General features: G+C 71.7%; 49 protein-coding genes and 1 pseudogene (1 of these 50 running past the window's edge). 20 read left to right on the forward strand and 30 right to left on the reverse strand.

Going from position 1 to position 56,522, the window contains the following annotated elements; all coding sequences use genetic code 11:
• Nucleotides 1-239 precede the first annotated feature (239 nt).
• Entirely contained in the window at nt 240-1,481 is a 1,242-nt protein-coding gene (locus ACFYRX_RS44805; protein WP_389112946.1) for an Ig-like domain-containing protein, read from the forward strand.
• Nucleotides 1,482-1,485: 4 nt separating this feature from the next.
• Here the strand turns inward: ACFYRX_RS44805 and ACFYRX_RS44810 are convergent, their stop codons facing one another.
• A complete protein-coding gene (locus tag ACFYRX_RS44810) occupies nt 1,486-2,271 on the reverse strand; it encodes a helix-turn-helix domain-containing protein (RefSeq protein ID WP_389112948.1) in 786 nt (261 codons plus the stop codon).
• Nucleotides 2,272-2,666: 395 nt separating this feature from the next.
• Between ACFYRX_RS44810 and ACFYRX_RS44815 the strand changes: the two genes are divergently transcribed.
• A complete protein-coding gene (locus tag ACFYRX_RS44815) occupies nt 2,667-3,476 on the forward strand; it encodes an SDR family NAD(P)-dependent oxidoreductase (RefSeq protein WP_389112949.1) in 810 nt (269 codons plus the stop codon).
• A gap of 166 nt (nt 3,477-3,642) precedes the next feature.
• On the forward strand, nt 3,643-5,028 hold the full coding sequence (locus ACFYRX_RS44820) for a glycoside hydrolase family 16 protein (protein WP_389112950.1): 1,386 nt from the start codon (nt 3,643-3,645) through the stop codon (nt 5,026-5,028).
• 67 nt (nt 5,029-5,095) lie between these two features.
• On the opposite strand, the gene ACFYRX_RS44825 is transcribed toward ACFYRX_RS44820, so the two are convergent.
• From ACFYRX_RS44825 to ACFYRX_RS44840, 4 genes are all read right to left on the reverse strand, one after another.
• Nucleotides 5,096-6,118, reverse strand: coding sequence for a TolB family protein (locus ACFYRX_RS44825; protein ID WP_389112952.1), 1,023 nt, complete (start codon nt 6,116-6,118; stop codon nt 5,096-5,098).
• Nucleotides 6,115-7,419 carry an MFS transporter gene (locus ACFYRX_RS44830; protein ID WP_389112954.1) on the reverse strand — a complete coding sequence of 435 codons (1,305 nt, stop codon included), beginning with the start codon at nt 7,417-7,419 and terminating at the stop codon, nt 6,115-6,117. The genes ACFYRX_RS44825 and ACFYRX_RS44830 overlap by 4 nt, the downstream gene beginning before the upstream one ends.
• A gap of 5 nt (nt 7,420-7,424) precedes the next feature.
• Complete coding sequence (locus ACFYRX_RS44835; protein WP_389112956.1) at nt 7,425-8,315, reverse strand: alkaline phosphatase family protein; 891 nt, start codon at nt 8,313-8,315, stop codon at nt 7,425-7,427.
• Nucleotides 8,316-8,577: 262 nt separating this feature from the next.
• The gene (locus tag ACFYRX_RS44840; protein WP_389112958.1) at nt 8,578-9,492 is read right to left on the reverse strand and encodes an AraC family transcriptional regulator; all 915 of its coding nucleotides are present in this window, start codon (nt 9,490-9,492) and stop codon (nt 8,578-8,580) included.
• Nucleotides 9,493-9,638: 146 nt separating this feature from the next.
• On the opposite strand from ACFYRX_RS44840, the gene tkt reads away from it, so the two are divergent.
• The 8 genes from tkt to ACFYRX_RS44880 all read left to right on the forward strand — a co-directional run bounded on the left by tkt (nt 9,639) and on the right by ACFYRX_RS44880 (nt 20,267).
• Nucleotides 9,639-11,714: a transketolase gene (tkt, locus tag ACFYRX_RS44845; RefSeq protein WP_389112959.1), complete on the forward strand. Its 2,076-nt coding sequence runs from the start codon at nt 9,639-9,641 to the stop codon at nt 11,712-11,714.
• A 19-nt stretch (nt 11,715-11,733) separates the two neighbouring features.
• Complete coding sequence (gene tal / locus ACFYRX_RS44850; protein ID WP_389112961.1) at nt 11,734-12,879, forward strand: transaldolase; 1,146 nt, start codon at nt 11,734-11,736, stop codon at nt 12,877-12,879.
• Nucleotides 12,876-14,453, forward strand: a complete 1,578-nt coding sequence (zwf, locus tag ACFYRX_RS44855) for a glucose-6-phosphate dehydrogenase (protein WP_389112962.1) — start codon at nt 12,876-12,878, stop codon at nt 14,451-14,453. Before tal ends, zwf begins: the two co-directional genes overlap by 4 nt.
• A complete protein-coding gene (gene opcA / locus ACFYRX_RS44860; RefSeq protein ID WP_389112964.1) occupies nt 14,450-15,385 on the forward strand; it encodes a glucose-6-phosphate dehydrogenase assembly protein OpcA in 936 nt (311 codons plus the stop codon). Before zwf ends, opcA begins: the two co-directional genes overlap by 4 nt.
• A gap of 203 nt (nt 15,386-15,588) precedes the next feature.
• Nucleotides 15,589-17,241: a glucose-6-phosphate isomerase gene (pgi, locus tag ACFYRX_RS44865; RefSeq protein WP_389112965.1), complete on the forward strand. Its 1,653-nt coding sequence runs from the start codon at nt 15,589-15,591 to the stop codon at nt 17,239-17,241.
• 1 nt (nt 17,242) lies between these two features.
• The gene (gene gnd / locus ACFYRX_RS44870) at nt 17,243-18,121 is read left to right on the forward strand and encodes a phosphogluconate dehydrogenase (NAD(+)-dependent, decarboxylating) (protein WP_389112967.1); all 879 of its coding nucleotides are present in this window, start codon (nt 17,243-17,245) and stop codon (nt 18,119-18,121) included.
• 6 nt (nt 18,122-18,127) lie between these two features.
• Nucleotides 18,128-18,715, forward strand: coding sequence for a histidine phosphatase family protein (locus ACFYRX_RS44875; RefSeq protein ID WP_389112969.1), 588 nt, complete (start codon nt 18,128-18,130; stop codon nt 18,713-18,715).
• A gap of 88 nt (nt 18,716-18,803) precedes the next feature.
• On the forward strand, nt 18,804-20,267 hold the full coding sequence (locus ACFYRX_RS44880) for a membrane-associated oxidoreductase (RefSeq protein WP_389112971.1): 1,464 nt from the start codon (nt 18,804-18,806) through the stop codon (nt 20,265-20,267).
• Nucleotides 20,268-20,274: 7 nt separating this feature from the next.
• Here the strand turns inward: ACFYRX_RS44880 and ACFYRX_RS44885 are convergent, their stop codons facing one another.
• Nucleotides 20,275-21,150: a shikimate dehydrogenase gene (locus ACFYRX_RS44885; protein ID WP_389112973.1), complete on the reverse strand. Its 876-nt coding sequence runs from the start codon at nt 21,148-21,150 to the stop codon at nt 20,275-20,277.
• A 150-nt stretch (nt 21,151-21,300) separates the two neighbouring features.
• On the opposite strand from ACFYRX_RS44885, the gene ACFYRX_RS44890 reads away from it, so the two are divergent.
• Entirely contained in the window at nt 21,301-21,966 is a 666-nt protein-coding gene (locus ACFYRX_RS44890) for a TetR/AcrR family transcriptional regulator (RefSeq protein WP_389112975.1), read from the forward strand.
• 128 nt (nt 21,967-22,094) lie between these two features.
• Complete coding sequence (locus tag ACFYRX_RS44895) at nt 22,095-23,435, forward strand: MFS transporter (RefSeq protein WP_389112977.1); 1,341 nt, start codon at nt 22,095-22,097, stop codon at nt 23,433-23,435.
• A gap of 71 nt (nt 23,436-23,506) precedes the next feature.
• On the opposite strand, the gene ACFYRX_RS44900 is transcribed toward ACFYRX_RS44895, so the two are convergent.
• A complete protein-coding gene (locus ACFYRX_RS44900; RefSeq protein ID WP_389112979.1) occupies nt 23,507-23,944 on the reverse strand; it encodes a VOC family protein in 438 nt (145 codons plus the stop codon).
• Nucleotides 23,945-24,458: 514 nt separating this feature from the next.
• On the opposite strand from ACFYRX_RS44900, the gene ACFYRX_RS44905 reads away from it, so the two are divergent.
• Nucleotides 24,459-24,998, forward strand: a complete 540-nt coding sequence (locus tag ACFYRX_RS44905) for a PQQ-binding-like beta-propeller repeat protein (protein WP_389112980.1) — start codon at nt 24,459-24,461, stop codon at nt 24,996-24,998.
• Between the two features lie 118 nt (nt 24,999-25,116).
• A complete protein-coding gene (locus tag ACFYRX_RS44910; RefSeq protein WP_389112982.1) occupies nt 25,117-26,343 on the forward strand; it encodes a serine hydrolase domain-containing protein in 1,227 nt (408 codons plus the stop codon).
• On the opposite strand, the gene ACFYRX_RS44915 is transcribed toward ACFYRX_RS44910, so the two are convergent.
• From ACFYRX_RS44915 to ribA, 5 genes are read right to left on the reverse strand one after another with little or no spacing between them, the layout of a single operon-like run.
• Nucleotides 26,340-27,512, reverse strand: a complete 1,173-nt coding sequence (locus ACFYRX_RS44915) for a saccharopine dehydrogenase family protein (RefSeq protein WP_389112984.1) — start codon at nt 27,510-27,512, stop codon at nt 26,340-26,342. The two genes, ACFYRX_RS44910 and ACFYRX_RS44915, sit on opposite strands and share 4 nt — an antisense overlap.
• Nucleotides 27,505-28,569, reverse strand: coding sequence for a saccharopine dehydrogenase (locus ACFYRX_RS44920; RefSeq protein WP_389112986.1), 1,065 nt, complete (start codon nt 28,567-28,569; stop codon nt 27,505-27,507). The genes ACFYRX_RS44915 and ACFYRX_RS44920 overlap by 8 nt, the downstream gene beginning before the upstream one ends.
• Nucleotides 28,566-29,699, reverse strand: coding sequence for an NAD(P)/FAD-dependent oxidoreductase (locus tag ACFYRX_RS44925; RefSeq protein WP_389112988.1), 1,134 nt, complete (start codon nt 29,697-29,699; stop codon nt 28,566-28,568). The genes ACFYRX_RS44920 and ACFYRX_RS44925 overlap by 4 nt, the downstream gene beginning before the upstream one ends.
• Nucleotides 29,696-30,664 (reverse strand): ornithine cyclodeaminase family protein, encoded by a 969-nt coding sequence (locus tag ACFYRX_RS44930; RefSeq protein WP_389112990.1) that lies wholly within the window; start codon nt 30,662-30,664, stop codon nt 29,696-29,698. Before ACFYRX_RS44930 ends, ACFYRX_RS44925 begins: the two co-directional genes overlap by 4 nt.
• 46 nt (nt 30,665-30,710) lie before the next feature.
• Nucleotides 30,711-31,370 carry a GTP cyclohydrolase II gene (gene ribA, locus ACFYRX_RS44935; protein ID WP_389112992.1) on the reverse strand — a complete coding sequence of 220 codons (660 nt, stop codon included), beginning with the start codon at nt 31,368-31,370 and terminating at the stop codon, nt 30,711-30,713.
• Between the two features lie 38 nt (nt 31,371-31,408).
• On the opposite strand from ribA, the pseudogene ACFYRX_RS44940 reads away from it, so the two are divergent.
• Nucleotides 31,409-32,068: pseudogene (locus ACFYRX_RS44940) on the forward strand (creatininase family protein); the annotation flags it as partial.
• Here ACFYRX_RS44940 and ACFYRX_RS44945 read toward each other — a convergent pair.
• The 5 genes from ACFYRX_RS44945 to ACFYRX_RS44965 all read right to left on the reverse strand — a co-directional run bounded on the left by ACFYRX_RS44945 (nt 32,041) and on the right by ACFYRX_RS44965 (nt 37,094).
• Nucleotides 32,041-33,417, reverse strand: coding sequence for a lysylphosphatidylglycerol synthase transmembrane domain-containing protein (locus ACFYRX_RS44945; protein ID WP_389112994.1), 1,377 nt, complete (start codon nt 33,415-33,417; stop codon nt 32,041-32,043). The pseudogene ACFYRX_RS44940 and the gene ACFYRX_RS44945 overlap by 28 nt on opposite strands.
• Nucleotides 33,414-34,421, reverse strand: coding sequence for a trans-aconitate methyltransferase (locus ACFYRX_RS44950; RefSeq protein WP_389112996.1), 1,008 nt, complete (start codon nt 34,419-34,421; stop codon nt 33,414-33,416). The genes ACFYRX_RS44945 and ACFYRX_RS44950 overlap by 4 nt, the downstream gene beginning before the upstream one ends.
• On the reverse strand, nt 34,418-35,593 hold the full coding sequence (locus ACFYRX_RS44955; RefSeq protein ID WP_389113057.1) for a glycosyltransferase family 4 protein: 1,176 nt from the start codon (nt 35,591-35,593) through the stop codon (nt 34,418-34,420). The genes ACFYRX_RS44950 and ACFYRX_RS44955 overlap by 4 nt, the downstream gene beginning before the upstream one ends.
• A 5-nt stretch (nt 35,594-35,598) precedes the next feature.
• On the reverse strand, nt 35,599-35,997 hold the full coding sequence (locus tag ACFYRX_RS44960; RefSeq protein WP_389112997.1) for a 6-pyruvoyl tetrahydropterin synthase family protein: 399 nt from the start codon (nt 35,995-35,997) through the stop codon (nt 35,599-35,601).
• A gap of 116 nt (nt 35,998-36,113) precedes the next feature.
• Nucleotides 36,114-37,094, reverse strand: a complete 981-nt coding sequence (locus ACFYRX_RS44965) for a zinc-binding alcohol dehydrogenase (protein WP_389112999.1) — start codon at nt 37,092-37,094, stop codon at nt 36,114-36,116.
• 121 nt (nt 37,095-37,215) lie between these two features.
• Here ACFYRX_RS44965 and ACFYRX_RS44970 point away from each other — a divergent pair, with 121 nt between their 5' ends.
• Complete coding sequence (locus tag ACFYRX_RS44970; protein WP_389113001.1) at nt 37,216-38,013, forward strand: CDP-alcohol phosphatidyltransferase family protein; 798 nt, start codon at nt 37,216-37,218, stop codon at nt 38,011-38,013.
• A gap of 627 nt (nt 38,014-38,640) precedes the next feature.
• Here ACFYRX_RS44970 and ACFYRX_RS44975 read toward each other — a convergent pair.
• The 4 genes from ACFYRX_RS44975 to ACFYRX_RS44990 are packed head-to-tail and all read right to left on the reverse strand — an operon-like array spanning nt 38,641 to nt 43,690.
• The gene (locus ACFYRX_RS44975) at nt 38,641-39,855 is read right to left on the reverse strand and encodes an MDR family MFS transporter (protein ID WP_389113002.1); all 1,215 of its coding nucleotides are present in this window, start codon (nt 39,853-39,855) and stop codon (nt 38,641-38,643) included.
• Entirely contained in the window at nt 39,852-41,648 is a 1,797-nt protein-coding gene (locus ACFYRX_RS44980) for an ABC transporter permease subunit (protein WP_389113004.1), read from the reverse strand. Before ACFYRX_RS44980 ends, ACFYRX_RS44975 begins: the two co-directional genes overlap by 4 nt.
• Nucleotides 41,649-41,651: 3 nt before the next feature.
• Nucleotides 41,652-43,157, reverse strand: coding sequence for an ABC transporter substrate-binding protein (locus ACFYRX_RS44985; protein ID WP_389113005.1), 1,506 nt, complete (start codon nt 43,155-43,157; stop codon nt 41,652-41,654).
• On the reverse strand, nt 43,154-43,690 hold the full coding sequence (locus tag ACFYRX_RS44990) for a GNAT family N-acetyltransferase (RefSeq protein ID WP_389113007.1): 537 nt from the start codon (nt 43,688-43,690) through the stop codon (nt 43,154-43,156). The genes ACFYRX_RS44985 and ACFYRX_RS44990 overlap by 4 nt, the downstream gene beginning before the upstream one ends.
• Before the next feature lie 116 nt (nt 43,691-43,806).
• Between ACFYRX_RS44990 and ACFYRX_RS44995 the strand changes: the two genes are divergently transcribed.
• Together ACFYRX_RS44995 and ACFYRX_RS45000 are read left to right on the forward strand one after the other, a co-directional pair.
• The gene (locus tag ACFYRX_RS44995) at nt 43,807-44,763 is read left to right on the forward strand and encodes an ATP-binding protein (protein WP_389113009.1); all 957 of its coding nucleotides are present in this window, start codon (nt 43,807-43,809) and stop codon (nt 44,761-44,763) included.
• A gap of 36 nt (nt 44,764-44,799) precedes the next feature.
• Nucleotides 44,800-45,192 (forward strand): SCO5389 family protein, encoded by a 393-nt coding sequence (locus tag ACFYRX_RS45000; RefSeq protein ID WP_389113010.1) that lies wholly within the window; start codon nt 44,800-44,802, stop codon nt 45,190-45,192.
• Between the two features lie 54 nt (nt 45,193-45,246).
• Here the strand turns inward: ACFYRX_RS45000 and fusA are convergent, their stop codons facing one another.
• From fusA to ACFYRX_RS45030, 6 genes are all read right to left on the reverse strand, one after another.
• Nucleotides 45,247-47,298: an elongation factor G gene (gene fusA / locus ACFYRX_RS45005; RefSeq protein WP_389113012.1), complete on the reverse strand. Its 2,052-nt coding sequence runs from the start codon at nt 47,296-47,298 to the stop codon at nt 45,247-45,249.
• A 303-nt stretch (nt 47,299-47,601) separates the two neighbouring features.
• On the reverse strand, nt 47,602-48,714 hold the full coding sequence (locus ACFYRX_RS45010; RefSeq protein ID WP_389113013.1) for a serine hydrolase domain-containing protein: 1,113 nt from the start codon (nt 48,712-48,714) through the stop codon (nt 47,602-47,604).
• Nucleotides 48,599-49,975: an MFS transporter gene (locus ACFYRX_RS45015; RefSeq protein WP_389113014.1), complete on the reverse strand. Its 1,377-nt coding sequence runs from the start codon at nt 49,973-49,975 to the stop codon at nt 48,599-48,601. The genes ACFYRX_RS45010 and ACFYRX_RS45015 overlap by 116 nt, the downstream gene beginning before the upstream one ends.
• A 106-nt stretch (nt 49,976-50,081) precedes the next feature.
• The gene (locus tag ACFYRX_RS45020; protein WP_389113016.1) at nt 50,082-50,318 is read right to left on the reverse strand and encodes an acyl-CoA carboxylase epsilon subunit; all 237 of its coding nucleotides are present in this window, start codon (nt 50,316-50,318) and stop codon (nt 50,082-50,084) included.
• On the reverse strand, nt 50,315-51,892 hold the full coding sequence (locus ACFYRX_RS45025) for an acyl-CoA carboxylase subunit beta (RefSeq protein WP_389113018.1): 1,578 nt from the start codon (nt 51,890-51,892) through the stop codon (nt 50,315-50,317). Before ACFYRX_RS45025 ends, ACFYRX_RS45020 begins: the two co-directional genes overlap by 4 nt.
• Before the next feature lie 45 nt (nt 51,893-51,937).
• Nucleotides 51,938-52,855 (reverse strand): MBL fold metallo-hydrolase, encoded by a 918-nt coding sequence (locus ACFYRX_RS45030; RefSeq protein ID WP_389113020.1) that lies wholly within the window; start codon nt 52,853-52,855, stop codon nt 51,938-51,940.
• Between the two features lie 210 nt (nt 52,856-53,065).
• Here ACFYRX_RS45030 and ACFYRX_RS45035 point away from each other — a divergent pair, with 210 nt between their 5' ends.
• Nucleotides 53,066-53,806: an SDR family oxidoreductase gene (locus ACFYRX_RS45035; RefSeq protein WP_389113022.1), complete on the forward strand. Its 741-nt coding sequence runs from the start codon at nt 53,066-53,068 to the stop codon at nt 53,804-53,806.
• Between the two features lie 88 nt (nt 53,807-53,894).
• Here the strand turns inward: ACFYRX_RS45035 and metF are convergent, their stop codons facing one another.
• The 3 genes in view from metF to metK are tightly spaced (at most 38 nt apart) and all read right to left on the reverse strand, a layout consistent with a single transcriptional unit that may run on beyond the window.
• Nucleotides 53,895-54,803: a methylenetetrahydrofolate reductase [NAD(P)H] gene (metF, locus tag ACFYRX_RS45040; RefSeq protein ID WP_389113024.1), complete on the reverse strand. Its 909-nt coding sequence runs from the start codon at nt 54,801-54,803 to the stop codon at nt 53,895-53,897.
• The gene (locus tag ACFYRX_RS45045) at nt 54,800-55,783 is read right to left on the reverse strand and encodes a carbohydrate kinase family protein (RefSeq protein ID WP_389113025.1); all 984 of its coding nucleotides are present in this window, start codon (nt 55,781-55,783) and stop codon (nt 54,800-54,802) included. Before ACFYRX_RS45045 ends, metF begins: the two co-directional genes overlap by 4 nt.
• A gap of 38 nt (nt 55,784-55,821) precedes the next feature.
• On the reverse strand, nt 55,822-56,522 hold the 3' portion of the coding sequence (metK, locus tag ACFYRX_RS45050; protein ID WP_389113027.1) for a methionine adenosyltransferase. 514 nt of this gene lie beyond the right edge of the window; the window shows 701 of its 1,215 coding nt (coding positions 515-1,215); the start codon falls outside the window, past its right edge; its stop codon occupies nt 55,822-55,824.

The raw sequence follows: 56,522 nt of genomic DNA on the forward strand, positions 1-56,522 counted from the left end.
GCCAACTGGCCACGCGGGGTTGGGGGGGGGGGGGGGGGGGGCCCCCGCGGGGTGGGTGTCGACCACGGCCTCCCCGGGGGGGGGGGGGGGGCCCCCGGGGGGGGGGGGGGGGCGCGGGGGCCCCGCCTCGGTGTCTCCTCATCGGAATCTCAGCCGGCGGCCCGGCGATTCAAAGAATCACCCCAGGCAAGAGGCGCAGGATGCATCCGCAACAGGTGGATATCCCAGGAAGGCCTACTGTGGGCGACTCGCACATATCGAACCGGTCCGAGCAGTCGGAGAGGTGGTCCCGGCGCGGGATCCTCGCCGCGCTCGGCGCCGTACCGGCCGCGGCCCTGCTGGCGGGGTGCAGCAGCGGTTCGGCGGACGCCTCACAGGAGTCAGGTCCGGGTTCGACCGCCGCCGCCAAGGCCGCGACGAAGACGGCGACGATCTCGGTCACCCCGGCCGACGGCACCACCAAGGCCGACTTCGGCAGCCCCGTGGAGATCACGGTGACCGACGGCACCCTCGCCTCGGTGAAGGTCACCGGCAACGACGGCTCCACGCTCGCCGGGTCCTACGACGACGGCAGGACGAAGTGGACCTCGTCGGCGAACCCGTACTCGGGCACGAAGTACACGGTGGCGGCCCAGGCCGAGGGCGGCACCGCGCAGACGGCCACCTTCACCACGAAGTCCCCCGGCGAGACGTTCGTGGGTTACTTCACCCCCGAGGCGAACTCCACCTCCGGCGTCGGCATGCCCGTGTCGCTGAACTTCTCGCACGCCGTGTCCGACAAGGCCGCCGTCCAGAAGGCGATCACCGTCACCGCCGAGCCCGCGGTGGAGATCGTGGGCCACTGGTTCAGCGACACCCGCCTCGACTTCCGGCCCGAGACCTACTGGGCGGCCGGCACGAGGATCACGCTCGGCCTGCGGCTCAAGGACGTCCAGGGCGCGGACGGGGTCTACGGCATGCAGTCCAAGGACGTCACCTTCCACATCGGCCGCGCGCAGATCAGCACCGTCGACCTCGGCAGCAAGGAGATGGTCGTCAAGCGGGACGGCGCCACGCTCGCCACCTATCCGGTCAGCGGTGGCGACTCCGACCACACCACGTGGTCCGGGATCATGGTGATCAGCGAGCGGTTCAAGCAGACCCGCATGGAGTCCTCGACGGTCGGGCTCGGCGACGAGTACGACATCCCCGACGTCCCGCACGCCCAGCGCCTGACCACCTCCGGCACCTTCGTGCACGGCAACTACTGGGCCTCCACCGCGGTGTTCGGCAGCCAGAACACCAGCCATGGCTGCGTCGGCCTGCACGACGCGAAGGGCGCGAACGACTCGGCGGTGGCCGGCTACAAGTTCTACGACAGCTCCATGCTCGGCGATGTCGTGATCGTGAAGAACTCGGGCGACCAGACCGTGGAGGCGTCGAACGGGCTCAACGGCTGGAACCTGTCGTGGGCCGACTGGAAGGCGGGCAGCGCGGTCTGAGGCGTCACAGGAGCCTGGCGAGGGCGGCCTCGGAGGGGCTGCCGGGCACCGCCTGGTAGACGATGATCACCTGTTGTTCGGCGCCCCCGACGGTGAGGGCCTGGCGCCGCAGGGCGAGCTCCCCGACGACCGGGTGCGTGAACCGTTTGAGCTCGTCGCGGGAGGGCCGCGCGTCGTACTGCTCCCACAGGCCGCGGAAGTCCTCGTCCGCCCGCAGCTCGGCGACGAGCCGCGCGGTCCGTTGATCGCGCGGGTCGGCCTCGGCGCGCAGGGCCGCCGCGGTCTGCGCGGCGATCTCCGGCCAGTCCGGGAACAGTTGGCGGGTCCCGGGGTCGAGGAACACGTCCCGGGCCAGGTTGTGCCCGGGCTCGTACATCGGGGCGAGCGCGCGGGCCCACTTGTTGGCGGCCAGCACGTCGAACCGCCGGTTGCGGACATACGCCGGAGCGCCCGCCCACGCGTCGAGCAACTGGTGCAGGTCCGGGGCGACTTCGGTCTCCGCAGGCGGTACGGGATCCGGGGCGGCGAGTGCGAACAGGTGCGCCGTGGTGTCGGCGTCCAGCTCCAGCGCCCGTGCGAGCGCGCCCAGCACCTGCGGCGACGGATGCCGGTCGACGCCCTGTTCCAGCCGGGTCAGATACGGCTCGCTGATACCGGCCAGCCGGGCCAGCTCCTCGCGGCGCAGCCCCGCGACCCGCCGCCGCCCGTGCGCGGGCAGCTCCGCACGCGAGGGCGGCACCCGTCCCCGCCGGGCCTTCAGGAACTCTCCGAGCACGTTGTCGGCCGCCATGGCCGAAGGGTAACCCTGCGGGGCTTGGCGTCGGTTCGTGCAGAGGTGTCCTGCGGGACATGGTGGCAGGCCGGCCAGAGGGCGCTCCTCCAGGACCCACGGCACCGACCCGGCCAGAAGGGACCCCGCGGGACATGGCGGCGGCCCAGCCGGAAGGCGCTCCTCCAGGACTCACGGCACCGGCCCGGCCGAAGAGCCCCGCGCGGGTCGGCTCGACGGCAGGCTTGCCGCGGATGCGGGCGGCTTCCTCCTCAGCGGACGTGACGCCCCCGCCCCCGGCCGTCCCTGCCGGCGGTAAGACGCTCATGCCCACTGACCCGCTGTCGGCGACGGCAGGACAGGGTGACCCTCCCGGGGTGCTGGCTACGGTCCGGCGAACGGCGCAGGGTCGAGGCATGCAGAAGAACTGGTTCATCACCGGCGCGTCCCGCGGCTTCGGCCGGATCTGGGCCGAAGCCGCGCTCTCCCGAGGTGACCGCGTGGCCGCCTCCGCCCGCCGTCCCGAGTCCCTGAATCCCCTCGTCGAGGCCTACGGCGACAGCGTCCTGCCCCTCGCCCTCGACGTCACCGACCGGGCGGCCGCCTTCGCCGCCGTCCAGCAGGCCGCCGACACCTTCGGCCGCCTCGACGTGGTCGTCAACAATGCGGGCTACGGCCTCTTCGGCATGGTCGAGGAGGCCGGCGAGGAACAGGCCCGTGCCCAGCTCGACACGAACGTGCTCGGCCCCCTGTGGGTGACCCAGGCCGCCCTGCCGGTCCTGCGCGCCCAGCGCGCCGGGCACATCCTCCAGGTGTCCAGCATCGGTGGCCTGGCCGCCTTCCCCTCCCTGGGTCTCTACAACGCCTCCAAGTGGGCGCTGGAGGGCATGAGCGAGGCCCTCGCGCAGGAGGTCGGCCCGCTCGGCATCCACGTCACGCTCGTCGAACCCGGCCCCTACGGCACCGACTGGTCCGGCGCGTCCGCGGTGCACACCGAGCCCATAGAGGCCTACGACCACGTCCGCGAGGCACGCCGGGCCGGGGCCGGCGCCCGTGCGCCCCAGGACCCCGCAGCCACCGCCGAGGTCGTCCTCGAACTGGTGGACACCGACGAACCACCCCTGCGGCTGTTCCTCGGCACGTACCCCTATCCCGTCGTGGAAGCCGCCTACCGGCAGCGACTCGAGACGTGGGACGCCTGGCGGTCCCTCGCGGCCAAGGCCTGATTCTCACCATTCACGGCGTGAACTCACCTGCGGCTCAGCGACTTTCACTGTTTCACCTCTTGACGACCGGAGTGGCCGAGAGCACATTGGGCGCACTTTGAGAGCGCTCTCAGAGTGCGCTCGAAGAGCACCCGCACCCCACCACCCGTACCCGAGAGGCACCCCCATGACCGAAACCTCCGGCATACCCAGACGGCGGCGAGCCCTCGTCGCCGTGCTGAGCACCCTCGGCCTCGCCGCCGCCCTGGCGACGGCCGCCACCCTCCCCGCCGACGCCTCCGCCCCCACACCTCCCACGGGCTGGTCCCAGGTCTTCGTCGACGACTTCAACGGCTCCGCGGGCACCGGCGTCAACGCCTCCAACTGGCAGTACTCGACCGGGACTTCCTACCCCGGCGGCCCCGCGAACTGGGGCACCGGCGAGGTCGAGACGATGACCAACAGCACCAGCAACGTCTCCCTCGACGGCAACGGCAACCTGCGCATCACCCCGCTCCGCGACGCGGCCGGCAACTGGACCTCGGGCCGCATCGAGACCAAGCGCACCGACTTCCAGCCCCCGGCCGGCGGCAAGCTGCGCGTCGAGGCGCGCATCCAGATGCCGAACGTCACCGGCACCGCCGCCGAGGGCTACTGGCCCGCCTTCTGGGCGCTGGGCGCGCCCTATCGCGGCAACTACCAGAACTGGCCGAGCGTCGGCGAGCTGGACATCATGGAGAACGTCCAGGGCATGAACCGCGTCTGGGCCACCATGCACTGCGGCACCAACCCGGGCGGCGTGTGCAACGAGACGACGGGCCTGGGCAACAACGTCGCCTGTCCCGGCTCGACCTGCCAGTCGGCGTTCCACACCTACACGATGGAGTGGGACCGCTCGGTGAGCCCCGAGACCATCCGCTTCTTCGTCGACGGCACCCAGTACCACTCCGTCAACGCGAGCCAGATGGACGCGACGACCTGGGCCAACGCCACGAACCACGGCTACTTCGTCATCCTCAACGTGGCGATGGGCGGCGCCTTCCCGGACGCGTTCGGCGGCGGTCTGGACTCCGGCACCCAGTCCGGCGTGCCCATGACCGTCGACTACGTCCAGGTCCTGTCGGCCGCCGGGAGCGGTACCACGCCTCCTCCGACGGGCGGGACCGACGCCTACGGCACGATCCAGGCCGAGTCCTACACCAGCCAGAGCGGTGTGAGCACCGAGACCACGACGGACACCGGCGGCGGCCAGGACATCGATTCCCTCGCCAACGGGGACTGGGCGCTCTACCAGAACGTCAACTTCGGCTCCACGGCGGCGACCCAGTTCGTCGCCCGGGTCGCGAGCGGCGCCGGAAGCGGTGTCAGCGGTCTGGTCGAGGTACGCCTGGACAGCCGTACCGCCACGCCCGTCGGCAGCTTCTCCGTCGCCAACACGGGCGGCTGGCAGTCCTGGAGAACGGTCCCGGCGAACATGAGCTCGGTCACCGGAACCCACAACGTCTATCTGACCTTCACCAGCGGCCAACCGGCCGACTTCGTGAACGTGAACTGGTTCAACTTCGGTCACTGACACGGACGTTGATGCCCAGTCGATGCTGCCCCGCGAGGCCCGAGCGGTCCCGCGGGGCGGCGTCGTGTCACCCCAGGTAGGCGGGGGCGACCGCGGAGGTCATCAGGCGGCGGGCTGTTCCGGTGCCGTCGGCGGGGACGGTCCACAGGTCCGAGCCGTAGTCGCCTGGGAGGGCGTAGACGAGGGTGTCGCCGTCGGCCCACAGGGCCTGGTCGTCGATGTCGCGGGACTCGGCGGTCGCGGTCTCCTTCATGGTGCGCAGGTTCAGGACGTACAGCCGCCAGGGGGCGTCGGGCGAGGCCCCCTTGACGCGCTTCTTGTACGCGACGCGGGTGCCGTCCGGTGAGAGGGAGGGGCATTCGACGTTGCGGTGCAGGGTGGTGAGGGTGCGCGCGGTGACGTCGCCCCGCACGAGGTAGGTCCGGCCGCCGGTCGCCAGCGTGGCGTAGAAGCGGTTGTCGTCGGCGAAGGTGACGCCCCAGATGTTGGTGTCCGGCGCGTGGTAGGTCCGGCCGTCCTTGATGACGTGGAAGGTCTCCAGGTTGTCGTCGGCGGCCCAGGTGCGGGTGTCGACGATGGCGGTTCGGGTGGAGAAGTTCGTTCCGGCGTACGAGTCCCCGCTGACGAACACCGTCCAGGCGACCATGTGCCCTGAGGGCGAGACCCGGGCCCGGGTGGGGATGCCCGCGGCCGGGAAGCGGTGCCGTTCGCGCAGCTGCGCGTCGAGCACCACCGCGCGGTAGGTGTCCTGCAGCGCGCCGTGCACGGCCTGGAGGCAGATGCCGGTGCCGGCCGCCGCGTGGAAGCGCAGGCACTTCACGCCCGACGCGGTGCGCGGGCCCTGCGGATCGTCGGCGGGGACGGTGGCGATCTCGTCGCGGTGCGGGCCCCAGGCCAGGTTCCGCACCAGCAGCCTGCGTTCGGCCGTCGGGCGCAGCGAGACCGTACCGGCCCGGACAGCCGGTCCGTCCGCCTGCTGCCGGTCCCGCATGCCCGAGCGATGGGCGGCGTGCAGCACCGCCCCGGTGCCGACCGAGGCGAGCACCACGACGGCGACAAGAAGGGTCACCAGACGGGTCGTTCGGGTCATGCGGACACCTCATCGGTGGTTGCGGGTACCACGTCCGTGCCGCGCAGGACGAACGCGGATACGACGGCACTGACGGCGAGTGCGGCCGTGGTGGCGGCGAGTGCGGTCCGCCCGCCCCACAGGCTCCAGGCCGCGCCGAAGGCGAGGGAGCAGACGAACCGGGCCAGTGCCTGGCCGGTGCCGACCAGGGCCTGGCCCGCGCCCTGGTGCTGTGCCGGGACGACTCCCGCGGTGGCGGCGGCGAGCACGCCGTCGGTCGCCGCGTAGAAGGTGCCGTGCAGCACGAGGACGGAGATCACGGCCGGGACGCCGTGCCATGGGGAGAGCACGAGGCCGTAGCCGAGCAGCAGTACAGCGTGGCCGGCGAGGAAGAGCCTGCGGCGGCTGACGCGGTCGGCGAGCGCGCCGAGCGGGACCGCGAGCAGCAGGAAGGAGGCGGCGGTGCCGAGCGGCAGCAGCGGGAACAGGTGGGCGGGCAGGTCGCCTTGGCGCTGGAGCAGCAGATACAGGAACGAGTCGCTGACCGTGGTCAGGCCCAGCAGGCTCGCGCACACGGTGAGCCGCCGCAGTTTGGGACGGCGCAGCAGCCCGAGTGAGTCCCGGAGCAACGGCCGTTCCCGCTGCGGCGGTTGTACGGCGGTTGCGTGGGCGTCGCGGCCGGGCACGAAGAGCACCAGCACCAGGACGCCGAGTACGGCCACGCATCCGCTGACCGCGAAGACCGCGTCGTACCCGTCGACGGTGGCCCGCAGCACGGCGAAGGCGGCGAGCGGGCCGAGTAGCGCGCCGGTGGTGTCCATGGCGCGGTGCACCCCGAACGCCCGTCCCCGGTGGGCGGGTTCGGTGGCGAGCGAGATCATCGCGTCCCGTGGAGCGGTGCGCAGTCCTTTGCCGGTGCGGTCGACCGCGAGCACGGCGCCGAGCGCGGGGAGGGTGTGGGCGAGCAGCAGCAGTGGCTTGCACAGCGCCGACAGTCCGTAGCCGAGGCCTGCCACGGCCTTGTGCCCGCGGCCTCCCCGGTCGGCGAGGTGGCCGCCGGCCAGCCGGACCAGGGCGCCCACACCGTTGTTGATGCCGTCGAGGAGCCCGAAGCCGAGGGGCGAGAGGCCGAGGCCCACGACCACGTACAACGGCAGGACCGCTGTGACCATCTCCGAGGAGACGTCCGTGATCAGGCTGACCGCGCCCAGGGCCAGCACGGTGGCGGGCACGGCGGCCGGCCGCCGCCCCGGACGGGAGTCCGGGACGACGGCGGCCTCGGTGGTGCGGGAGTCCGTGCCGCGGGAATCCGCGAGGTACACAGGCGTCAGTTCCAGATGCCGGTGATGTCGGAGGCCGAGGCGGCGTTGCCCGCGTGGGTGCTCAGGCCGGCCAGGTCCTCCACCGTGCGCAGCACGTTGTAGTGGTTGTAGGTGGTGGAGCTGGTGCTGCCGGCCGTGACGTGCTGTCCGTAGAAGAGGGTGGGGATGCGGTTGCCGGACAGCTTGTTGTCCTCGTCGAAGGTGACGGCGAGGATGCTGTTGTGGGTCGTGGCCCAGGTGGCGTAGGCGCCCAGGTTGTTCTTGATCCAGGTGTCGCCCGTGGAGACCGAGCAGTCGTGCATGTCGCTGCACAGGTTCGGGACGACGAAGGAGACCTTGGGCAGGGCCGTGTAGTCGGTCGGGAACTGGGCGAAGGTCTTCGCGGTGCTGGTCGGCACGTTGGAGAAACCGAACCACGGGTTGTGCTTCTGGGCGTAGGTGCCGCTGCTGCAGGTCGTCGAACCCTGGCTGGGCAGCGACTCGTTGTAGCTCGCCCAGGTCTGTCCGGCGGCGATCAGCTCGGAGGCGAGGTTGGCGGCGGACAGGGAGCCGACGCCGACGCAACTGTCGTCGGTGCGGCCCTGGTTGGAGCCCGAGAACAGCATGTAGTAGTTCGGCTCGCTCGGGTGGGTGAGGCCGTAGGACTGGGTGAGGTCGGCGCCACCCGCCTTGAGGGTGTTGTTGAGGTAGGGGGCACTGGAGCTGCCGATCACCTGCGAGTAGGCGTGGTTCTCCATCACCACGACGACCACGTGGTCAGGGGTGGGGAGAGCGGCGGCCTCTGCGGTGGAGGCGGTCGCGGCCCACACTCCGACCGAGGCGGCGGTGAGGGCGAGGGCTCCGGCGAGCGCGGAGAGGGAACGTCGGGTGCGCTGAGGTGCCTTGACGGCGGCCATGACTGTCCTCCGGACAGTAGTGACGGACGTGCGTGGGGGGAGCGGCGCCGCAACACTAGGGACGCTGGGCCGGCTGCGGGTTAAGGCCGGGCGAACCGTTGGCCCCGCCCGGCAAAGATCCCCCCACGCACAGGTCACGCACAACAAAGAAAACACCAAATGGACATGACAAACACGTGGCGGCCGGCCGGCTGCTCGCCCCGATCACCGGTCACCGGTCACCGGTCACCGGTCACGGCGGACACGGGCGACCACCGCGGCCTCAGAGCAGCTCCGCCCGGAACGCCGCCGGCGTCAACTCCGTGTGCTGCTGGAAGAACTTGGAGAAGTTCGCCGCGTCGGGGAAGCCGACCGCCGCCCCCACCCGCCCGATCGGCAGGTCGGTGTGGGCGAGCAGTCTCTTCGCCTCCAGCACCACCCGCTTGTCGATGAACCCCTTCGGCGTCTCCCCCGTGGCCGCGCGCACCGCGCGGACCAGGGTCCGGCGGGAGTAGCCGAGCGCGTCCGCGTACGCGCTGACGCTGTGGTTGGCGGCGAAGCCCTTCTCCACGGCGTCCCGGAACAGGGTGAACGTCGACTCGGTCCGCCGCCCGGCCTCCGCCGAGCTCGCCGCCAGATGGGCCAGTCGGAGCAGGAACGCCGTCAGGGAGTGGCGCAGTACCGAGGTGTGCAGGCCCAGCGGAAGGGTCGCCGTGTCCTCGTACTCCCGCTGGAGCTGGGACAGCGCCGCCGTGAGGCCCGCCAACTGGGCCTCGGAGGGGCGCAGCAGGGGCGGGAGGTCGTAGCGGTACAGGCCGGTCGCCTCGACCGTGGCGCGCGGCAGGAACCCGGGCTGCATGGTCAGGGCCGTTCCGCGGTACTCGCTCGTCGGCGAGAAGCGGTGGACCTGGCCCGGGCGGATCCACAACAGGTCGCCGGCCGTCGCCTCGTACTCGGCGAAGTCGATCATGTGGCGGACCGGGCCGCCGTCGACGAGCATCACGACATGGAAGTCGATGCGGTGCACGCGCTCCAGCGGGGCATTCGCATGCCAGGTGCGCTCGGTGCCCATCGGGCCGACCTGCATGCCGACGCCGCCCACGCTCAGCTCGACGGGGAAGGGGAACGTTCTGATCGCGTCCACTCCGCCGTCACCGTCTCCATCTTGGATGGAGTCTTGGATGGTTCTGTCCACCATGTCCTTCTCGTGCCGCCTGCCTGGAGCGTTCCGTGTCTCACTTTCACCACAGGCTGGCACACCGCGACCTTCCCCCGTAAAAGTCAGACTTTTAAGTTTGAACGCGTCAGACCAGCTACTTCGCTCCGATCGAGGACTTCTTGAAGATGAGCACGCAGACACCGGACCGCTTCGAATGGACCGAACTCGACCGGCGTGCCGTCGACACCGCCCGCCTGCTGGCGGCCGATGCCGTGCAGCAGGTCGGGAACGGCCACCCGGGCACCGCGATGGCCCTGGCACCCGCGGCGTACACGATCTTTCAGAAGGTGATGCGTCATGACCCGGCGGATCCCGAGTGGACCGGGCGTGACCGCTTCGTCCTCTCCCCCGGCCACACCTCGCTGACGCTCTACACCCAGCTCTTCCTCTCCGGCTACGAGCTGGAGCTCGACGACCTGAAGGCCTTCCGGACCCACGGCTCCAAGACGCCCGGTCACCCCGAGTACGGGCACACGGCGGGTGTCGAGACCACCACCGGGCCGCTCGGGCAGGGCGTCGCCAACGCGGTCGGCATGGCGATGGCGGCCCGCTACGAGCGCGGCCTCTTCGACCCCGACGCCCCCGAGGGCGAGTCCCCCTTCGACCACACCATCTGGGCGATCGTCTCCGACGGCGACCTGCAGGAGGGCATCTCCGCCGAGGCCTCCTCCCTCGCGGGCCACCAGCGGCTCGGCAACCTGGTCTTCGTCTACGACGACAACCACATCTCCATCGAGGGCGACACCGCGACCGCGTTCTCCGAGGACGTGCTGAAGCGTTACGAGGCCTACGGCTGGCACACCCAGCGCATCGAGCCCGGCGCCGACGGCGACATCGACGTACACGCCCTGCACGCGGCCCTGACGTCCGCGCAGGCCGAGACCGGGCGCCCCTCGATCATCGCGATGCGCACGATCATCGCCTGGCCCGCCCCGAACGCGCAGAACACCGAGGCCGCGCACGGCTCCGCGCTCGGCGCCGACGAGGTGGCCGCGACCAAGCGGGTCCTCGGCTTCGACCCCGAGCGCACCTTCGAGGTCGCCGACGAGGTGCTGGCCCACACCCGCGGGGCCCTGGACCGCGGTGCCGAGGCGCACGCGGCCTGGGACAAGCAGATCTCCGGCTGGCGCGGGGAGCAGCCCGAGCGCGCCCGGCTCTTCGACCGGGTCGTCGCGGGCCAGCTGCCCGAGGGCTGGGAGTCCTCGATCCCGGTGTTCGAGGAGGGCGGGTCCGTCGCCACCCGTGCCGCGTCCGGCAAGGTGCTCCAGGCGCTGGGCCCGGTGCTCCCCGAGCTGTGGGGCGGCTCCGCCGACCTCGCCGGGTCCAACAACACGACGATCGACAAGACGTCGTCCTTCCTGCCGAAGGGCAACCCGCTGCCGGAGGCCGACCCGTACGGCCGTACCGTCCACTTCGGGATCCGCGAGCACTCCATGGCCGCGGAGATGAACGGCATCGCGCTGCACGGCAACACGCGCGTCTACGGCGGCACCTTCCTGGTGTTCTCCGACTACATGCGCAACGCCGTGCGTCTGTCCGCGCTGATGCAGCTGCCCGTCACCTACGTCTGGACGCACGACTCCATCGGTCTCGGCGAGGACGGCCCCACCCACCAGCCGGTCGAGCACCTCGCGTCGCTGCGCGCCATCCCGGGACTGAACGTCGTCCGCCCGGCCGACGCCAACGAGACGGCCCTCGCCTGGGCCGAGATCCTCAGGCGGCACGCCACGAACCCGGCCCCGCACGGCCTCGCGCTGACCCGCCAGGGTGTGCCGACCTACGCCCCGAACCCGGATGCCGCCAAGGGCGGTTACGTCCTGAAGGACGCCTCGACCGGGACCCCGGACGTCGTCCTGATCGCCACCGGCTCCGAGGTCCAGCTGGCCGTCGCCGCCCGCGAGCAGCTGGAGTCCGAGGGGGTCGGCACCCGGGTGGTGTCGATGCCGTCCGTGGAGTGGTTCGAGGAGCAGCCGCGGGAGTACCGGGAGAGCGTCCTTCCGCCGTCCGTGCGAGCCCGTGTCGCCGTCGAGGCCGGTATCGGCCTGACGTGGTACCGGTTCACAGGGGACGCGGGACGCATCGTGTCCCTCGAACACTTCGGCGCCTCCGCCGATGCGAAGGTCCTGTTCGCCGAGTACGGCTTCACCGCCGAGAACGTCGCCGCAGCGGCGAGGGAATCCCTTACCGCCGCGCGTGGTTGATCCGACCGCCAGAAAGAAGATGATCACTGTGACCGAAGCGACCGCCACCGCGGGAGCCCTCAAGCGCCTGTACGACGAAGGCGTCTCCATCTGGCTGGACGACCTGTCGCGCAAGCGGATCGAGTCCGGGAACCTCGCCGAACTCGTCGCCACCAAGCACGTGGTGGGCGTCACCACCAACCCGTCCATCTTCCAGGCCGCCATCGGCTCAGGTGAGGGCTACGACGAGCAGCTCACCGACCTCGCCGTGCGAGGCGTCACGGTCGACGAGGCCGTACGGATGATGACGACCGCCGACGTACGCGCCGCCGCCGACGTCCTGCGGCCCGTGTACGACGCCACCGGCGGCCGGGACGGCCGGGTCTCCATCGAGGTCGACCCGCGGCTGGCCCACGACACACCGGCGACGATCGCCGAGGCCAAGCAGCTGGCCTGGCTGGTGGACCGCCCGAACGTCATGATCAAGATCCCGGCGACCAGGGCCGGCCTCCCGGCGATCACCGAGGTCGTCGGCCTCGGGATCAGCGTCAACGTCACGCTGATCTTCTCCCTGGAGCGCTACCGCGAGGTCATGGACGCCTACCTCGCCGGTCTGGAGAAGGCCGCCGCGAAGGGCCTGGACCTCGCAACGATCCACTCCGTGGCCTCCTTCTTCGTCTCCCGCGTCGACGCCGAGATCGACAAGCGCCTGACGGTGCTGGGCACGGACGCGGCCCTCGCGCTCAAGGGGAAGGCCGCCCTCGCCAACGCGCGCCTCGCGTACGAGGCCTACGACGAGGTGTTCACCGGTCAGCGCTGGACCGCCCTCGGCGGCGCCCGCGCCAACAAGCAGCGCCCGCTGTGGGCCTCGACCGGCGTGAAGGACCCGGCGTACAAGGACACCCTCTACGTCGACGACCTGGTCGCGCCCGGCACCGTCAACACCATGCCGGAGGCCACCCTGAACGCCACCGCCGACCACGGCGGGATCACCGGCGACACGGTGACCGGCGGCTACCCGCAGGCCCGCGCCGACCTGGCGGCCGTGGAGGCGCTGGGGATCTCCTACGACGAGGTCGTGCAGCAGCTGGAGGACGAGGGCGTGGCCAAGTTCGAGGCGGCCTGGCAGGACCTGCTGGACGCCGTCACCAAGTCTCTGAACAGCAAGGGGGTCGACGGGGAATGACCGAGCTTCCCGCCACTGACGCGCTTTCCGCCATCGACGCGCTTTCCGCCGACGACTGGGACAACCCGCTGCGCGATCCCCGCGACCGCCGGCTGCCCCGTATCGCCGGTCCGTCCGGGCTGGTCATCTTCGGCGTCACGGGCGACCTGTCCCGCAAGAAGCTGATGCCCGCCGTCTACGACCTCGCCAACCGCGGCATGCTGCCGCCGGGCTTCTCGCTCGTCGGGTTCGCCCGCCGGGACTGGGAGGACGAGGACTTCGCGCAGATCGTGCACGACTCGGTGCGCGAGCACGCCCGGACCGAGTTCCGCGAGGAGGTCTGGCAGCAACTCGCCGAGGGCATGCGGTTCATCCCCGGCGACTTCGACGACGACACGGCGTTCAAGCAGCTGCGCGGCACCGTCGACGAGCTGGACAAGGCCCGCGGCACCAGCGGCAACTACGCCTTCTACCTCTCCGTACCGCCGAAGTTCTTCCCCAAGGTCGTGAAGCAGCTCAAGAAGCACGGCTTGGCCAGCGCGCCCGAGGGCTCCTGGCGGCGCGCGGTCATCGAGAAGCCGTTCGGGCGCGACCTGAAGAGCGCCCGCGAGCTCAACGCCCTGGTGCACGACGTGTTCGAGCCGGACCAGGTGTTCCGCATCGACCACTACCTCGGCAAGGAGACCGTCCAGAACATCCTGGCGCTGCGCTTCGCCAACCAGATGTACGAGCCGATCTGGAACCGGTCCTTCGTCGACCACGTCCAGATCACCATGGCCGAGGACATCGGCATCGGCGGCCGGGCCGGTTATTACGACGGCATCGGCGCCGCCCGTGACGTCATCCAGAACCACCTGCTCCAGCTGATGGCGCTGACCGCCATGGAGGAGCCTGCCGCCTTCGACGCCGAGTCGCTGCTCACCGAGAAGCTGAAGGTCCTGCGGGCCGTGAAGCTCCCCGAGGACATCGGCGCGCATGCCGTGCGCGGACAGTACGCGGGCGCCTGGCAGGGTGGCGAGAAGGTGCTCGGCTACCTGGAGGAGGACGGCATCGACGCGGCCTCCACGACGGACACGTACGCGGCCGTCAAGCTGAACGTCGACAACCGACGCTGGGCGGGCGTGCCGTTCTACCTGCGCACCGGCAAGCGCCTCGGCCGCCGGGTCACCGAGATCGCGGTCGTCTTCCAGACGGCCCCGCACTCCCCCTTCGACCACAACGCGACGGAGGAGCTGGGCAAGAACGCGATCGTCATCCGCGTGCAGCCCGACGAGGGCATGACGGTCCGGTTCGGGTCGAAGGTGCCGGGCACCTCGATGGAGATCCGGGACGTGACGATGGACTTCGCCTACGGCGAGTCGTTCACGGAGTCCTCGCCCGAGGCGTACGAGCGCCTCATCCTGGATGTCCTCCTCGGGGACGCCAACCTGTTCCCCCGCCACCAGGAAGTGGAAGAGTCCTGGAAGATCCTCGACCCGATCGAGGAACACTGGGCGAACCACGGCCGGCCGGCGCAGTACGCGTCGGGCACCTGGGGACCCGAGGAAGCCGACGAGATGCTCGCACGAGACGGACGGAGCTGGCGCAGGCCATGAAGATCGACCTGACCGACACCACGGCAAGCAAGATCAACAAGGCGCTGGTGCAGGGTCGCCGCGCCATCGGAACCCCCGCCGTGGGCATGGTCCTGACGATGGTGATCGTCACGGACGAGGAGAACGCCTACGACGCGATCAAGGCAGCCGAGGAGGCCTCGCACGAGCACCCCTCGCGCACCCTGGTCGTCATCAAGCGGCACGCCAGGACCGCCCGCGACCGGATGTCGTCCAAGCTGGACGCCGAGGTCCGGGTGGGAGCCGACGCCGGCACCGGCGAGACGGTCATCCTGCGCACCTACGGCGAGGTGTCCGACCACGCCGACTCGGTCGTGCTGCCGCTGCTGCTGCCGGACGCGCCGGTCGTGGTGTGGTGGCCGGTGGAAGCGCCGGAGAACCCCGCGAAGGACCCGCTGGGCGCGCTGGCCCAGCGCCGGATCACCGACCTGTACGCGGTGGAGAACCCCCTCGACGTCCTGCGGACCCGGGTGCACTCCTACGCCCCGGGCGACACGGACCTGGCCTGGACCCGGCTGACCCCGTGGCGCTCGATGCTGGCGGCGGCCCTGGACCAGGCCCGCGCGCAGATCATCTCCGGAGCCGTGGAGGCCGAGGCCGACAACCCGGCCGCCGAACTGCTCGCGCGCTGGCTGGAGGCGCGGCTCAAGGTGAAGATCGACCGGGTCATCACGGCGGGGCCGGTCGTCACGGCCGTCCGCCTCGGCACGGCGAACGGCGAGGTCGTCATCGACCGCCCCGAGGGCCCGCTGGCCACGCTGTCCCTGCCGGGCCAGCCCTCCCGCACCCTCGCCCTGAAGGTCCGCACCACCTCCGAACTGATCGCCGAGGAGCTCCGCCGCCTCGACGCCGACGAGATGTACGCCGTGGCCCTGCGGGGCGAGGGGGGGTCTGATGGATCAGGCCGGCTCTGAGTCGCAGTACCTCTCGACCAAGCCGAGCGGGGTCTGGTGCGTGCAGCTGCAAGGCGGAGGAGCCGTGTCGATCAGCCGCTGCCGCGGCGGGCGACGCGGAGCGTCGGCGACCGACGACAACGCCGCAGATGTGCGTGCCAGGCGCCGCGACGCCGGCAAGATCCATCAGACGCCCCCTGTGGGCACCAAGGAGACCCCTGCTCATGTCTGACTCCCCCCTGCTGTCGCGCCGGCCCGAGTGGACCGCGCTGGAGGACCATCGCGCCGAGTCGCAGACGCATCTGCGTGAGCTGTTCGCGACGGACCCGGGGCGCGCCGAGCGGTACGTCGTGCGTGTCGGCGATCTGCGCATCGACTACTCCAAGCACCTCGTCACCGACGAGACCCTGGCCCTGCTCCAGGAACTGGCCACCGCCACCGACGTGTTCGGGCTGCGGGACGCCATGTTCCGCGGCGAGCGGATCAACATCACCGAGGACCGGGCGGTCCTGCACACCGCGCTGCGCGCCCCCGCGAACGCGGTCGTCGAGGTCGACGGCGAGAACGTCGTACCGGCCGTGCACGCCGTGCTCGACAAGATGAGCGACTTCGCGAACCGGGTCCGCTCCGGCGAGTGGACCGGCCACACCGGCAAGCGGATCAAGAACGTCGTCAACATCGGCATCGGCGGCTCCGACCTCGGTCCCGCGATGGCGTACGAGGCCCTGCGGGCCTACGCGGCACGGGAGTTGACCTTCCGTTTCGTGTCCAACGTGGACGGCGCCGACCTGCACGAGGCGGTCCGCGACCTGGACCCGGCGGAGACCCTGTTCATCGTCGCGTCCAAGACCTTCACCACGATCGAGACGATCACCAACGCCACCTCGGCCCGCACCTGGCTGCTTCAGGGCCCGGACGGACTCGGCGACGACAAGGCCGTGGCGAAGCACTTCGTCGCCCTGTCGACGAACGCCGAGAAGGTCACGGACTTCGGCATCGACCCGGACAACATGTTCGAGTTCTGGGACTGGGTCGGCGGCCGCTACTCCTTCGACTCGGCGATCGGCCTCTCGCTGATGATCGCCATCGGCCCGGACCACTTCCGGGAGATGCTCGACGGCTTCCGGATCGTCGACGAGCACTTCCAGAACGCGCCCGCCGAGGCCAACGCCCCGCTGATCCTGGGCCTGTTGGGCATCTGGTACGGCAACTTCCACGACGCCCAGTCGCACGCGGTGCTGCCGTACTCCCACTACCTCTCGAAGTTCACCGCCTACCTCCAGCAGCTGGACATGGAGTCCAACGGCAAGTCGGTGGACCGGGACGGCAACCCCGTCCAGTGGCAGACCGGCCCGGTGGTGTGGGGCACGCCCGGCACCAACGGACAGCACGCGTACTACCAGTTGATCCACCAGGGCACCAAGCTCATCCCGGCGGACCTGATCGGATTCGCCCGGCCCGTCGACGAGCTCAGCGACGAACTCAAGGCGCAGCACGACCTGTTGATGGCCAACCTGTTCGCACAGGGCCAGGCGCTCGCCTTCGGCAAGACCGCCGAGGAGGTGCGCGCGGAGGGCGTGGCCGAGGAGCAGGTGGCCCACCGCACCTTCCAGGGCAACCACCCCACGACCACGATCCTGGCCAAGGAGCTCACCCCCTCCGTCCTCGGCCAGCTGATCGCCCTCTACGAGCACAAGGTGTTCGTCCAGGGCGCGGTCTGGAACATCGACTCCTTCGACCAGTGGGGCGTCGAGCTCGGCAAGGTCCTCGCCAAGCGCGTCGAGCCCGCCCTCACCGAGGGCGCCGACGTCCCGGGCCTCGACTCCTCCACCACCGCCCTCGTGGCCGCCTACCGTGAACTGAAGGAAGTGCACTGACATGCAGTTGGGACTCATCGGCCTGGGCAAGATGGGCGGCAACATGCGCGAGCGGCTCCGCCGCGCCGGCCACACCGTCACCGGCTACGACCGCAACCCCGAAGTCTCCGACGTGGCGAGCCTCGCCGAACTGGTCGACAAGCTCGAAGCGCCGCGGGTCGTCTGGGTGATGGTCCCGGCCGGGGCCGCGACCCAGTCCGTCGTGGACGAGCTGGGCGGGCTCCTCTCCCCCGGTGACACCGTGGTCGACGGCGGCAACTCCCGCTGGAGCGACGACGAGAAGCACGCCGAGGAGCTCGGCGCCAAGGGCATCGGCTTCGTCGACGCCGGTGTCTCCGGCGGCGTGTGGGGCCTGCAGAACGGCTACGCCCTCATGGTCGGCGGCGACGAGGAGCACGTGGAGCGGCTCCAGCCGATCTTCGAGGCGCTCAAGCCCGAGGGGCCGTACGGCTATGTCCACGCGGGCAAGGTCGGCGCCGGGCACTTCTCCAAGATGGTCCACAACGGCATCGAGTACGCCATGATGCAGGCCTACGCCGAGGGCTGGGAGCTCCTCGAGAAGGTCGAGTCGGTGGACAGCGTGCGGGAGGTGTTCCGCTCCTGGCAGGACGGAACCGTCATCCGCTCCTGGCTCCTCGACCTCGCGGTCAACGCCCTGGACGACGACGAGCACCTGGACAAGCTGAAGGGCTTCGCTCAGGACTCCGGCGAGGGCCGCTGGACCGTGGAGGCGGCCATCGACAACGCGGTGCCGCTGCCCACGATCACGGCCTCGCTGTTCGCCCGGTTCGCGTCCCGTCAGGACGACTCCCCGCAGATGAAGATGATCGCGGCGCTGCGCAACCAGTTCGGCGGCCACGCCGTCGAGTCCAAGAAGTAGCCCGTCGTGGGGGATCTTCTGCTGGTCCGCCACGGAGAGACGGAGTGGAGCGCGTCGGGACAGCACACCAGCTGGACCGACCTGCCCCTCACCCAGCGGGGCGAGGAACAGGCCAAGTCCCTCGCTCCGCTCCTCTCGGGCCGGACCTTCTCGCTCGCGCTGACCAGTTCGCTGGGCCGCGCCGTCCGCACCGCCGAACTGGCGGGCATCAACGGGGCCTTGACGGAGCCCGACCTCCACGAGTGGGACTACGGCGCCTACGAGGGCGTCACCACCGTCGACATCCACCGCACCCGGCCCGACTGGTACCTGTGGGCCGACGGTGTCCCGCCCGGCCCGGACGGACACCCCGGTGAGTCCCCCGAGGAGGTGGGCCGCCGCGCCGACCGGGTACTGGCCCGGGTGGACACCGCCCTGACCGACGGCGACGTGGTGCTCGTGGCCCACGGCCACTTCCTGCGCGTCCTGACGGCCCGCCGCCTGGGTCTCGCCCCGGCGGACGGCCGCCTGTTCCAGCTGGAGACCGCGACGGTGAGCCGGCTGTCGACGGAACACGACCGTCCGGTGATCGCGGAGTGGAACACCAGGCCCTGACGTGACGGACGGCCCGGGTCACCGTGGTGGCCCGGGCCGCGCGGTGCCTGGTTGACAGTCGCGCACGGTGGCGTCAGAGTCGCCGCTGATGGAGATCGACAACATGACGCCGGCCGAACTGCGGGTGTGGCGTGCCTTCCCGCGGGGCGAGGCCGTGGACTTCCGTGCGGCCGAGGACGAGGACGTGGCGCAGGGCGCCGAGTGGGGTCCTGAGCGGACCGTGCGGGCAACGGTGTTGCGGGCGCTGATGCTCAACGGGCCGCTCGAGGACGGGGAGATACCCGCGCTCAAGCTGGCGGGCGCCCGGATCACCGGAGTGCTCGGGCTCCAGTACGGAACGGTCGACCACGCCGTACGGCTCAGCCACTGCTTCTTCGACGACGTACCGCTGCTGTACGGCAGCCGGCTGCGCCAGTTGAACCTCAGCAACTCCGTGCTGCCCGGCCTCACCGCCGCCACGATGCGGGTGGAGGCCGTTCTGCGGCTGACGGACTCCCGGGTGCAGGGGCCGGTGCGGCTCGGCGGGGCGCAGATCGCCGGGGCGCTGTTCATGGACCGCGCCGAGATCACCGCCGTCGACGCCGGTGAGCCCGCGCTCCAGCTCAACCACATGTCCATCGGTGACGACCTGTGGGCGCCGGGGCTGCGCGTGCACGGGGAGATGCGCCTCAACGGGGCCACGATCGCCGGGTCCGCCAACCTCAACGACGTCCGGCTGAGCCACCCGGGCGACATCGTCCTCGACGCGCAGACCCTCGTCGTGGAGGGCGATGTCCATCTTCGCCGGGCGCATACCTTCGGCTGGATCGGTATGCGGGGTGCCCGGATCGCGGGCCGGCTCGACTTCTCGTACGCGCATCTGTCCAATCCGGGCGACGCGGCACTCAGGGCGAACAGTTCCACCATCGGTGAGCTCTGGCTGCGCAAGGGGCCACCCGTGCAGGGCACCCTCAGTCTGCGCCGCGCCCAGATCGACGACCTGTTCCTGGAACCCGAAGTGGTGCCGGAGGAGGTGCAGTTCAACAAGCTCGTCTACACCTCGCTCACCCCGCAGGAGCCCGCCGAGCGCCGGCTGCCGATGCTGGAACGGGACCGCGAGGGCTATGTCCCGCACGCCTACGAGCAGTTGACCGCCGCCTACCGCCGCATCGGCGACGACCGCGCCGCTCGACTGGTCCAGCTGGCCAAGCAACGGCGTCAACGGGCCACGCTGCCCTGGTACGGACGCCTGTGGGGCCACGTCCAGGACGCCACCGTCGGCTACGGCTTCCACCCGCTGCGCGCCTGCGTCTGGCTGGTCTCCCTGCTCGCCGTCGGCACCCTCGCCTACGGGCTGCACCACCCGCCACCGCTCAAGGCGGACGAGGCTCCGCAGTTCAACGCGCTGTTCTACACCCTCGACCTGCTGTTGCCGGTGATCTCCTTCGGCCAGGAGGGCGCCTTCGCGCCGCAAGGGGGGTACCAGTGGCTGTCGTACGCCCTGGTCGTCGCGGGCTGGATCCTCGCGACGACGGTCTTCGCCGGTGTCACCCGGACCGTCAACCGGCAGTGAACCGAGGCTACTTGGGAGCCCCGACCACACCCGCCAGCTCCGCGATGTCCGCCAGCATCCGCGGCGCGTCCGGCTCCCGTCCCGTGAACAGCCGGAACGCGTCCACGGCCTGGAAGACCGCCATGCCACCGCCGTCCAGCGTGGCGCACCCCAACGCGCGGGCCGCGCGCAGCAGTTCGGTCTCCAGCGGGCGGTAGACCACCTCGGCGACCCACAGTTCGGGGCGCAGCAGTCCGGCCGGGAAGGGCAGGCCGGGGTGGGCGGCCATGCCGGTGGGGGTGGCGTGCACGATGCCGTCGGCGTCGCCGAGCAGCCGGGGCAGCCGGTCCGGCGTGGCCGCGGCGGCGCGGCCCGCTCCGAAGTGGCGGTTCAGCGAGGCGGCGAGATCCGCCGCACGGTCGGCGAGCGCGTCGACGACGGTGACCCGGCCGGCGCCCAGGGTGAGCGTGGCGTGTGCGACGGCCGCGCCCGCGCCACCCGCGCCCAGCTGCACGACCCGCTCCAGGGACACGTCGGGCAGCCCGCGCGCGAAGGACGCGGCGAAGCCGGTGACGTCGGTGTTGTGGCCGGTCGCGCGGCCGTCCTCGAAGACGACGGTGTTGACCGCGCCGAGCGCCTCGGCCTGCGGGGCGAGCGCGTCCAGGTGCCCGATGACCTGCTGCTTGCAGGGGTGGGTGATGTTCAGCCCGTCGAAGCCCAGGTCCCGGGCGGCCCGCACCAGCTCGCCGACCGCCTCGGGGCGGACACCGAGCGCGTCGATGTCGATGAGCCGGTACACATAGCGCAGGCCCTGCCGGTCGGCCTCCCGCTCGTGCAGCGCCGGGCTCAGTGAGGGCCCGATACCGGCGCCGATCAGTCCGACGAGATACGAGTCCTTGGCCACGTGGACCTCCTGAGCCGATCACTAATGTACGAACTAGTACGTTAGCTATATCAGTCATACGCTCCCCGGGGAAGGCCTCGACACCGACGCCCCGCCCGCCTTCTAGAATCTGCGGCACCGGCCGCACTCCGAAGGACCCGAGGACATTCGATGACCAGCGTCGACGAACCGGCACGACCGAACGGGCGGATCCGCGACGCCGCCCGCACCCAGGCCGAGATCCTCGACGTGGCGACACACGAGTTCGCCCGGGCCGGCTACGACGGGGCCCGCGTCGACGAGATCGCCGCCCGCACCCGCACCACCAAGCGGATGATCTACTACTACTTCGGCGGCAAGGAACAGCTCTTCACGGCCGTCCTGGAGCGGGCGTACGGCGTGATCCGCGAGGCCGAGCAGGGACTGGACGTCGAGCACCTGGACCCGGTCGCGGCGATCCGGCGCCTGGCCGAGCTGACCTTCGACCATCACGAGCAGCACCCCGACTTCATCCGCCTGGTCAGCATCGAGAACATCCACGAGGCCGTACACATCGCCGGCTCCGAGAAGCTCGGCAGGATCGGCTCCCCGGCGCTCGACGTGATCCGCCGGATCCTGGCCTCGGGGCAGGAGTCCGGGCTGTTCACGGCCGACGTGGACGCGGTCGACCTGCACGCGATGATCAGCTCGTTCTGCTTCTTCCGGGTGGCCAACCGGCACACCTTCGGCGCGCTGTTCGGGCGCGATCTGGTCGCCGCCGAGCAGCGGGAGCACTACCGGACCATGCTCGGCGACATGGTGATCGCCTATCTGACAGCGGAACGGTCCGGTCACTGAGGTCGTACGGCCGAACCTCTTGACACCCGGCGGAGGTGGGCGCAGCATCCGTGGGCAACCGCTACTAACTACCCAGTGGGTTAATTAACTGGGTAGCTCCCCGGAGTCCCCCCGAATGGAGCACCGCCGTGTCCGTCCCCGCCGAAGCCGTCGGGCAACCGAAAAAGGCGGCCACCGCCGCCTGGATCGGCAGCGCCCTGGAGTACTACGACTTCTTCATCTACGGCAGCGCCGCAGCCCTGATCTTCCCGAAGGTCTTCTTCGACGAGTCCGACCCGGCCAACGCGACCCTGCTGTCGCTGGCCACCTTCGGTGTCGCCTACGCGGCCCGGCCGGTCGGCGCCCTGTTCATGGGCCACTTCGGCGACCGCGTCGGCCGTAAGAAGATCATGGTCTTCACGCTGATCCTGATGGGTCTGTCGACGTTCCTCATCGGGTGTCTGCCGACCCGCGACCAGGTCGGCTCCCTCGCGCCGGTCCTGCTGGTGCTGTGCCGGGTGCTCCAGGGCATCTCGGCGGCCGGTGAGCAGGCCAGCGCCAACTCCATGAGCCTGGAGCACGCGCCGTCGCACCGACGGGGCTTCTTCACGAGTTTCACGCTCAGCGGCACCCAGGGCGGGCAGTTGCTCGCCACGCTGGTCTTCCTCCCGGTCGCCGCGCTGCCCGAGGACCAACTGCTGTCCTGGGGCTGGCGCGTGCCGTTCTGGCTGAGCGTCGCGGTCGCCGTGGTCGGCTTCGTGATCCGCCGCAAGCTGGACGAGACACCGGCGTTCGAGCAGCAGACCGCATCCGAGGGGGTCGTGAAGCTGCCGCTCCTGTTGCTGCTGCGGGAGCACTGGGCGGACGTGCTGCGGGTGATCGGGGGCGCGGTCATCGCCTCGGTCTCCACGATCTTCACGGTGTGGGCGCTGGCGTACGCGACGAGTGACGCGGTCGGGATGAGCCGGTCCTCGATGCTGTGGGTGGGCGCGCTGGCCAACCTCGTGGCGCTCGCCGCGATCCCGCTGTGGGCCACCCTGTCGGACCGGATCGGCCGACGGCCGGTCTTCCTGGTCGGCGCGGTGGGCAGCGCGATCATGATGTTCCTGTACCTGTGGGCGATCTCCACGGGCAACTACCCGCTGACCCTGCTGCTCGGCATCGTCACCTTCGGCGTGGTCTACAGCGCCGCCAACGGGGTGTGGCCCTCCTTCTACGGCGAGATGTTCTCCACCCGGGTCAGGCTGTCCGGTATGGCGATCGGCACGCAGATCGGCTTCGCCGTGGCCGGTTTCGCGGTCACCTTCGCGGCGCAGATCGCCGGTCCTGACGGCACCGACTGGTCGTCGGTCGCCCTGTTCACCGCGGCCCTGTGCGTCCCGCCGGTGATCGCCGCCCTGACGGCCCGCGAGACCCACAAGGTCGCCACGGAGGACCTCGGCGCGCGCACCCCCCGCAAGGCGTCCCACCCGGAGACGGTGAGCGCCTGACCGACCCTTTCGTCTCCCCCGCTTCGAGCCCCCGGACGCCCCGTCGGCACTGGGGGCTCACCCCGTCCCGGTCAGGCGGGGGCCGCGGCCACGCAGAACTCGTTGCCCTCCGGGTCGGCCATCACGACGTGGTGCCCGTCGAACTCCGCCAGAACCCTCGCGCCCGCCGTCACCAGCCGCTCGGACTCGGCCCGGACACGCGCCCATCTCTCGGCGGGGCTGCCGTGCCCCGGCACCCGCACGTCGATGTGGAGCCGGTTCTTGGCCGTCTTGGGCTCGGGGACCTGGAGGAGGGACAGCCGGGGTCCGTCCCCGTCCGGATCGCAGAGCCAGGCACCGCCGCCGGTCCCCGGATCGTCCTCGGGCAGGTCGAACTGCGCGAGCCACTCCTCCCGCGTGGCGAAGGGCGCGGGCGGCGGCTCGTCGGCATAGCCCAGCGCGGTCTTCCAGAACGCGGCCAGGACCGGCGCGTCCACGCAGTCCAGGGTGAGATCGAAAGTGGCAGCCATGTCAGGACCGTACTGCGCACCACCGACAGCCGGCCTGCCCAGCCGCTGACCCCGGTCCGGGTCCGCCACCGTAGGAGGTCCTCCTCGGTGGAGCGGGGTTCGAGGGCGGGCGATACGGAGGTGGCCGCGGCCGTCGACGGGCATGGTGGCCTCTTCCCTCTGTGTGACGAGTGGCGACCGGTGTTCTCGGTGCACCGGTCAGCGTAGGGAGCCGTGATCGTCGGGGCATCGGCCATCCGTCCTGCTCCCGGGGCGTAGGACCTCACCCGCGCCCTCGCCCCGTTGACATCTGACGTTTCCAGCAAGAACATCGGCCCGAACGAGCAGAAAAGCACAGCATTGCGCCGCGAACGGACCACCGCGCGCTCCGGCCGGTTTCAGGGACGGCCGGGGCGCGCGGGCCGCGCGTCGCCTGCCGCCTGACAAGCCGTCACGAACAGGGTCGAGCTCGCGGCAGCGACCCACTCGGTTTCTGAGGCCGGTTGCCACCGACGGGTCCGCCGAGAAGGGCACGGTGCGCGCGTACGCGCTCGACGGGTTCCTGGAGTGGAGCGCCCGGATGCCGGGCTCTGTGGAGGAGCCGCCCGTGGTGGCCGAGAACGTGGTCTACGTGCCGATGTCCGGCGGCGCACTCGTCACTCTCGAACTGGCGAAGGGCACACGGCTCAAGGGGTTCGCGACGGAGTCCGCCGACCGGCGCCCCAACCAGTTCAACGGGACCGCCGTCGTCCCGGCGGACGGTGCCAGGTTCGCAGGTCTGGTCGTCCACATGTCGTACGGCAAGCTCGTGGCCGTCGATCCTCAGGACGGCTCCCCGGTGTGGACGGTCGACGGGCAGGGCGGCACGGCCGAAAACACCCCCACCGTCTACGAAGGCCTCGTCTACGCGTTGTTCGGCGAGAAGCTGTACGTCGTGGACCGCGACGGCGTACCGCAGCGGGTACTGACCCTCGACGGGGTGTCGGTCCTGCCCGAGTACAGCCCCGTGGCCGACGCCCGGCACGTGTACGTGGCCACCCTCACGGGCATCGCCGCCATCGACCGGCTGCCGTAGACCAGCCGGTTTCGGCCGCCCCGCAGATCGTCGCGGATTCCTGAGCGACGATGATGTCTGAGGTGGTCCGGGCCGGGTATACCCGTCCGCACCTCGACGTACGCGACGGAGGAGAGCGATGGCACAGCTGCGGCAAGAGGTCGACCCCGGTGATGTGGGGCTGGACATGAAGGCGCTCGACCGCCTCGACCAGCATTTCGCCCACTACGTGGACGAGGGCCGGCTGCCCGGCTTCCTGGTGTCCGTCGCCCGCGGCGGACGCGTCGCCCACCTCACGGCGCACGGCCACCGCGACCTCGCGGCCGGACTGCCGGTCGAGCCCGACACCCTGTGGCGGATCTACTCGATGACCAAGCCGGTCACCGCGGTGGCCGCGCTCCTGCTGGTCGAGGAGGGGCGGCTGTCGCTGGACGACCCGGTCGCCGAGTACCTGCCGGCGTTCGCGCAGCCGCGCGTGTACGTGTCCGGATCGGGCGACACGCTCACGACCCGTCCGGCCGACGGTCCGATACTGGTCCGGCATCTGATGACCCACACCGCGGGTCTGACCTTCGCCTTCTACCACTCCCACCCGGTCGACGCCCTCTACCGCGAGGCGGGCCTCGACTCGTCCGTGCTGCCGGGCTCGGACCTCGCCGAGACGGTCGCCGTGTACGCGAGCCTGCCGCTCCAGTTCGAGCCGGGCACCCAGTGGAACTACTCGGTCGCCTCCAACGTGCTGGGCCGGGTCATCGAGGTCGCGTCCGGTCAGCCGCTCGACACCTTCTTCGCCGAGCGCGTCTTCGGCCCCCTCGCAATGCCCGACGCCGGCTTCTGTGTGACGGGCGAACAGGTGGACAGGCTGGCCGAGTTGTACGGCGAGAAGGACGACGGCACGATCGAGCCGGTCCCCGGACTGCCGCTGCGGGGCCGCCCCCGCCTGCTGTCCGGCAGCGGCGGCATGGCGGCGTCCGCGTACGACGTCCACCGCTTCGCGGAGCTGCTGCGGCGCCGCGGCGAACTCGACGGCACCCGTCTGCTGTCCCCCGAGACGGTGGACCTGATGACCTCCAACCACCTTCCCGGCGGCGCCGACCTGCGCTCCTTCGGCACCAAGCCCGCCCACGACGAGCCCGGCAACGACGGCCTCGGCTTCGGCCTCAGCGTCTCCGTGGTGATCGACCCCGCCCGCACCCCGGCCCCCTCGGGCCTCGGTACCTACGGCTGGAGCGGTGCCGCGTCCACGACGTTCTGGGTCGACCCGGGCCGCGATCTGAGCGTCCAGTTCTTCACCCAGGTACGGCCGAAGACGCTGAAGCTCTTCCCCGACCTCAAGCGGCTGGTGCACGAGGCCGTCGTCGGTTAGGACGTTCCGAGCGGCTGGTGATCCACCCTGAGCGTGAAGTGGACGCCGTCGCGGGCGAGTTCACCCAGCCACTTCTCGGACCGGTCCGCAGTCTCCGCTGCCCGGTTCAGGCCTGCGGGCAGGGAGCCGTCCAGGACATGGCCCACTCCGAGCGCGAGCGTGCGGGAGACACAGCGGGCCATGGCGCTGTCCTCCTCGTCGCCGACCATGTCGAGGAGGTAGCCGCCGGACCAGGTGCGGCCGTCCTCGGCGCGCACGTCCAGGGAGACGGCGAGGACGACACGGTCGCGGTCGGCGTCCGTCGTCGGGTACCTGGCCGCCAACTCCTGGGCCAGTGCGGCGATCCGGGTGTCGTCGCCGCCCTTCAGCTCCTCGAAGACGGGCTCCCAGGCTCGCAGCCAGCCTTCCAGACGCAGCGTGCCGCGCACGAAGGTCCGCGGTGTCCAGGCGGCGGGCAGTCCGTACTGCTCGACGAAGGGCACGCTGTCGCGGTTGGGGTAGACCTCGAAGGTCTCGCCGTCCACGTCACGCCTCCGGGTCGCCTCCCAGGGGCGGTCGGCGGTGGTCGGAGTGCCGCCGTCGATGTAACGGGCCGGTGAGCGAAGGGCGTTCAGGACTCCGGCGGGAGCCCAGCTGAAGCGGTACCTGAAGTCGTTCGGCACCGCGGGGACTCCGCCGCAGTACGAGGTGAGCCCGTAGGACGCCGGGGTCGCGTCGCCGATCGCCTCACGGGCCCTGCCGACGAGGCTGTGCGCGAAGAGGTGGTCGATGCCGGGATCCAGACCGGCCTCGGTGAGGACGACGATTCCGGCCTTCCGTGCGTCCGGGACCTGCTCGAGGACGGCGTCGGAGACATAGCTGGAGCAGGCGAAATGGGCGCTCTCACGTACACAGACGGCCAGGATCCCGGCGTGCTCGGGCGCGGGCAGCATCGACACGACGACGTCCCCGGGCGCCAGTTCGGCCGCGAGAGCGGACAGGGTGTAGGCACGGGGCGCGGCCCGGCCGTTGAGCCCCAGCCCTTCGAGGGCCTCTTCCGCCCGCTCCTCGGTGCGGTGCCACAGCATCACGCGGTCGGCCGTGTCGCACAGCTCGGCGAGGCCGCTGCCGGTGGAGAGCCCGGCGCCGATCCAGTGGACGGTGCCGGTCGCGGGAACCAGGTCAGACACGTCGGAACTCCCCTTCCTCGATGCCGAGTTCACGGCAGGCCTGATGGAACCGCTCCAGACAGCGCCCCCAGGGTCCGCCGACCCCGAACTCCAGGAGCTGGGGCAGCAGGGACCCGGAGAAGCCGACGCTGGCCTCCTCCGGGAGCAGGGAGGGCAGGTTGTCGATGGCGATGAGATCCAGCGGGGGTTCCTTGTGGAGGCTGCGGACCGGATCGGTCCACTCGGTGACGCGGTCGTAGACCGGCAGGACGTTCAGGGGCGAGCCGACGTCGCAGGTGACGTCGGAGAGGGTGCGCAGGCGGCGGCACGGGTCGTCCAGGTCCGCGGTGCGGACGAAGGGCGGGACGGGGGTGGTGGCCAGGACGCAGTTGACCAGCAGGTCGTGGGCGAGCAGGGCGGGCCGGTCCAGGTTCCGGGTCTCCTCGAGGTCCCAGCAGGTCGGTTCGATCCCGGCGGCCCTGAGCGCGACGCGGGCGCCCCGGCCGCTGCGGCCCTGCGCCCCGATCACCAGCGCCGTGAACTCCTCGTCCCCGGCGACGGGCCGCAGCACCTCCTCCAGCTCCTCCTGCGAGGCGGGCGTGAGGGGCGCAGTCAGCCTGCCCCGGTGCTGGAGCACGGCCAGGGCGGCGCCCAGGTAACCGGCCCAGTACCCGAACGCGGCGAGCCTGCGGCCGTGGTCGTCGACCAGGTACTCCAGGTCGAGGAGCGCCCCTCCCCCGGCGGCGAACCGGCGCAGCAGTTCCGGGGCACCCGGCTGCTCCTTGTAGGCGTGCCCGAAGAAGATGTGACGGTGCGTCAAGGTGCCGGGCTCGTCGGGGAGTTCCTTGAGGCCGATGACCACGGCGTCCTGGGGCGCCCGTGAGACCCACGACCCCGCGGGTGCGACTCGGCAGCCGACCGCCTCGTACTCCTCGATCGGGAAGATCCGCTGCGGGGACTCCTCGACGGTCAGTGTCGCCCCGCTGTCGACGAGCCGCCGGGCGTCCGACGGCACGACCGGCGTGCGTCGCTCGGTGGTGCGGACCTCGTGGCGCAGCCACAGATGGAGATCGGTCATACGCGGTTGGCCTCCGGGCGCGGGGCGTCGGCCGCGAACCGGCCGGCGCTGAGCGGGCTGACGTCCACGAAGGGTACGCGGCCCAGGTACAGGTCGCGGAGGACCTCGCCGACGGCCGGCCCCTGGAGGAATCCGTGGCCGGAGAAGCCGGTGGCGTACAGGAAGCGGGAGACCGAAGTGGCCTCCCCGATCAGGGCGTTGTGGTCCGGGGTGATCTCGTACAGGCCGGCCCAGCCGCCGGTGCGGCGCAGGTCGAGGAGGGTGGGGGCGCGGTGTGCCATGGCCTCGGCGAGGCGCGGGATCCAGCGGTCGTGGGTCGCGGTGTCGAAGCCGGGCCTCTCGTCGGGGTCGGACATGCCGAGGAGGAGGCCGGGCCCCTCGGAGTGGAAGTAGAGGCTGGTGGTGAAGTCGATGGTCATGGGGAGGCCGGCCGGCAGTCCTCCGACCGGTTCGGTGACCGCGATCTGGCGGCGCAGCGGCTCGACGGGCAGGTCCACGCCGACCATCGCGGCGACCCCCCGCGACCAGGCACCGGCCGCGCAGATCACCGTGTCGGTGGCGATCCGGCCCTTGGTCGTCACGACGGCCGTGATGTCGTCGCCGTGCAGTTCGATGCCGGTGGCCTCGGTGTGCCGCAGGATCGTCGCGCCGTGGCGGCGGGCGTCGGCCGCGTAGCCGTACACCACGGACTCGGGTGTGCAGTGGCCGTCCTCGGGCGAGAAGGCGGCGGCGAGGAGACCGTCGGTGGTGATGAGCGGGGAGAGCCGACGCGCCTCGGCCGGGTCGATCATGCGGCTGGGGACGCCGAGGGAGTTCTGCAGCCGCACGCCGTCCTCGAAGGAGGCGACCTCCTCGGGAGTCGACAGCAGGAACAGATAGCCGACCCGGTGCAGACCGATGTCCTGCCCGGTCTCCTCCTCGAAGCGGCCGAACGCCTCCAGACTGCGTGCCCCGAGCCGGATGTTGAGCTCGTCGGAGAACTGCGCCCGCACCCCGCCCGCCGCCTTCGACGTGGAACCGGAGGCGAGCTCGTCCCGCTCCACCAGCACCACGTCCGGTACGCCAGCCCGTGCCAGATGGCGGGCGATGCTCGTGCCCATGACCCCGCCGCCGATCACGACCGGACTCACGCGTGCTCCTCACGGGCGGCCCGCACCACGGCCCAGGCGGCTGCCGCGTCCTGGATGCCGAGGCCGACGCTGTTGTAGTACACGATGTCGTCGGGCCCGGTGCGTGCCACGGCTCGTCCCGTGACGACGTCTCCCAGCGCGGTCAGGGCGCCCGCGTCCAGCAGCCCGCTCCCGAGCGCGTCCACGACCGGCCCCGCGTGCTCGGCCGCTGTCGCCGGGTCGTCCACGACGACGGCCACCGCCCGCCGTACGACCTCGGCGTCCACCTCCCGGCGCGTGGGCTCGAACGAGCCCACACTCACGACCGTGCACCCGGGCGCCAGCCAGACGCCCCGCACCACCGGCGTCGTGCTCAGCGTGCAGGCGGCGACGAGGGAGGCGCCGGTCACCGCCTCCTCGGCGGTGCCGACCGCCTCGACGGCGAACCCGAGGTCCGCCAGGGTCCCGGCCGCGCGGGCGCGGTTGCGCGGGGTCGGGCTCCACAGCCGTACGGACTTCAGGTCCCGGACCCGGGCGATCGCCCGCACATGGGCCAGGGCCTGGGTGCCCGAGCCCAGGACGGCCAGGTCGGCGCTGTCGGGCGTGGCCAGCGCGTCGACGGCGACGGCGCTCGCGGCGGCCGTGCGCAGGGTCGTCACCGCGGCACCGTCCATGACGGCGGCCGGGCGGCCGGTCACCGGGTCGAGCACCGACACCACGGCGTGGATCGTGGGCAGCCCCGCCGCCGCGTTGCCCGGGTTGACGCTGCCGAACTTCGCGACGGCCCCGGAGTCGGCGGAGAGCCGGGAGACGTACGCGAAGACCACACTGTCGTCGAAACGGCTCGGATGCATGATCTTCGCCGGCAGGTCGGCCGTGCCGGAGCCGAGCGCGGTGAAGGCCGCACGCTGCGAGGCGATGGCGGTGTCCACGTCGAGCAGGCGCGTCACCTGATCTCCGGAGAGGAAGAGGACGTCGTCGGTCATGCCCTCTTCCTGTCCGGATCCCCCGCCCCGGGAACCCTCGGGGCGGTCAGGACAGGTGGGCCACCGCGTCCAGATGGGGCAGGACATGGTCCAGCCGCTCCCGCTTGGTGCGCAGATAGGTGATGTTGCTCTCGCAGGGCGTGATCAGCAGCGGCACCGTCTCGGTGACCCTGATGCCGTGCTGCTGCAGCGCCTCGCGCTTGCGCGGGTTGTTGGACATCAGGCGGACCGAGTTCACGCCCAGGTCGTGGAAGATCCCGGCGGCGACGCCGTAGTCGCGGGAGTCCACCGGCAGACCGAGCGCGAGGTTCGCCTCGACGGTGTCCAGGCCCTCCGCCTGCAGGGCCATCGCGCGCAGCTTGGCGAGCAGACCGATGCCCCGGCCCTCGTGGCCGCGCAGGTAGACGACGATGCCGCTGCCCGCCTTGACCACGGCCCGCAGCGCGGCGTCGAGCTGGTCGCCGCACTCGCAGTGCTGCGAGCCGAACGCGTCACCGGTCAGGCACTCGGAATGCAGCCGGACGAGGACGTCGTCCGAGCCTATGTCACCGTGGACCAGGGCGACTTGTTCGTCTCCGCGGTCGTGATCGAGATAGCCGACCGCCTGGAATTTCCCGTACACGGTGGGCAGCGGTGCATTCACCACGCGCTCCACACCCGTACGCTGTGGTGCCTTCTTGCCGAGTACGCCAACGTTATCTGTCATGATCTGGTTCCTAAGCAGAGACGAAAGGCCGTGAAAAGATGAGCGGTTCGGACATAGCGTCGGCGGCGTACGGTCTGTTGCCGACGGACACTACGGAAGACGTACGGACGCGGGGGGCGGGCGTCTCAACACAGGTCGCCGTCCTTCCGGTCGGGAGCTTCGAACAACACGGTCCGTACCTTCCCCTGGGGACCGACACGCTCGTCGCCTGTGCCATCGCGCGCGAGATCGCCGCGGCATACCCGGTGCACCTCCTTCCGCCGGTGACGATCGCCTGCTCGCACGAGCACGCGGCCTGGCCGGGGACCGTCAGCATCTCCTCCGTCACCCTTCACTCGGTGGTACGGGACATCGCGGCCTCGCTGCGCCGCTCCGGCGTCGAGGCCCTGGTCGTGGTCAACGGACACGGCGGCAACTACGTGCTGGGCAACGTCGTCCAGGAGGCGTCCGCCCGCGGGGAGCGGATGGCGCTGTTCCCGGCCGGGGAGGACTGGGAGGCCGCCCGCCAGGAGGCGGGAGTGGTCACCTCGCTGCTGACCGACATGCATGCGGGAGAAATCGAGACCTCCATTCTTCTGCACGCCCACCCGGAATGTGTCCGACCCGGTTACGAGACCTCCGATTTCGTCGCGGACGACCGTCGTCATCTCCTCACCCTCGGCATGTCCGCTTACACCGATTCCGGTGTCATCGGGCGCCCTTCGCTGGGCTCCGCGGAAAAAGGGAAAGCGTTGCTGGAAAGCTTCGCGGCGTCCTTCGGAGCGTATTTCTCGATGCTCACGGAATCCGCCGCCGAGTCCGAGTAGGCGGTCGCCGGGCGCCGCAGTCCCTGGTACCAGCGCACGACCAGGACGACGGCGCCCGGCAGACTCGCCACGAAGCTGAGGACGCCGTACACGATCGCGGTCGCGAGGCCGGCGCCGGCGCCGAGGCCCATGGCGGCGAACGCCCAGGCGGTGACGCCCTCCCGGGGGCCGAAGCCGCCGATGTTCAGCGGCAGTCCCATGGCGAGCAGGGCGAGCACGGCCAGCGGCAGCAGTACGGCGACGGAGGCGGCGGAGCCCGCGATACGGGCCGCCAGCACGAACATCCCGAGGTGGCCGGCCAGCACGACGGCCGACGAGAGCGCGACTCCGGGCCAGTTGCGGCGGGACAGGAGTCCCTCGCGCGCCTCACCGAGGGCCGCGCGCAGGGCCCGGCCCCGGCGGGACGAGGACGGAGCCCGGTTCATCCGCACGGCCACGACGACGGCGAGGGCACCCAAGGCGGCGAGGCCCACGACCGGGGCGAGTTGACGGGCCTCGCCCAGTACCGGGGAGTCCATCGTGAGCAGGACGACCCCGCCGAACAGTGCCAGCGCGATCTGACCCGCGACCCGTTCGAGGACGACCGCCCGCACCCCGCGGCCCATGTCGCCCGCGCTCTGCCCGTGCCGCACCGCGCGGTGCACGTCGCCGAGGACACCGCCGGGCAGGGCCGCATTGAGGAACAGGGCACGGTAGTAGTCGGCCACGGCCACGCCGAGCGGCAGCCGGATGCGCAGTCCGCGGGCCACCAACTGCCAACGCCAGGCGCTCAGCACCGTGGTGACGACGCCGATCACGAGGGCCGCCAGCAGGGCGGTGCCGTCGATCCGGCGCAGCCCGTCCAGGAAGACTCCGGTGCCCAGGCGCCACAGCAGCAGAGCGAGGATGGCGACACCGGCGACGGTGCCGAAGTGGGTGCGCAGGGCGCGGGAGTTGAGGACCGCGCGCAGTGCGGTGCGCCACCTGGGCGTCTGTGCGGGGCGAGGCCGGGCCGCGGTCACGATCACGCCGATCCGGTCGTGGGAGACGGCGGCTTCGGTGAGGTCCGTGACGGAGTGACCGGCGGCGGCGAGCAGTTCGGCCCTGGCCACCAGGGCCTCCGTACGCGCCGCGAGCAGGTCGTCCCGCGTGTGGAGCACCTCGGCCCGCAGGGTGAGGGCCCGCTGGGAGGGCGTGGCGGGCTCGACCACCGCGGCGGGCCGCCGGACCGGCAGGCCCGGCCGCACCGTCTCCACGCTCATGACGCTCCGCCCGTCGGACGGGACAGCGCCAGCAGGTCGCTGTGGTGGACGACGACGTTCAACTCGCCCGCGCGGCAGGCTTCCAGGCGGTCGCTGAGGTAGCGCTCGGCGCGTTCCTTCAGCTCGGGGCGCTCCTCGACGGCCGCGCCGACCCAGCCGCGCAGCCACTGCGTGGTGAGCGCGGCGTCGGCGGAGCCCAGGCGCCAGGCGCTCGGGTGCAGCCGTACCGTCGCGCCCCGCTCGGAGAAGGCCTCGCAGGCGACGGTGACGGCGTCCGGGCCGAGCAGGCCGCCGCGCCGCTGGTGCGCGTTGAACGCCTCGGCGATCTCGTCGTCGAGCGGGTCGGACGGGCTCAGTTCGACCCGGCCCGCCACGGACAGGGTGAGCAGGGCCGGTACCCCGGCTCCCGTGCAGGCCGCGGCGAGCGTCTCGATCTCCTGGCGGGTGAGGACGTCCAAGAGGGCGGAGGCCGTCACCAGGGACGCGCCGGCGAGGGCGTCCGGGGTGAGCAGGCCGACGTCACCGCGACGGGTCTCGACGGTGACCCGGCTGCCGTCGGCGGCGGCGCGCGGGGAGGCGACGGCAGCGAAGTGCAGGAGGTAGGGGTCCCGGTCGTGCAGGACCCAGTGCTGAGGGCCGTCAAGGCGGGACGCCAGCCAGCGGCCCATCGAGCCGGTGCCGCAGCCCAGGTCGTGGATGACCAGCCCGGTCTTCCCGGGCAGGTTGGCCAGCCGGATCCGCAGCGGGTCGAGCAGGTCCCCCGCCCGCGCCGCCGCGTCGGGCCCCTCGCGCAGCTCCAGCCACTCGGGGGCGTAGCGGGGAGCGTCGTCGGGCCCCGCGTCCCGCAGCCGTACGGTGGGACGCTCGCCGGGGCGGACACTGGGGCCCGCACCGGGAATGACCGATTCCGTGTCGGACGGCATACCAGGCTTCACCGACAGCACCTCCCGCGGTCCCGGCTGGGCCGGGATCTTCCCGCTCTGCTTCGTCGCCGTCTTCCTCATGCCGCCCTCCAGGGCTCGCTCGGGAGTCGGCCGAGTACTCCGGCCAGGCTGCGTGCCGTGGTCGCCCAGCCGTCCAGGGCGGCCCGCCGGCCCCTGGCAGCCGCCTTCAGCCGGCGTCGTACGTCCGCCTCGCCGAACCAGCCGCGCAGTTCCGCGGCGAGGGCGGCGGGGTCCTCCGGCGGGACGAGGATGCCGGGCACGCCGCCGTCGGGGGCGCGTCCGAGGGCTTCGGGCAGCCCGCCGACGTCGGTGGCCAGCACCGGGATGCCGCGGGCGAGGGCCTCGGTGACCGCCATGCCGTAGGTCTCGGCGTAGGAGGTGAGGACCATCAGGTCGGCGGCGGCGTAGCTGGCGTCGAGCTGGGCCCCGGCCTGCGGTCCCGCGAGGTGCAGGCGGTCCTGGAGGCCGTACTTCTGGATGAGCATCCGCAGACCGGCGACGTACTCGGGATCCTGGGTGATCCCGCCGACGCACACGCAGCTCCACGGCAGGTCCTTCGCCCCGGCCAGTGCCTCGATCAGCCGGTGCTGTCCCTTGCGGGGCGTCACCGCGGCCACGCACAGCAGCCGGGAGACGCCGTCGGTGCCGGAGGCGAGGGGCGCGATGTCGGCACCCGGGGTGGCGGCGTGGACCCGCTCGGGGGCGAGGCCGTGGTGCGAGACGAGACGCCGTACGGCCCAGTCGCTGGTGGCGATGACGGCGGGCACGGCCCGCAGCACCTCGCGCTCCTTGGCGTCCAGCGCGAGGGCGAGCCCGGGTTCGAGTCCCCTCTCGTCGCCGAGGGGCAGGTGGACGAGGACGGCGAGACGCAGCCGTTCCGCCTCGGGAACGATGATCTCGGGGACCCCGCAGGCGACCAGGCCGTCGATCAGGACGACGGTGTCGTCGGGCAGGTCGCTCAGGGTGCGGGCGAGTTCGGTGCGGGCGGCGGCTCCCGGGCGGGGCCAGCTGCCGGCCACGGCGTGCCGCTCGACCTGCCAGCCGAAGCCCGGCAGGTCCAGGCAGACCCGCCGGTCGTAGGCGTTGCCGCCGCTCGGCGCGGTGGGGTCGTCCACTCCGCCCGGCATCACGAAGTGCACGGACCGCAGGGACATCGGGATGATCTCGGCCTTCTTGAGGGCGGCGTGCTGCACGGGCACGTAGTCGAGCGTGGCCGTCCGCCCGGTGGTCATGTCGGTCACAGGGCACGCTCGTAACTCGCCCAGGCGACATGCGACTCGTGCAGGGTGACGGTCAGGCCCGCGAGGCCCCTGGCGCCCTCGCCGAGACCGCCCTTCTCGATGCGCTCGGCGAGCCGGTCGGCGATGACCTTCGCCAGGAACTCCGTGGAGGTGTTGACTCCGGCGAAGTCGGGTTCGTTGTCGAGGTTTCTGTAGTTCAGCTCGCTGACTACGGCACCCAGTTCCTGCGTGGCGAGTCCGATGTCGACGACGATGTTGTCGTCGTCCAGCTGTTCGCGCCGGAACGTGGCGTCCACCAGGAACGTCGCTCCGTGAAGGCGCTGCGCGGGTCCGAAGACGTCGCCGCGGAAGCTGTGGGCGATCATGATGTGATCGCGGACGGTGATGCTGAACAACGGACGACCCTCCAGGTGCGGCGCGTCTGGTCCTCCGGCTGATCCCTGCCGGGGGATGCCGTGTAGTACGGCCCTTCGTCTCCCCCCGTTCAGCGATCTCTCACTCTTTTCTCAGGTCAGGCGCTCTTGTCGTACCTCACGAGGTGACAGAGGGCCGGAATCTCACCACTGGCCAGCTTCGGCATCACCCCGGGCAGTTCCTCGAACGCGCTTTCCCCTGTGATGAGGGCGTCGAGCGCCGGATCGGCGAGCAGCTTCAGCGCGAGGGCGAGCCGGTCGCCGTAACTGCGGCCCGCGCGGGCCGGGGACACGGTGCCGACCTGGCTGCTGCGGATGACGAGCCGCCGGGAGTGGAATGCCTCGCCGAGCGGCAGACTGACCTTCCGGTCGCCGTACCAGCTCAGTTCGACGACCGTGCCCTCGGGGCTGAGGAGTTCCAGCGCGCGGGCGAGGCCCTGTTCGGTGGCGCTGGCGTGGACGACGAGGTCGCAGTCGCCGAGGGCGTCCCCGGGAGCCGCGAAGCCGACGCCGAGGGCCTCGGCGGTCTTGGCGCGGGCGGGGTCGGCGTCCACCAACTGGACGCGGACGCCCGGGAAGCGGGCCAGCAGCGCGGCCACCGAACTGCCGACCATGCCGCCGCCGACCACCGCGATCCGGTCGCCGATCAGGGGGGCCGCGTCCCAGAGGGCGTTCACGGCGGTCTCGACGGTGCCGGCGAGGACGGCCCGTGCGGCGGGTACGTCGTCCGGTACGACCGTCACGGCGCTCGCCGGGACTACGTACCGCGTCTGATGCGGGTACAGACAGAACACCGTACGGCCGACCAGGTGTGCGGGCCCCTGCTCCACCTCTCCGACGCTGAGGTAGCCGTACTTCACGGGCCCGGGGAAGTCGCCCTCCTGGAACGGTGCCCGCATGGCCGCGTGCTGGCTCTCGGGCACTCCGCCGCGGAACACGAGTGTCTCCGTGCCCCGGCTGACCCCGGAGTACAGCGAGCGGACCAGCACCTCGTCCTCGCGGGGGGCCGGAAGGGTGACTTCCCGTGTCTCGCCCTCACCCGGAGAGCGGATCCAGAACGCACGCGCTGCGGCCTTCATCGAGAACCTCCTGAACGATCGGGAACTCGGGCACGTACCTCGTTCACGTACCGAGATGTGCACAGGCCGCGCACAGTACGTGGCCTTGATCGACTCTGTCATCTGGCCGGAGGAATCTGCGGTGGCCCTGAACAACACTTACGACGCAAGGCTGGTTCAGCAGGAGACCGCTGTGGGAGCGGGTCTGCAGATCCTGTTGCTGGCCCTGCTCGGCACGGCGATCGGCATGGGGCCGGCGGGCTGGCTGACCGGCCTCGCCTTCGCCGTCGCCACCTGGGCCGTGCTCTCCAGGGCGCTGCACCGCACCCGGCCGTGCTCGTTCGGACCGGCCAACCGGGTGACCCTGGGCCGGGCGACCCTGGTCGGCGGCGTCACCGCGCTGGTCGCGGACTCCTACCAGGACTCCCCGCCGGTGACGCTGTTCGTGGGCCTGACCGCGGTGGCCCTGATCCTCGACGGCGTCGACGGCAAGGTGGCCCGCGCGACGGGCACCTCGACGCCGCTGGGCGCGCGGTTCGACATGGAGGTCGACGCGTTCCTGATCCTGGTGCTCAGCGTGTACGTGTCGATGTCCCAGGGGCCGTGGGTCCTGCTGATCGGCGGCATGCGCTACGGCTTCGTCGCCGCGGCCCGCGCCTGGTCTTGGCTCAACGCCCCGCTGCCGCCGAGCATGGCCCGCAAGACGGTGGCCGCGCTCCAGGGGATCCTGCTGCTGGTGGCCGCGTCCGGGTACCTGCCGTTCACCGCGACCTTCGGGGTGGTGGCCCTGGCCCTCTCCACGCTGGTCTGGTCGTTCGGCCGGGACATCCTGTGGCTGTGGCGCACGCACCGGGCGGACGAGGCCGCGGTGGGCGAGCTGCTGGAGCTGGAGTTCGTGGCGGCGGAACGGGAGCGGGAGCCGGAGGCGGTGGCCTCCTGACGCCCTGCGGCGCACCGTCGACTCCCGCCGCCCTTACAGCGGGTCCGGGCATGAGGTGAAGTCGACGGCACGGGCCCTGCCTCCCGGACGACGCCCTCACCGCGTACCACGTGGTCGGCGATCACGTCCTCGGCAGGGGCCGCAGTCCTGCGGGAGCGGGCAACCAGGCACAGCAACAGGCTCCTACGCCCCGCCACCGGACGCCACCGCCAGGCGCACAACACCACGGCACCCGAGCCCACCGGCCAGTTGCGACAGCCCGCACCCGACGCCTCCCACAGGCATCCACCACTGCGGCACCCGAGCCCACCAGCAGGCCCAGGCAACCAGGCCCAGCACCTAGCTCCTACGCCACAGCACCCGACGCCACCGGCAAGTTCGCCGTCGCTCGCCCCTGCACCTGACACCACCCGCACATTCCCGAGGCCACGGCACCCGAGCCCACCGACAGGGCCAACCGCCCAGCCAGCCAGGCCCAGCAACAAGTCCCCACGCCCCGGCACCCAACGCCACAGCCACGCTCGCAACGCCACGGCACCCAAGCCCCACCAGCAAGGCCCGACAGCTGCGGCACTCCAGTCCACCAGCGGGTCCTGCCGTCACGGGCATCACGCCACGAACGGGTTTCTAGCGCCGCGGCAGCAGCCACACCGCGGTGAGCGGTACGGCGGACAGGGCCAGCCAGGGCACCGCGGGCGGCAGCGTGCCGGCCAGCAGGGAGCCGGTGACCGAGCTGCCGATCAGGACGATCAGCCCGGACACCGAGGACAGCGCCCCGGTGTACAGGCCGAGTCGGCCCTCCTCCGCGAGATCGGGCACCCACGCCCGGGCCACCGGCGCGACGAGCATCTGGCCGAAGGTGAGCAGCACGACGAAGCAGGCCGAGGGCAACAGTCCTGTCGTTCCGGTCCAGTTGGCGGGGCGGGCGAGGGCGACGACCGCGAACCCGGCGCCGATCAGCAGCAGTCCGGCCACCATGGACCGGCGCAGCGACAGTCTGGAGCCGACCCAGCGGGTGACGGGGAGTTGAGCGGTCACCACCAGCAGGGAGGACAGGGCGAACAGCCAGGCCAGCGCCGACTGCGAACCGGTCGCGCGTTCCACCTCGTCGGGAAGGGCGAGGTAGAGCTGGTTGTAGGCGAGGAGGTAGGCGCCGTACGCGCAACACAGCGCGAGGAAGCTCCGGTTGCGGAGCAGCACCCCCAAGCCGCCGCCGAGTCGGACATGTTGCCGCCCCGGGATGTGCTGCGGCAGCAGCCAGGCGTGCCCGGCGAGAACGAGCACGAAGATCCCGGCGCCCGCCAGACACACGGCTCGGAAGTCCACCGACAGCAGCAGTGCGCCGAGCAGCGGGCCCACGAACGCCCCGGCCTGCCCGGCGACGGTGAACAGCGCGAGCACGCGGGTGCGTTGGCCACCTCCCGCCGCCTCGTGGACGACCGCCTGCCGTGCGACCTCGGACTCCACGGCCGGTGAGAACAGGGCGGCCGCGAACCCGATGAGCAGGACGGCCCCGATGACCGTCCAGGTCTGTTCGGCGTACCCGAGCCAGGCGAACCCGGCGATCCGCAGCGCGCAGCCGGTGAGGACGACCGGCCGGATCCCGTACCGGTCGGAGAGCGCCCCGCCCACCACGAACAACCCCTGTTGGCTGAAGGTCCGCAGCCCCAGCACGAACCCGACCAGCCAGCCCGCCATGCCCACGGCCTGCCCCAGGTGTTCGGACAGGAAGGGCAGCACGGCGAAGAAGCCGATGTTGAAGGCGAGTTGGGTGAGGATCAGCAGCCGCAGCAGCGGTGAGAGCCGGGTGTTCCTCCGCAGTTCGACCGGCGTGGACGTCATCCGGCCTCCACCATGTCTCGGGCTCGCAGGGGCAGTTCGGAACGCCCCGCCGTGGTCGTGCGACGTCGCGCGCGCCGTCGCGGCCACCGCACCCCGCCCGCCGAACTCACCGCCAGCGCGCCCAGCAGGGCGAGGGCGGCGGCGGGGGCGAGAACGGCCCAGGGGGCGCGTTCGGCGTAGGGCTGGTTCTCGGCGAGGAGCAGGCCCCACTCCGGGGAGGGCGGCTGGGTGCCGAGGCCCAGGAAGCCGAGGGAGGCGAGGGCCAGGGCGACGCCGGGCAGGCGCAGCAGGGCGTGCCGGGTGACGGGCGGCAGGATCGCGGGCAGCAATTCGTGTCGCAGGAGGTACCAGCGGCTCGCGCCCAGGCCTCGGGTGGCCGTCACATGCAGCGTGGCCTGTTCCTGCCGGAGCAGCGAGGAGGTGTGTGCGGCGAGCGCCGCCCAGGAGACGGTGGCCACGGCGATCGCGGGCGTGCCGGCCCCGCTCCCGGCGACGGCGGTGACGAGCAGTGCGGCGAGCACCGGCGGTACGGCGTTGACGGTGTCGACGAGCGGCCCGGACAGCCGGGGCAGCAGACCGAGCAGGACGCCGACCACCAGTGCGGTGACGCTGATGGCGAGGGCGACCAGCAGCGTGTCGAGGGCTCCGTGTCCGACCCGGGCGAGCAGGTCCCGGCCGAGTGCGTCGGTGCCGAACGGGTGGGCCCAGGAGGGGGGTTGGAGCCGGGCTTCGGTGTCCAGGGCGAGTGGGTCGCGGAGCAGGCCGGGCGCAACGGCGGCGGTCAGGAGGCCGCCGTACACCAGAGGCAGGGCGCTGCGGGTGGAGCGTCCGGGCCGGTGCAGGGAGTCCAGGGCGCCGTCGCGCAGGGCCGGGCCGACCAGGAGGCGGACGGCGAGGGCCGCGAGGGCGGTGGCGGTGACCGCGAGGAGCAGGAGGGCGAGGGTGCCCGCCTGGAGCACGGGCAGGTCCTGCGCGAGGGCGGCCTGTAGGGTGGTGCGGCCGAGGCCCGGGATGTCGTAGATCTGCTCCACGGCGACGGATCCGGCCGTGAGGCCCACGACGAACAGGCCCAGGTTGGGCAGCAGCGCGGGGACGCAGCGGCGGACCGCCTTGGCCGCGATGGAACGGCCCCGCAGTCCGCGGGCCTCCGCGGCCTGCGCCCAGGGTTCGGCGAAGGCGCCGGGCAGCAGGTCGTCGAGGAGGCGGCCGAGCACGGCCCCGGCGGGCAGGCCGAGGGCGAGGGCGGGCAGGACCGTCCACCGGGGGCCGTACCAGCCGAGGGCGGGCAGCCAGCCGAGCTGTACGCCGATGACGGTGGCGAGCACGGAGGCGGTGAGGAACTCGGGCAGCGCGGCCAGCATCGCCGAGGCGCCGCCGCCGGTCCGTCGCCCGTCGAGACCCCGGTGCGCGCCGAGCCACAGGGTGCGGGCGCACACCAGGGCGGCGGTGGCCGCGGCGACCACGAGGGCCACCGCCACCAGCAGGAGGGACACCCCGAGCGCCTGGACGACGGCCGGAGTGACCTCCGCGCCGTTCAGCCAGGACCGGCCCGCGTCCCCGCGCGGCAGCCCGCCGAGCCACTGGCCGAGCAGGTGCAAGGGGCCTTCGTCCAGGCCTAGTTGGGCCCGGATGTCGGCCAGCACCCGAGGTGTGGGATCACGGTCCGCCGAGCGGGCCTTGAGCACGGTGAGTGCCGGGTCGGTCCGGGACAGCCAGGGCAGCAGGCCGATGCCGCACACCAGGGCCGACGCGAGCAGGATCCGCCACAGCAGGGTGGCCACGCGGTGCCGCATGGATCAGCGTCGCGTTCCGGTGCCGACCAGGGTCCGCTCGTACGGGTCGAGGACCACACCCCGCACGTCGGTGGAGACGCCGACGATGATCGCCTGGTGGGCCAGCGGGACCACGGCGTCGGTGCCCAGGATCGCCGCTTCGGCGCGCATGACCGCGTCCTGCCGCTCATCGGTGTCGGCCACGGCGTCGGCCTCGGCGACCGCCCGGTCGACCTTCTTGTCGCACAGCTGGGCGAGGTTGTAACCGCCGTCGCAGGTGTAGTCACTGGCGAGCACGCCGACGGGGTCGCCGGTGTCGACGAGGCTGTTGCGGGCGCCGATGAACGCGTCGAACTTCCCGTCGAGCGCGTCGCTTTCGAGCCGCGAGTACTCACGGACCTGCAGGGTGACCTTGAACCCGGCCTTCTGGAGCTGCTGTTGGAGGACCTGGGCGACCTCGGGGAGTTCGGGCCGGTTGTCGTAGGTGGCGAGGGTGACGGCGGTGCCGTTCGGCTCGGCGGCGGTCGCGCGTCCGGTGGGCTGTACGCGTTTGCCGTCGGCCCAGGTCACGGCCGGGCCGTAGATACCGGCGCCGGGATCGGCGTACCCCTCGAAGACGCCCTTGACGAGGGCCGAGCCGTCGACGGCCTCGCGGGCGGCGGCGCGCATCTTCGGGTCCTTGAACGGCCCGGACTCCGTGTTGAGTTGAAGACTGGTGGTGCGGGTGGTCGCGGTCTCCTTGAGAGTGGCCCTGTCGAGCGTGGCTGCCTGGGCGACGGGGATCGCCTCCGCGATGTCGACCTGGTTGGTGCGCAAGGCGTTGGCGCGGGCGGTGCCGTCGGCGATGAAGCGGGCGTCGATGCCCGGGGCCTGGGCCTGTCCGCCCCAGTAGTCGTCGAAGCGGTCGAGGGCGGCGGAGGTGGAGCCGGTGACCTTCGTCAGCTCGAAGGGCCCGGAGGCGGTGCCGACGGGATCCACTTCGCCCTTGGTGTAGGCCTTGGGGGCGAACACGGCGAGGTTGGGGCTGGACAGCCGGAGCGGCAGGACGGGATCGGCGGTCTTCGTGGTGATGCGTACGGCGTCGCCCTGCGCCTTGGCGCTCAGCGTGACGCCGGAGAGCGCCGCCGGGGCGGGCTTGGCCCCGGTGGCGTGGGTGAGGGCGGCGGCGACCGCGGCGGAGGTGACCTCGGAACCGTCCTGGAAGGTGGCCTCGCGAAGGGTGAACAGCCAGGTGCGGTCGTTCTCGCGGCGCCAGGACTCGGCGAGCGCGGGGGCGGCGGCGCCGTTGGCGTCGAGGGCGGTCAGGCCCTCGGTGACGCCGAGGCGGCTGAGGAGGGTGGCGTCGGCGCCGTACGGCGAGAGGTTCTCGGTGGGCGGGAAGGCGAGGGCCACGCGGAGGCGGGACCCCTCGTTCGCGTTGCCCTCGGAACCGCCGTCTTCGGAGTCGCCGCCTTGGGAGGCGAAGCAGGCGGTGAGGAGCGGGGCCAGCAGCAGGGAGCCAAGCAGGTGACGGCGTCGCACGGTGGTCATCGGCCTATCGGTATCTCGAAGTGGACGACGCTGCTCGCGCCGCCGGTGGACTCGCGCTCGTCGTGCACGACCTTGCCGATGGAGCGCCAGAAGGGTTCGGCGCCGGGGACCGTCGGGTCGGTGTGCAGATAGACGGACCGGTAGCCGCCGTCCGCGGCCGCGAAGGCGAGGAGCTCGCCGACCATGCGGCGGGCGAGGCCGCGCCTGCGGTGGTCCGGGCGGACGTAGATCCGGCGCAGTTGCGCGGTGATGCCGGAGGGGTAGCTCTCGGCGAGTTCGCGGGGGTTGGGCGGGTGGGCGGGGCCGCGGGAGTCGAGGGCGGCGGTGGCCACGACGGCCCGTTCGTCCGGGTCCAGGGCGACGAGGAGGGTGTGGCGGGCCGGGACGAGATAGGCGGCGGCCGGGTCGATGATGTCGCCGTGCCAGCGGGGCACGTACCCGGTTCCGAAGTCGCGGTAGACGGTGTCGAGCATCACGGCTCGCGCACCTTCGAGGTCGTCCTGGCCGGCCACCCTGATGCTGTAGTTACGCACTTGCGCATCATATGCATTAAGAGGGAAGGCTTGATCGCGGGGTGATTTGACAGTGATCGTCGGCACGCCATACAACCTACCGACATGACATCCATTTTCAAAAAGATGGAGCGGTAGTGCGCATCGCGTTCGTCGGCAAGGGCGGCAGCGGCAAGACCACGCTGTCGGCGCTCTTCTCCCGCCATCTGGCCCGTTCCGGCGCACCGGTGCTGGCCGTGGACGGCGACATCAACCAGCACCTCGCCGAGGCGCTGGGCCACGACGGCGGGGACCTCGGTGCTCCCGCGCTGGGCGCGCACGTGGCCGGCATCAAGGACTTCCTGCGCGGCACCAACCCGCGCATCCCCTCCCGCGAGGCGATGATCAAGACCACACCGCCGGGCCGGGGTTCACGTCTGCTGAGACTGCTGGGCGACGACGAACTGCACACCCGCCACGTCCGCCGGGTGGGTGACGTGGCGCTGATGGTGACGGGCGAGTTCGACGAGAACGACCTCGGCGTGGCCTGCTACCACTCCAAACTCGGCGGAGTGGAGCTGTACCTCAACCACCTGGTCGACGGTCCCGGCGAGTACGTCGTGGTCGACATGACGGCCGGCGCGGACGCCTTCGCCTCGGGCCTGTTCACCCGCTTCGACATGACCTTCCTGGTGGCCGAACCCACCCGCAAGGGCGTCTCGGTCTACCGCCAGTACCGGGACCACGCCCGCGAGTTCGGGATCCGGATCGCCGTGGTCGGCAACAAGGTGACCGGCGAGGACGACCTGCTCTTCCTCAAGGAACACGTGGGCGACGACCTGTTGACCCACCTGGTCCACTCGCCGTGGGTACGCGCCGCCGAACAGGGGCGCACCGACGGCGACCTGGAGTCGCTGGAATCCCACAACCGGCACGCCCTGACGATCCTGCGCGAGACGGTCGACGCCCACGTCCGGGACTGGCCGACCCTCCACCACCACGCGGTCGAGTTCCATCTGCGCAACGCCCGCTCGTGGGCGAACGAGGCGACCGGCCTCGATCTGACCTCCCAGGTGGACCCGGACTACGTACCGGGCCCCGCCTCCCTCGACTGACCCCCGCCCCTCTCTGACAGACAGGAACCGCAGCACATGTCTCTCGACGTCTCCCCGAAGCTCCTCGCCGAAGCCGAACAGGGCGCCATCCGCGAGGAGGACTTCGTGGACACGGTCCGCACCTCCCTCCCCTACGCCTACGACCTGATCGCCGGCCTCGCCACCGAACTCAAGGGCGGAATCGCCGAGTTCACCGACAACCAGACCCCTCCCCCGTCGGAGAAGGAGCGCGGCCAGCTCCTGCGCGCCCTCGCCAGCGACGCCATCCGGGGCAGCCTGGAACGCCACTTCGGCGTGGCCCTGGCCTTCCAGAACTGCCACCGGGTGGCGGCCTTCCGCCCGGAGTCCGTCACCGGCGAGACGTACGCGCGCTTCACGTCGCTTCGCTCACAGGTGCTGAACCAGTCGCCGGAGTTCCGGGACTGCTGAACCGGCCCCGGCGCGAGCGGGTGGCCCTCCCCGGCGGGGAGAGCCACACGCTCGTCACCGCCGGGCCGTCGCCTCGGCCGAAGCCGGTGCGTAGCCCGTCGGGCGGGCCGTGAAGGTGCCGCGGCCCTGGGTCCGGCTGCGCAACCTCGTTGCGTATCCGAAGAGTTCGGACAGCGGCACGGTCGCCGTCACTACCGCAGTGGCGCCCCGCGTGACCGAGCCGGAGACCCGGCCCCGGCGCGCGGCGAGGTCACCGAGGACGCCGCCGACGGCATCCTCGGGCACGGTGACCGTGACCTCGACGACCGGCTCCAGGAGCACCATCGCGCAGGCGCGCAGTGCCTCCCGGAGGCCGAACCGGCCCGCCGTACGGAAGGCCGTGTCCGAGGAGTCCTTCACATGGATCGCCCCGTCGGTGAGGGTGACGCGCAGCCCGGTCACCGGGTGCCCGCCGAGCGGCCCCTCGGACAGCGCGTCCCGGCAGCCTGCCTCGACCGCCCGGACGTACTCCTGCGGGACGCGCCCGCCGATCACCGTCGAACGGAACTCGAAGCCCTCCTCCGCCGGTTCGACATCGAGCACCACGTGCGCGAACTGGCCCGCCCCGCCGTCCTGTTTGACGTGCCGGAAGACGAGACCGGAGACCCCGCGCCCGACCGTCTCCCGGTAACTCACCCTCGGACGGCCTACGTTGAGTGCAAGGTCCTGTTCCCGTCGCACCTTCTCCACCGCGACCTCCAGATGCAGTTCACCCATGCCCGACAGCAGGGTCTGGCCGGTCTCGGCGTCGGTGCGGACGACCAGTGACGGGTCCTCCTCCGCCAGCCGGGACAGCGCCGAGGCCAACCGGTCCGTGTCGACGGACCGTTGGGCCTCGACCGCCACGGACACGACCGGTTCGGCCACGCTGGGCGGTTCGAGCACGAGCGGGGCGTCCGGGGCGCACAGGGTCGAACCCGCGCGGGCCGACTTCAGCCCCACGACAGCGACGATGTCGCCGGCGACCGCACAGTCCAACTGGGCGTGTCTGTCGGCCTGTACGCGCAGGATGCGGCCGACGCGTTCGGTGCGCCGCGTGCCCGCGTTCCACACGGTGTCTCCCTTCTGGATCGTTCCCGAATACACGCGTACGTACGTGAGCCGTCCCGTCGGGGTGGCGTTCACCTTGAACGCCAGCGCCGCGAAGGGCGCCGACGGATCGGCCTGCCGTTCCCGGTGCTCGCCCTCGTGCGTGCCGTGCACGGGGGGCACGTCGAGCGGCGACGGCAGGTAGGCCACCGTCGCGTCCAGCAACGGCTCGATCCCGCGGTTGCGGTAGGCCGAACCGCACAGGACGACCACGCCGTCGCCACTGCGGGTGAGGTCCCGCAGGGCTGCGGTGAGTGTCCGTGCCGAGAGCGTCTCCCGGTCGCAGAACTCCTCAAGTGCGGCCGGGTGCCGTTCGGCGACGGCCTCCTCCAGAGCCCGGCGACGCCGCAGGGCCTCCTCGCGCAGACCCTCCGGCACGGGCCCTTCCTCGGCCGTCTCGCCGCCGTCGGTCCAGGTCAGTGCCCGCATCCGGATCAGGTCGACGACACCGGTGAAGCCGTCCTCGCTGCCGATGGGCAACTGCACGACCAGCGGGGCCGGATGCAGCCGCCGCCGGATCGACTCGACGGCCGTGTCCAGGTCGGCGCCCGCGCGGTCCAGCTTGTTGACGAACGCGATCCTGGGCACGCCGTGCCGGTCGGCCTGCCGCCACACCGACTCGCTCTGCGGCTCCACGCCCGCGACCGCGTCGAACACCGCGACCGCCCCGTCGAGCACCCGCAGCGAGCGTTCGACCTCGTCGGCGAAGTCGACGTGCCCGGGGGTGTCGATCAGGTTGATGCGGTGCCCGTCCCACGCGCAGCTCACGGCCGCCGCGAAGATGGTGATCCCGCGGTCCCGCTCCTGCGGGTCGAAGTCGGTGACGGTGGTGCCGTCGTGGACCTCGCCGCGCTTGTGCGTGGTTCCGGTGGCGAACAGGATCCGCTCGGTGACGGTGGTCTTGCCGGCATCGACGTGGGCGAGGATGCCGAGGTTGCGGACGACGGCGAGCGGGTTGGGGTGATCGGTGGTGCGCACGGCCCGGGGCCTTTCGGGTGGTGTGATGACAGGGCGGCGCGATGACCCGTGGAACGTCGGCATGACGGCACGTCAGAAGTGCGTGCCTCGGCGGTGACCGACCGGTCAGGCGGACGTCACGGGCATCCGGTGCCGGCCGCGCAGCGGGCACCGGAGGGGCGGGGACACGAGGATCACGTCGTACGACGTCCGGGGAACGGCGACAGCGGTGCGCACACACATGGCCGTACTCCCCTCACTCGTCGTTCCCGGTCATGGCGAGTGTAGGGAGCCGGCCCGGTCGGTGCACTCGGTTTTCGGTGGTCAGCGGCGCAGGCCCTGGAGGCCGTCGTAGGCGGACATGACGAGGCCCAACCCCCGTGTGTCCTCGGCGGGTTCGCGCATCTGGTCGGTCGCGTAGGCCACCACCATGCGGGCGTCGGGGTCGATCATGACGAGGGACCCGCCCCAGCCGCCCCAGCCGAAGCCGGTGCCGAAGAGTCCGTAGCCCAGCCCGTACCGCTGGGTCATGCCGATCACGCGGTCCTCGCCGCTGAACTGCTCCTCCCGGGCCCGCGCGGCGCCGGCGGCCGACAGCAGCCGGACACCCCGGACCGTGCCTTCGCAGGCGAGCGCGGACTGCACGAGGGCGATGGAACGGGCGTTGCCGAAGCCGCCGGCGGCGGGGATCTGGGCGCGCCGCCAGGCCACGCTGTTGCCGTCCCGGACGTGCAGGGCGGTACCGCTGGAGGGGGTCGCGTCGGGGCCGGGGGTGGCGGCGCCCGCGGTGTAGTCCTCGTCCCGGCCGGGCGGCGGGACCGTGAGGGCGAGGCGGTGATCGTGTGCGGCGGCGAGTCCGATGTGGAAGTCGGCGTCGAGGGGCCCGGTCACCTCCTGGGCCAGGAACTCGCCGACGGTACGGCCGGTGATCCGGCGCAGTACCTCCCCGATCAGGAAGCCCTGGGTGAGGGAGTGGTAGCCGGCCGCGGTGCCGGGCTCCCAGAGGAGTGGCTGGGCGGCGAGCCGGGAGGTGGCGGCCCGCCAGTCGTAGATCTCCTCGACCGGGCCCTCCCAGTGGGGCAGGCCGGCGGTGTGCGAGAGGACGTGCCGTACCAGCACCTTCTCCTTGCCCGCGGCGGCGAACTCCGGCCAGTACCGGGCGACCGGGGCGTCCATGTCGAGCTCGCCGCGGTCGGCGAGGATCAGCGCGCACAGCGCCGTCATCGTCTTGGTGGTGGAGAAGACGTTGGTGATCGTGTCCCGCTCCCACGGGGCCGTACGGCCGGCGTCGGCGAAGCCGCCCCAGACGTCCACCACCGGCTCACCGTCCACGAAGACGGCCACCGAGCCCCCCACGTCCCCTTCGTCCAGCAGCGCCGCCAGTCCGCTGGGTACCGCGGAGAACAGATCGTCGTACGTGCCCTGGATGTCGGCCATGGAGGGTATTGAGCCCGTCGCCCACCCCCCCGGTCAACCGAAATACGGGCCGCGCGCTCCACCGCACGCACAGGAGAGCCGAAGCCGCCGCCGCCAGAGTGATCAGGCCACCGGCCACGAGTCCTGATCCGGCGCCCTCCGCCTCGACGAGCCGGCCGAGCGGAAGGGCGCCCAGTGGCGTCGATCCCTGAAAGATCACCACGTAGAGGGCCAGCACCCGGCCGCGATACCTTCCGTCGGTCCCCAGCTGCACGCGATGGTTGGTCGCCTGCGCGAAGTAGCCGGCCCCGAAACCCGTGGCCGTGAGCGCCACGAGGGTCAGGGCGAACGTCGGTGCCAGGCCCGAGGCGATCTCGCACAGACCGAACAGGACGCTCGCGCCGATCACCACGCCGGCCGTCGGTCTGAGCACACGAGAGGTCGTGAGGAGCGCGGCGCCGAGCGAGCCGGCCGCGAGCGCGGAGGTCAGCAGTCCGAAGGAGGCGGGGCTCGTCCCGAACTCCGTCTTCGCGAGCAGGGGCAGGGTGAGCTGGAAGTTGAAGCCGAAGGTGCCCACGATCGCCAGCAGGACCAGCGGCAGCAGCAGGTCGAAACGCCGCAGCACATAGCGGAGCCCGGCGATCACTCCGCCGTCCCGGCGTCGCCGGTCCGACCGGGGGCGGGCGGGAGACAGTTCGCAGGGCCGCATCAGCCGGATGCTCGTCACGGTCGCGCCGTAGCTGATCGCGTTGAGCAGGAAGACGGAGGCGGCGCCGAGGCTGCCGATGAGCAGCCCGGCGAGCGCCGGGCCCGTCATGCTGGCGACGTTGAAATACGCGGCGCTCAACGCCGAGGCGTTGGGCAGGAGTTCGGGGCCGACCATCTCTCCCACCAGGGCCATGCGGGTCGGCGCCTCCACGGCGGTGACCACGCCCAGCGCCGTGGCGAAGACGTAGATGTGCCACAGGCGCAGCCCCGGTCCGACGGCCACCAGGAAGACCAGCGCGGCGAGCAGTCCGGCGACCGCGTTCGCCACTGTCAGGAGCCGTCGCCGGTCCCACCGGTCCGCGAGTGTGCCGCCGTGCAGCGTGAGGAGCAGCACGGGGACGAACTGGAGGCCGGTGACGAGTCCGAGCTGTGTCGCCGAGTCACCGGACAGGGACAGCACCAGCCAGTCCTGCGCCACCAGCATCATCCAGGTGCCGGTGACGGAGAACAGCTGGCCCACGACGAAGAGCCGGAAGTTGCGCACGGCGAGCGATCTGAACGTCTGCCGGAACATCTCACACTGCTCCGCCCCACGGTGTCGACAGGCCCTGGTGCATGTCCCTCCCGCTCCTTGGGTGGCCGCCGCGCGCCTGGGCGGGGCGGTCGTCCGTTCCTGTCGGTCAGGGCGTGGGGCGGGCGCCGCCCCGGGGTGCGGCCGTCCACGCTCCCGACGGCACATGGGGGCGCTCCTCGGCCGGCCACCGGGGCGCCCGGACGCCGTACCCCCGGGGCTCCGCGTCCGGTGCGGACGCCCGGGCCAGGGCGAGCAGCACCGCGGTGAGCGCGGCCAGTTCGGTCTCGGACGGCGTTCCCGTACGCACCTCGAAGGCCGGCCGGCCGCCGGGGTCGCCGGTCACTGCGGCTGGTTCCCGTGCTTGCGGCTGGGCGCCGCGACGTACTTGGCGCGCAGCATGCCGAGCGCGTCCGTCAGCCGCATCCGCGTCTCCGCCGGGTCGATCACGTCGTCGACCAGTCCGCGCTCCGCCGCGTGGTAGGGGTGCATCAACTGCTCCCGGTACTCCTCCATGTACTGCTTGCGGGCGAGTTCGGGGTCCTGCGCGGCGGCGATCTCGCGTCGGAAGACCACGTCGGCGGCGGCCTCGGCACCCATCACGGCGATCTCGTTGGCGGGCCAGGCCAGCGAGACGTCGCAACCGATCGAGCGGGAGTCCATGACGATGTAGGCGCCGCCGTAGGCCTTGCGCAGGATGACCTGCACCCGGGGCACCGTGGCGTCGCAGTAGGCGTACAGGAGCTTGGCCCCGTGACGGATGATGCCGCCGTGTTCCTGGTCGACTCCCGGCAGGAAGCCCGGGACGTCGACGAGGGTGACGAGCGGGATGTTGAACGCGTCGCAGAACCGCACGAACCGAGCGGCCTTCTCGCTGCCCTTGATGTCCAGCACCCCGGCCAGCACGGACGGCTGGTTGGCGACGATGCCGACGACGTGACCGTCCAGGCGCGCGAGGGTGCACAGCACGTTGGGCGCCCACCCTTGACGGACCTCGAAGTGCTCCCCGCCGTCGACGATCTCCTCGATCACCCGGCGCATGTCGTAGGGGCGGTGGGGGTCGGCCGGGACGAGGTCCGCCAGGGTCCCGGTGCGCCGGTCCGCCGGGTCGGCCGAGGGCTCCGCGGGCGGCGCCTCCCGGTTGTTGGCGGGGAGCAGGGAGAGCAGGTAGCGGACGTCGGACAGACAGGCCGCCTCGTCGTCGTGGACGAAGTCCGCGACTCCGGAGAGCGTGGCGTGCGGGTCGGCGCCGCCCAGCTCGTCCTGGGTGATCGTCTCACCGGTGACCGCCTTGACCACGTCCGGGCCGGTGATGAACATCTGCGAGGTGCCACGGACCATGAAGACGAAGTCGGTGAGCGCGGGCGAGTAGGCGGCGCCCCCGGCGCACGGCCCCATGATCACGCTGATCTGCGGGATCACCCCGGAGTTGCGCACATTGCGCTGGAAGATGCCGCCGTATCCGGCGAGGGCGCCGACCCCCTCCTGGATCCGGGCGCCGGCGCCGTCGCACAGCCCCACCAGGGGAGCGCCTGCCGCTGAGGCCATGTCCATGATCTTGTGGATCTTCTCGGCGTGCGCCTCTCCGAGGGAGCCGCCGAAGACGCGGAAGTCATGGGCGTACGCGAAGACCGTCCGCCCGTACACCCGGCCCCAGCCGGTGACGACCCCGTCCGTGTGGGGCCGCTTGTTCTCGAGGCCGAAGCCGGTGGCCCGGTGCCGCCGCAGAGCCTCGACCTCGGTGAACGCCCCGTCGTCGAAGAGCAGCTCGAGGCGCTCACGTGCGGTGAGTTTGCCCTTGGCCCACTGGGCCCGGGTGGCCCGGTCGTCCGGGCCCCGGCTGACGGCTGCGCGGATCTCGTGGAGCTCGGCGACCCGGTCGCGGGCCGCCTGGAACGGATTCTCCTGTACGACGGTCATGACTGCCCTTTCTCCTGACAGACCGGGGAAGTGGGGACGCCGGATTCAGGCGTGGCACGTGGGGAGGCCGCCGTGGAACTCCAGCATCTCGCCGAACGCGGCCGTCTCGTCGATCTGTTCGCCCAGGGGGCCGCCGCGTTCCTCGGCGACGGCCCGCACGAGGTTGGGCACCAGGCGCTCCGGGTCGAGCAGGTCGCCCCACTCCCCCAGATCCGTGTCCCGGGCCGCCTCCAGAGGGGACACTCCCGCCGACACGGTGTCCTCGGCCAGCCGTTGGACCCAGCGGAGGTAACGGGTGCAGGTGTCGAACACCTCGGGTCCGCAGACGGGGCCGTGTCCCGGTACGACCGTGGTGGGTCCCAGCTCGCGCAGCAGTCGTATCGCGCGGAGCGAGCCCTCGACGGAACCCATGAGGCAGAAGGGCGTCACCCCGTTCATGACGATGTCCCCGGTGAACAGGACACGGCGGCCCGGCACCCAGACGACCGTGTCCCCCGTGGTGTGCGCGGGACCGGGGTGGAGCAACTCGACCTCGTGGCGGCCCGTGTGCAGGGTCATCCGCTCCGAGTAGGTCAGCTCCGGCAGGGTGACGCTCACCTCGCCCCAGGGCACGTCGGGCCACAGCTGCTGGAGTCCGAGGCCGGACTTCTCCATGTCGGAGCGGGTGGTGCGGTGGCCGACGAACAGGGCGTCCGGTGCGAAGACGCAGTTCCCGAAGGTGTGGTCGCCGTGCTGGTGGGTGTTGGCCACCAGCAGGCGTGAGCCGCCCCTGAGCCGCTCGGTCTCCTCGCGCAGTCTGAGGGCCCGGGCGCGGGTCGCGGCGGTGTCCACGACGAGGGTGACGTCGCTGCCGGGCAGGACGCCCGCGTTGTTCAGACACCAGCCGCCGTCCGGCTGGACGAAGGCGTGCACGCCGTCGGCGACCTCCTCGAACCGCGGCTCGTACGGGCCGAGCTCGCTCATGTCGGCTCCTCCTCCTGGACCTCGGGCACGGACCGCCGCCCGGCAGCCTGGGGCGTGTTCCCGGCGGGCCCTCAGCGTCGGTCCCGCGCTTCGAGGACGGTTAGAGCCCGGACGGTGGCGAGGGGCCGCCGCGGCGTGCGATCCGTTCTCGATCATTCGTCTACGGAGGCCTGCCACCCTGGACCGCACACGGCCCGGAGGAGGGTGTTCATGAGCGCGAAAGCGGTGGTGACGGGTGGTACCCGGGGTGTCGGACTGGCGGTCGCGCGCAGGTTGTGCGCGGACGGCACCGATGTCCTGCTGGTCTACGGGCACAGCGACGCCGACGCGAAGCACGCCCTGGACTCACTGGCCGGGCTGCCGGGCACCGTGACCGCGGTGCGGGCGGATCTGACCGCCCCGGCCGGCGTGGTGCGGGTGCTTCGTGAGGTGCGGCAGACCTGGGGGGCTCTGGACGTCTTCGTGCACGCGGCCGCGCAGCGGCGTCCGTCGGCCGGGCCACGGGTCTCCCTGCGGGATGCGCGGGACGATCTCGCCCTGGCGCTGGCGCCGCTGCTCGCCGGTGTGCCGGCGCTGACCGACCTGATGGCGGGCCGGCCCGGCCGGGTGATCGCGGTGAGCAGCGCGGGCGCGGGCCGGGTGGTCCGCTCCTATCTGACGCAAGGGGTGGCCAAGGCCGCTCTGGAGAGCCTGGTGCGCTATCTCGCCGTGGAGCTGGCCCCGGCGGGCATCACCGTGAACGCCGTGTCCACCTCGAAGATCGACAAGGGGGCCGGCTCCGAAGGGCCGGCGCACGTGGCGGCGGCGTTGGCCGCCCGTACCCCGGCGGGACGGCTGACCACTGCGGACGACATCGCCGACGCCGTGGCCCTGCTGTGCCGTCCCGACGCGGGCTGGATCCACGGGCAGGTCGTCACGGTCGACGGCGGCCTGTCCCTGATGGCCGGCTGACCCCTCGCCCCCTCCAAGCGGCCCACCGGCACCCGCCATCCCCCGTCGGGCGCCGGTGGGCCCGTTCCGTGCCGCCCCGGCCCGGGGTTCAGTTCCGGGCCGTGCCCACGGTGGTCCGCAGGTGCTGGTGGATCTCCAGGGCGGCCGAGGGCCGGTTGAGGGTGATGCAGTGCAGTCCGGGGGCGCCCTCGGCCAGGAGCCGGCGCGCCATGGCGGTCGCGTGGTCGACGCCGATGCGGTGGCCTTCGGCCGGCCTGTCCCGGGCGGCGTCCAGGCGCCGGGCCAGGTCCTCGGGGAATGCCGCGCCGGACAGCGCGGCGAATCGCCTGATCTGGCGTACGTCGGTGGCGGGCATGATCTCCGGGATGATCGGTGTGTCGCAGCCCGAGGCCTCGACGCGCTCGCGCAGTCGAAGGTAGTCCTCCACGTGGAAGAACATCTGGGTGATGGCATAGTCGGCGCCGGCTCGGCACTTGGCCACGAAGTGCCTGATGTCGCTGTCCCAGTCGGCGGAGCGCGGGTGCATCTCCGGGAAGGCCGCCACGCCCACGCCGAAGTCGCCCGACTCCTTGACCATGCTGACGAGTTCGCAGGCGTGCCGAAGGCCCTGCGGGTGCGGCCGCCAGGGGGCGTTCGGGTCGCCCGGCGGGTCTCCCCGCAGGGCGAGGACCTCCCGGACACCCGCGTCGGCGTACTGGCCGAGGATGTGGCGCAGCTCGGCCACCGAATGTCCGACGGCGGTGAGATGGGCCACCGGACGCAGCGTGGTCTCGGCGGCGATCTGCCGGGTGACCGCCACGGTGCGGTCCCGGGAGGAGCCGCCGGCGCCGTAGGTCACCGACACGAAGGCCGGCGACAGCGCCTCGATCCGGCGGACGGCGTTCCACAGGGTCCGGGTGCCCTGTTCGGTCCTCGGCGGGAAGAACTCGAAGGAGAAGAAGGGGGAGCCACCGGCCAGGACCTCGCGCACGGTGGGCGCGCACAGGGTGCGGTTCACGGCAACACCTCCAGGAACGGGGCGAGTTGGGCGGCGGCCCCCGGCCCGTACGTGTGGCTCAGGCGGTCCAGCAGGACCTGTGCCCGTGGGGCGTACTCCTGTGTCCCGACCGTCTCGAGCGCCAACGTGGCCAGCGCGCAGCCCAGTCGGGCCGCGGCCGGCTCACCGAGCCGCCATGCGCCGGCGGCGAGGAAGCCCGCGCGGAACGCGTCGCCGACTCCGGTCGGATCGACGGTGGGTGCGGTGGTGACGGCGGGCACCCGCAGCGGCCGGTGTCCGGCACGCTGGACACGGACTCCCCGGTCGCCCAGTGTCGTCACCCAGGAGCCGACGCGGCCCAGGATCTGCGGCTCGGTCCAGCCGGCCCGCTCCTGCAGGAGTGCGGACTCGTACTCGTTGGTGAACAGCAGCCGGGGGTGGTCGAGCAGGGCCCGGACCTCGGACCGTCCCAGATGCGCCAGTTGCTGGGAGGGGTCGGCGGCGAAGGGGATGCCCAGGGCGATGCACTCCCGGGTGTGCCGGAGCATCGCCTCGGGGTCGTTCGGCGAGACGATGACCATGTCGAGGCCGCCGGTGCGTTCGATCAGGGGACGGAGGCCGATGTCACGGGCCTCGGTCATCGCGCCGGCGTAGAAGGTGGCGATCTGGTTCTGCTCGGCGTCCGTGGTGCAGATGAACCGAGCGGTGTGCCGGCTGTCCGAGACGGTGATGGAGTCGGTGTCGACCCCGTTCCGCTTCAGCCAGAGCTGGTACTCGGCGAAGTCGACACCGGCGGCGCCCACCAGGTACGGCGTCAGGCCGAGCCGGCCGAGGCCGAAGGCGATGTTGGCGGCCACTCCGCCCCGGCGGATCTCCAGTTCCTCGGCGAGGAAGGAGAGCGAGACGCGGTCCAGGCTGTCGGCGAGCAACTGCTCGGTGAAGCGGCCACGAAACTGCAGCAGATGGTCGGTTGCGATCGATCCCGTCACGGCAATGCGCATGGCGGCCTCTCTTTCGTGATGGTGCCGGACGAACGGGGTCAGACGCCGGCCGCCCGGCGCAGCGCCTCGGCACGGTCGGTGCGCTCCCAGGTGAACTCGGGCAGTTCACGGCCGAAGTGGCCGTACGCCGCGGTCCGGGCGTAGATCGGGCGGAGCAGGTCGAGGTCGCGGATGATCGCGGCCGGACGCAGGTCGAAGACCTCGTGCACGGCGTCCTCGATACGGCTCTGCGCGGTGACGGCCGTGCCGAAGGTCTCGACGAAGAGGCCGACGGGCCGGGCCTTGCCGATGGCGTACGCGACCTGGACCTCACATCTGCGGGCGAGACCGGCGGCGACCACGTTCTTGGCCACCCAGCGCATCGCGTACGCGGCGGAACGGTCCACCTTGGAGGGGTCCTTGCCCGAGAACGCGCCGCCGCCGTGGCGGGCCGTCCCGCCGTACGTGTCGATGATGATCTTGCGGCCGGTCAGGCCCGCGTCCCCCATCGGTCCGCCCACCTCGAACCGGCCCGTCGGGTTCACCAGCAGCCGGTGGTCGTCCGTCTCCAGCTTGATGCCCTCGTCCCCGAGTTCCGCCAGCACGGGCTCCACGACGTGCCGGTGGATGTCCGGGGCGAGGAGTGCGTCGAGGTCGACACCGGCGGCGTGCTGCGAGGAGACGACGACCGTGTCGAGGCGGACGGGCCGGCTGCCCTGGTACTCGAGGGTGACCTGGGTCTTGCCGTCCGGCCGCAGAT

This window comes from Streptomyces sp. NPDC005374 (assembly GCF_042872225.1).
Classification (GTDB): Bacteria; Actinomycetota; Actinomycetes; order Streptomycetales; family Streptomycetaceae; genus Streptomyces.

What these genes read in the sequence shown, in the direction of transcription:
- ribA (WP_389112992.1), bottom strand. Translation starts at nt 31,370, where the DNA reads ATGACAGATAACGTTGGCGTACTCGGCAAGAAGGCACCACAGCGTACG.
- ACFYRX_RS45035 (WP_389113022.1), top strand. Translation starts at nt 53,066, where the DNA reads ATGAGCGCGAAAGCGGTGGTGACGGGTGGTACCCGGGGTGTCGGACTG.
- ACFYRX_RS44890 (WP_389112975.1), top strand. Translation starts at nt 21,301, where the DNA reads ATGACCAGCGTCGACGAACCGGCACGACCGAACGGGCGGATCCGCGAC.
- ACFYRX_RS44900 (WP_389112979.1), bottom strand. Translation starts at nt 23,944, where the DNA reads ATGGCTGCCACTTTCGATCTCACCCTGGACTGCGTGGACGCGCCGGTC.
- tkt (WP_389112959.1), top strand. Translation starts at nt 9,639, where the DNA reads ATGAGCACGCAGACACCGGACCGCTTCGAATGGACCGAACTCGACCGG.
- ACFYRX_RS44840 (WP_389112958.1), bottom strand. Translation starts at nt 9,492, where the DNA reads ATGGTGGACAGAACCATCCAAGACTCCATCCAAGATGGAGACGGTGAC.
- zwf (WP_389112962.1), top strand. Translation starts at nt 12,876, where the DNA reads ATGACCGAGCTTCCCGCCACTGACGCGCTTTCCGCCATCGACGCGCTT.
- ACFYRX_RS44930 (WP_389112990.1), bottom strand. Translation starts at nt 30,664, where the DNA reads ATGACCGACGACGTCCTCTTCCTCTCCGGAGATCAGGTGACGCGCCTG.
- ACFYRX_RS44975 (WP_389113002.1), bottom strand. Translation starts at nt 39,855, where the DNA reads ATGACGTCCACGCCGGTCGAACTGCGGAGGAACACCCGGCTCTCACCG.
- ACFYRX_RS44965 (WP_389112999.1), bottom strand. Translation starts at nt 37,094, where the DNA reads ATGAAGGCCGCAGCGCGTGCGTTCTGGATCCGCTCTCCGGGTGAGGGC.
- ACFYRX_RS44810 (WP_389112948.1), bottom strand. Translation starts at nt 2,271, where the DNA reads ATGGCGGCCGACAACGTGCTCGGAGAGTTCCTGAAGGCCCGGCGGGGA.
- ACFYRX_RS45030 (WP_389113020.1), bottom strand. Translation starts at nt 52,855, where the DNA reads ATGAGCGAGCTCGGCCCGTACGAGCCGCGGTTCGAGGAGGTCGCCGAC.
- ACFYRX_RS44945 (WP_389112994.1), bottom strand. Translation starts at nt 33,417, where the DNA reads ATGAGCGTGGAGACGGTGCGGCCGGGCCTGCCGGTCCGGCGGCCCGCC.
- tal (WP_389112961.1), top strand. Translation starts at nt 11,734, where the DNA reads ATGATCACTGTGACCGAAGCGACCGCCACCGCGGGAGCCCTCAAGCGC.
- ACFYRX_RS45010 (WP_389113013.1), bottom strand. Translation starts at nt 48,714, where the DNA reads ATGGCCGACATCCAGGGCACGTACGACGATCTGTTCTCCGCGGTACCC.
- opcA (WP_389112964.1), top strand. Translation starts at nt 14,450, where the DNA reads ATGAAGATCGACCTGACCGACACCACGGCAAGCAAGATCAACAAGGCG.
- ACFYRX_RS44985 (WP_389113005.1), bottom strand. Translation starts at nt 43,157, where the DNA reads ATGACCACCGTGCGACGCCGTCACCTGCTTGGCTCCCTGCTGCTGGCC.
- ACFYRX_RS44910 (WP_389112982.1), top strand. Translation starts at nt 25,117, where the DNA reads ATGGCACAGCTGCGGCAAGAGGTCGACCCCGGTGATGTGGGGCTGGAC.
- ACFYRX_RS44825 (WP_389112952.1), bottom strand. Translation starts at nt 6,118, where the DNA reads ATGACCCGAACGACCCGTCTGGTGACCCTTCTTGTCGCCGTCGTGGTG.
- ACFYRX_RS44920 (WP_389112986.1), bottom strand. Translation starts at nt 28,569, where the DNA reads ATGACCGATCTCCATCTGTGGCTGCGCCACGAGGTCCGCACCACCGAG.
- ACFYRX_RS44880 (WP_389112971.1), top strand. Translation starts at nt 18,804, where the DNA reads ATGGAGATCGACAACATGACGCCGGCCGAACTGCGGGTGTGGCGTGCC.
- ACFYRX_RS45025 (WP_389113018.1), bottom strand. Translation starts at nt 51,892, where the DNA reads ATGACCGTCGTACAGGAGAATCCGTTCCAGGCGGCCCGCGACCGGGTC.
- pgi (WP_389112965.1), top strand. Translation starts at nt 15,589, where the DNA reads ATGTCTGACTCCCCCCTGCTGTCGCGCCGGCCCGAGTGGACCGCGCTG.
- ACFYRX_RS44815 (WP_389112949.1), top strand. Translation starts at nt 2,667, where the DNA reads ATGCAGAAGAACTGGTTCATCACCGGCGCGTCCCGCGGCTTCGGCCGG.
- ACFYRX_RS44980 (WP_389113004.1), bottom strand. Translation starts at nt 41,648, where the DNA reads ATGCGGCACCGCGTGGCCACCCTGCTGTGGCGGATCCTGCTCGCGTCG.
- ACFYRX_RS44835 (WP_389112956.1), bottom strand. Translation starts at nt 8,315, where the DNA reads ATGGCCGCCGTCAAGGCACCTCAGCGCACCCGACGTTCCCTCTCCGCG.
- ACFYRX_RS45015 (WP_389113014.1), bottom strand. Translation starts at nt 49,975, where the DNA reads ATGTTCCGGCAGACGTTCAGATCGCTCGCCGTGCGCAACTTCCGGCTC.
- ACFYRX_RS45045 (WP_389113025.1), bottom strand. Translation starts at nt 55,783, where the DNA reads ATGCGCATTGCCGTGACGGGATCGATCGCAACCGACCATCTGCTGCAG.
- ACFYRX_RS44820 (WP_389112950.1), top strand. Translation starts at nt 3,643, where the DNA reads ATGACCGAAACCTCCGGCATACCCAGACGGCGGCGAGCCCTCGTCGCC.
- ACFYRX_RS45000 (WP_389113010.1), top strand. Translation starts at nt 44,800, where the DNA reads ATGTCTCTCGACGTCTCCCCGAAGCTCCTCGCCGAAGCCGAACAGGGC.
- ACFYRX_RS44950 (WP_389112996.1), bottom strand. Translation starts at nt 34,421, where the DNA reads ATGAGGAAGACGGCGACGAAGCAGAGCGGGAAGATCCCGGCCCAGCCG.
- ACFYRX_RS44955 (WP_389113057.1), bottom strand. Translation starts at nt 35,593, where the DNA reads ATGACCACCGGGCGGACGGCCACGCTCGACTACGTGCCCGTGCAGCAC.
- gnd (WP_389112967.1), top strand. Translation starts at nt 17,243, where the DNA reads ATGCAGTTGGGACTCATCGGCCTGGGCAAGATGGGCGGCAACATGCGC.